This is a genomic window from Streptomyces sp. CNH189 (assembly GCF_000527195.1).
Map to the genome: position 1 here is coordinate 1 of NZ_AZUS01000006.1, position 56,527 is coordinate 56,527.

The 56,527-nt window shown below is 73.0% G+C and carries 53 protein-coding genes and 2 pseudogenes (1 of these 55 cut by a window edge); 30 read left to right on the forward strand and 25 right to left on the reverse strand.

The genetic code is table 11. The annotated features are described in order from the left end of the window. Positions 1-617 (reverse strand): annotated as a pseudogene (locus tag B100_RS0110115) (MFS transporter); the annotation flags it as partial. A gap of 185 nt (positions 618-802) precedes the next feature. Here B100_RS0110115 and B100_RS0110120 point away from each other — a divergent pair. Beyond that, positions 803-1,255, forward strand: a pseudogene (locus B100_RS0110120) (ATP-binding cassette domain-containing protein); the annotation flags it as partial. A gap of 136 nt (positions 1,256-1,391) precedes the next feature. Here the strand turns inward: B100_RS0110120 and B100_RS0110125 are convergent. Both B100_RS0110125 and B100_RS0110130 read right to left on the reverse strand, forming a co-directional pair. After that, positions 1,392-2,255, reverse strand: coding sequence for a transglutaminase-like domain-containing protein (locus B100_RS0110125; RefSeq protein ID WP_037722573.1), 864 nt, complete (start codon positions 2,253-2,255; stop codon positions 1,392-1,394). A 17-nt stretch (positions 2,256-2,272) separates the two neighbouring features. After that, complete coding sequence (locus tag B100_RS0110130) at positions 2,273-3,352, reverse strand: GNAT family N-acetyltransferase (protein ID WP_024884324.1); 1,080 nt, start codon at positions 3,350-3,352, stop codon at positions 2,273-2,275. A gap of 140 nt (positions 3,353-3,492) precedes the next feature. Here B100_RS0110130 and fdxA point away from each other — a divergent pair, with 140 nt between their 5' ends. Continuing rightward, positions 3,493-3,810, forward strand: a complete 318-nt coding sequence (gene fdxA / locus B100_RS0110135) for a ferredoxin (RefSeq protein WP_004926152.1) — start codon at positions 3,493-3,495, stop codon at positions 3,808-3,810. Between the two features lie 106 nt (positions 3,811-3,916). After that, the gene (locus B100_RS0110140) at positions 3,917-5,014 is read left to right on the forward strand and encodes a bifunctional succinyldiaminopimelate transaminase/glutamate-prephenate aminotransferase (RefSeq protein ID WP_024884325.1); all 1,098 of its coding nucleotides are present in this window, start codon (positions 3,917-3,919) and stop codon (positions 5,012-5,014) included. Between the two features lie 100 nt (positions 5,015-5,114). Here B100_RS0110140 and B100_RS0110145 read toward each other — a convergent pair whose 3' ends face one another. Then, the gene (locus B100_RS0110145; RefSeq protein ID WP_024884326.1) at positions 5,115-5,453 is read right to left on the reverse strand and encodes a hypothetical protein; all 339 of its coding nucleotides are present in this window, start codon (positions 5,451-5,453) and stop codon (positions 5,115-5,117) included. A 265-nt stretch (positions 5,454-5,718) separates the two neighbouring features. Further along, entirely contained in the window at positions 5,719-6,717 is a 999-nt protein-coding gene (locus tag B100_RS0110150; RefSeq protein ID WP_199785228.1) for a VldE C-terminal domain-containing protein, read from the reverse strand. A gap of 84 nt (positions 6,718-6,801) precedes the next feature. Here B100_RS0110150 and dapE point away from each other — a divergent pair, with 84 nt between their 5' ends. Together dapE and B100_RS0110160 are read left to right on the forward strand one after the other, a co-directional pair. Then, positions 6,802-7,881 (forward strand): succinyl-diaminopimelate desuccinylase, encoded by a 1,080-nt coding sequence (dapE, locus tag B100_RS0110155; protein ID WP_024884328.1) that lies wholly within the window; start codon positions 6,802-6,804, stop codon positions 7,879-7,881. A gap of 120 nt (positions 7,882-8,001) precedes the next feature. Further along, positions 8,002-8,760 carry an LOG family protein gene (locus tag B100_RS0110160; RefSeq protein WP_024884329.1) on the forward strand — a complete coding sequence of 253 codons (759 nt, stop codon included), beginning with the start codon at positions 8,002-8,004 and terminating at the stop codon, positions 8,758-8,760. 69 nt (positions 8,761-8,829) lie between these two features. Here B100_RS0110160 and folP read toward each other — a convergent pair whose 3' ends face one another. Then, positions 8,830-9,690, reverse strand: a complete 861-nt coding sequence (folP, locus tag B100_RS0110165) for a dihydropteroate synthase (protein WP_024884330.1) — start codon at positions 9,688-9,690, stop codon at positions 8,830-8,832. Between the two features lie 133 nt (positions 9,691-9,823). Here folP and B100_RS0110170 point away from each other — a divergent pair, with 133 nt between their 5' ends. Together B100_RS0110170 and B100_RS0110175 are read left to right on the forward strand one after the other, a co-directional pair. After that, on the forward strand, positions 9,824-10,186 hold the full coding sequence (locus tag B100_RS0110170; RefSeq protein ID WP_024884331.1) for a DivIVA domain-containing protein: 363 nt from the start codon (positions 9,824-9,826) through the stop codon (positions 10,184-10,186). Then, a complete protein-coding gene (locus B100_RS0110175; RefSeq protein WP_024884332.1) occupies positions 10,183-10,770 on the forward strand; it encodes a DNA-3-methyladenine glycosylase I in 588 nt (195 codons plus the stop codon). The genes B100_RS0110170 and B100_RS0110175 overlap by 4 nt, the downstream gene beginning before the upstream one ends. A 162-nt stretch (positions 10,771-10,932) precedes the next feature. On the opposite strand, the gene chcB is transcribed toward B100_RS0110175, so the two are convergent. Next, positions 10,933-11,736 (reverse strand): 2-cyclohexenylcarbonyl CoA isomerase, encoded by an 804-nt coding sequence (gene chcB, locus B100_RS0110180; protein ID WP_024884333.1) that lies wholly within the window; start codon positions 11,734-11,736, stop codon positions 10,933-10,935. 64 nt (positions 11,737-11,800) lie between these two features. On the opposite strand from chcB, the gene B100_RS36940 reads away from it, so the two are divergent. After that, on the forward strand, positions 11,801-11,965 hold the full coding sequence (locus B100_RS36940; protein ID WP_158686710.1) for a hypothetical protein: 165 nt from the start codon (positions 11,801-11,803) through the stop codon (positions 11,963-11,965). Positions 11,966-12,116: 151 nt separating this feature from the next. Continuing rightward, positions 12,117-12,284: a DUF3117 domain-containing protein gene (locus B100_RS35415; RefSeq protein WP_003966491.1), complete on the forward strand. Its 168-nt coding sequence runs from the start codon at positions 12,117-12,119 to the stop codon at positions 12,282-12,284. 138 nt (positions 12,285-12,422) lie between these two features. Here the strand turns inward: B100_RS35415 and B100_RS0110190 are convergent, their stop codons facing one another. After that, a complete protein-coding gene (locus B100_RS0110190; RefSeq protein WP_078540817.1) occupies positions 12,423-13,121 on the reverse strand; it encodes an O-methyltransferase in 699 nt (232 codons plus the stop codon). Between the two features lie 276 nt (positions 13,122-13,397). On the opposite strand from B100_RS0110190, the gene sigE reads away from it, so the two are divergent. The 5 genes from sigE to B100_RS0110215 all read left to right on the forward strand — a co-directional run bounded on the left by sigE (position 13,398) and on the right by B100_RS0110215 (position 18,590). Further along, a complete protein-coding gene (gene sigE, locus B100_RS0110195) occupies positions 13,398-14,057 on the forward strand; it encodes an RNA polymerase sigma factor SigE (protein ID WP_024884335.1) in 660 nt (219 codons plus the stop codon). Further along, positions 14,054-14,986 (forward strand): zf-HC2 domain-containing protein, encoded by a 933-nt coding sequence (locus tag B100_RS0110200; RefSeq protein ID WP_024884336.1) that lies wholly within the window; start codon positions 14,054-14,056, stop codon positions 14,984-14,986. The genes sigE and B100_RS0110200 overlap by 4 nt, the downstream gene beginning before the upstream one ends. A 150-nt stretch (positions 14,987-15,136) precedes the next feature. Continuing rightward, positions 15,137-17,131, forward strand: coding sequence for a trypsin-like peptidase domain-containing protein (locus tag B100_RS0110205; RefSeq protein ID WP_024884337.1), 1,995 nt, complete (start codon positions 15,137-15,139; stop codon positions 17,129-17,131). 120 nt (positions 17,132-17,251) lie between these two features. Further along, entirely contained in the window at positions 17,252-17,692 is a 441-nt protein-coding gene (locus B100_RS0110210; protein WP_024884338.1) for a sec-independent translocase, read from the forward strand. Between the two features lie 223 nt (positions 17,693-17,915). After that, positions 17,916-18,590 (forward strand): hypothetical protein, encoded by a 675-nt coding sequence (locus B100_RS0110215; RefSeq protein WP_024884339.1) that lies wholly within the window; start codon positions 17,916-17,918, stop codon positions 18,588-18,590. A gap of 84 nt (positions 18,591-18,674) precedes the next feature. Here B100_RS0110215 and B100_RS0110220 read toward each other — a convergent pair whose 3' ends face one another. Genes B100_RS0110220 through B100_RS0110230 form a run of 3 tightly spaced genes read right to left on the reverse strand, consistent with a single transcriptional unit; the run spans position 18,675 to position 21,730 of the window. Continuing rightward, on the reverse strand, positions 18,675-19,808 hold the full coding sequence (locus B100_RS0110220) for an Mrp/NBP35 family ATP-binding protein (protein ID WP_024884340.1): 1,134 nt from the start codon (positions 19,806-19,808) through the stop codon (positions 18,675-18,677). Between the two features lie 43 nt (positions 19,809-19,851). Continuing rightward, a complete protein-coding gene (locus B100_RS0110225; RefSeq protein WP_024884341.1) occupies positions 19,852-20,457 on the reverse strand; it encodes a DUF1003 domain-containing protein in 606 nt (201 codons plus the stop codon). Next, positions 20,447-21,730 (reverse strand): magnesium transporter MgtE N-terminal domain-containing protein, encoded by a 1,284-nt coding sequence (locus B100_RS0110230; protein ID WP_024884342.1) that lies wholly within the window; start codon positions 21,728-21,730, stop codon positions 20,447-20,449. Before B100_RS0110230 ends, B100_RS0110225 begins: the two co-directional genes overlap by 11 nt. Positions 21,731-21,949: 219 nt before the next feature. Between B100_RS0110230 and B100_RS0110235 the strand changes: the two genes are divergently transcribed. Further along, positions 21,950-22,696 (forward strand): hypothetical protein, encoded by a 747-nt coding sequence (locus B100_RS0110235; protein WP_024884343.1) that lies wholly within the window; start codon positions 21,950-21,952, stop codon positions 22,694-22,696. 66 nt (positions 22,697-22,762) lie between these two features. On the opposite strand, the gene B100_RS0110240 is transcribed toward B100_RS0110235, so the two are convergent. Beyond that, the gene (locus tag B100_RS0110240; protein ID WP_024884344.1) at positions 22,763-23,275 is read right to left on the reverse strand and encodes a hypothetical protein; all 513 of its coding nucleotides are present in this window, start codon (positions 23,273-23,275) and stop codon (positions 22,763-22,765) included. A gap of 45 nt (positions 23,276-23,320) precedes the next feature. Next, positions 23,321-24,442: a magnesium and cobalt transport protein CorA gene (locus tag B100_RS0110245; RefSeq protein ID WP_024884345.1), complete on the reverse strand. Its 1,122-nt coding sequence runs from the start codon at positions 24,440-24,442 to the stop codon at positions 23,321-23,323. Between the two features lie 497 nt (positions 24,443-24,939). Here B100_RS0110245 and B100_RS0110250 point away from each other — a divergent pair, with 497 nt between their 5' ends. Next, positions 24,940-25,524 carry a suppressor of fused domain protein gene (locus tag B100_RS0110250; RefSeq protein WP_024884346.1) on the forward strand — a complete coding sequence of 195 codons (585 nt, stop codon included), beginning with the start codon at positions 24,940-24,942 and terminating at the stop codon, positions 25,522-25,524. A gap of 79 nt (positions 25,525-25,603) precedes the next feature. On the opposite strand, the gene B100_RS0110255 is transcribed toward B100_RS0110250, so the two are convergent. Continuing rightward, positions 25,604-26,827 (reverse strand): MFS transporter, encoded by a 1,224-nt coding sequence (locus tag B100_RS0110255; protein ID WP_024884347.1) that lies wholly within the window; start codon positions 26,825-26,827, stop codon positions 25,604-25,606. Between the two features lie 186 nt (positions 26,828-27,013). On the opposite strand from B100_RS0110255, the gene B100_RS0110260 reads away from it, so the two are divergent. The 3 genes from B100_RS0110260 (at position 27,014) to B100_RS0110270 (ending at position 29,354) form a co-directional block, all read left to right on the forward strand. Next, positions 27,014-27,655, forward strand: coding sequence for a DUF6758 family protein (locus tag B100_RS0110260; protein WP_024884348.1), 642 nt, complete (start codon positions 27,014-27,016; stop codon positions 27,653-27,655). A gap of 134 nt (positions 27,656-27,789) precedes the next feature. Next, the gene (locus tag B100_RS0110265; RefSeq protein ID WP_024884349.1) at positions 27,790-28,647 is read left to right on the forward strand and encodes a PHP domain-containing protein; all 858 of its coding nucleotides are present in this window, start codon (positions 27,790-27,792) and stop codon (positions 28,645-28,647) included. 101 nt (positions 28,648-28,748) lie between these two features. After that, on the forward strand, positions 28,749-29,354 hold the full coding sequence (locus tag B100_RS0110270; RefSeq protein ID WP_024884350.1) for a MarC family protein: 606 nt from the start codon (positions 28,749-28,751) through the stop codon (positions 29,352-29,354). 112 nt (positions 29,355-29,466) lie between these two features. Here B100_RS0110270 and B100_RS37225 read toward each other — a convergent pair whose 3' ends face one another. Then, positions 29,467-29,619: a hypothetical protein gene (locus tag B100_RS37225; protein ID WP_199785229.1), complete on the reverse strand. Its 153-nt coding sequence runs from the start codon at positions 29,617-29,619 to the stop codon at positions 29,467-29,469. Between the two features lie 230 nt (positions 29,620-29,849). On the opposite strand from B100_RS37225, the gene B100_RS0110280 reads away from it, so the two are divergent. Beyond that, a complete protein-coding gene (locus B100_RS0110280; RefSeq protein ID WP_024884351.1) occupies positions 29,850-30,743 on the forward strand; it encodes an NYN domain-containing protein in 894 nt (297 codons plus the stop codon). Positions 30,744-30,846: 103 nt separating this feature from the next. Here B100_RS0110280 and B100_RS36420 read toward each other — a convergent pair whose 3' ends face one another. The 3 genes from B100_RS36420 to B100_RS0110295 all read right to left on the reverse strand — a co-directional run bounded on the left by B100_RS36420 (position 30,847) and on the right by B100_RS0110295 (position 34,719). Further along, the gene (locus B100_RS36420; protein WP_024884352.1) at positions 30,847-31,338 is read right to left on the reverse strand and encodes a hypothetical protein; all 492 of its coding nucleotides are present in this window, start codon (positions 31,336-31,338) and stop codon (positions 30,847-30,849) included. A 101-nt stretch (positions 31,339-31,439) separates the two neighbouring features. Then, the gene (locus B100_RS0110290) at positions 31,440-32,324 is read right to left on the reverse strand and encodes an alpha/beta fold hydrolase (protein WP_024884353.1); all 885 of its coding nucleotides are present in this window, start codon (positions 32,322-32,324) and stop codon (positions 31,440-31,442) included. Positions 32,325-32,403: 79 nt separating this feature from the next. Beyond that, positions 32,404-34,719, reverse strand: coding sequence for a DEAD/DEAH box helicase (locus tag B100_RS0110295; RefSeq protein ID WP_024884354.1), 2,316 nt, complete (start codon positions 34,717-34,719; stop codon positions 32,404-32,406). A gap of 490 nt (positions 34,720-35,209) precedes the next feature. Between B100_RS0110295 and B100_RS0110305 the strand changes: the two genes are divergently transcribed. Next, on the forward strand, positions 35,210-35,965 hold the full coding sequence (locus tag B100_RS0110305) for a ferritin-like fold-containing protein (RefSeq protein WP_024884355.1): 756 nt from the start codon (positions 35,210-35,212) through the stop codon (positions 35,963-35,965). Positions 35,966-36,023: 58 nt separating this feature from the next. Here the strand turns inward: B100_RS0110305 and B100_RS0110310 are convergent, their stop codons facing one another. From B100_RS0110310 to B100_RS0110325, 4 genes are all read right to left on the reverse strand, one after another. Further along, positions 36,024-36,290: a hypothetical protein gene (locus B100_RS0110310; RefSeq protein WP_024884356.1), complete on the reverse strand. Its 267-nt coding sequence runs from the start codon at positions 36,288-36,290 to the stop codon at positions 36,024-36,026. Between the two features lie 252 nt (positions 36,291-36,542). Next, positions 36,543-36,770 (reverse strand): DUF3107 domain-containing protein, encoded by a 228-nt coding sequence (locus B100_RS0110315; RefSeq protein ID WP_019522837.1) that lies wholly within the window; start codon positions 36,768-36,770, stop codon positions 36,543-36,545. A 147-nt stretch (positions 36,771-36,917) separates the two neighbouring features. Next, a complete protein-coding gene (locus B100_RS0110320) occupies positions 36,918-37,559 on the reverse strand; it encodes a TetR/AcrR family transcriptional regulator (protein WP_024884357.1) in 642 nt (213 codons plus the stop codon). Between the two features lie 209 nt (positions 37,560-37,768). Next, positions 37,769-38,005 carry a hypothetical protein gene (locus B100_RS0110325; RefSeq protein WP_024884358.1) on the reverse strand — a complete coding sequence of 79 codons (237 nt, stop codon included), beginning with the start codon at positions 38,003-38,005 and terminating at the stop codon, positions 37,769-37,771. Positions 38,006-38,235: 230 nt separating this feature from the next. Here B100_RS0110325 and B100_RS0110330 point away from each other — a divergent pair, with 230 nt between their 5' ends. The 7 genes from B100_RS0110330 (at position 38,236) to moeZ (ending at position 47,374) form a co-directional block, all read left to right on the forward strand. Next, positions 38,236-39,288, forward strand: coding sequence for an alpha/beta fold hydrolase (locus tag B100_RS0110330; RefSeq protein WP_024884359.1), 1,053 nt, complete (start codon positions 38,236-38,238; stop codon positions 39,286-39,288). A gap of 656 nt (positions 39,289-39,944) precedes the next feature. Then, a complete protein-coding gene (locus B100_RS37570) occupies positions 39,945-41,147 on the forward strand; it encodes a DUF3152 domain-containing protein (RefSeq protein WP_024884360.1) in 1,203 nt (400 codons plus the stop codon). A gap of 252 nt (positions 41,148-41,399) precedes the next feature. Continuing rightward, a complete protein-coding gene (locus B100_RS0110340; protein ID WP_037722576.1) occupies positions 41,400-43,046 on the forward strand; it encodes a DUF3492 domain-containing protein in 1,647 nt (548 codons plus the stop codon). Further along, positions 43,043-44,194: a hypothetical protein gene (locus B100_RS0110345; protein ID WP_024884362.1), complete on the forward strand. Its 1,152-nt coding sequence runs from the start codon at positions 43,043-43,045 to the stop codon at positions 44,192-44,194. The genes B100_RS0110340 and B100_RS0110345 overlap by 4 nt, the downstream gene beginning before the upstream one ends. Before the next feature lie 175 nt (positions 44,195-44,369). Continuing rightward, a complete protein-coding gene (locus B100_RS0110350) occupies positions 44,370-45,383 on the forward strand; it encodes an SDR family oxidoreductase (RefSeq protein WP_024884363.1) in 1,014 nt (337 codons plus the stop codon). Then, on the forward strand, positions 45,371-46,132 hold the full coding sequence (locus tag B100_RS0110355) for a spherulation-specific family 4 protein (RefSeq protein WP_024884364.1): 762 nt from the start codon (positions 45,371-45,373) through the stop codon (positions 46,130-46,132). Before B100_RS0110350 ends, B100_RS0110355 begins: the two co-directional genes overlap by 13 nt. Before the next feature lie 63 nt (positions 46,133-46,195). Beyond that, a complete protein-coding gene (gene moeZ / locus B100_RS0110360; RefSeq protein ID WP_024884365.1) occupies positions 46,196-47,374 on the forward strand; it encodes an adenylyltransferase/sulfurtransferase MoeZ in 1,179 nt (392 codons plus the stop codon). Between the two features lie 101 nt (positions 47,375-47,475). Here the strand turns inward: moeZ and B100_RS0110365 are convergent, their stop codons facing one another. The 3 genes from B100_RS0110365 to B100_RS0110375 form a co-directional block, all read right to left on the reverse strand. Further along, positions 47,476-48,978 (reverse strand): alpha/beta hydrolase, encoded by a 1,503-nt coding sequence (locus B100_RS0110365; protein ID WP_024884366.1) that lies wholly within the window; start codon positions 48,976-48,978, stop codon positions 47,476-47,478. A gap of 148 nt (positions 48,979-49,126) precedes the next feature. Beyond that, on the reverse strand, positions 49,127-50,680 hold the full coding sequence (locus B100_RS0110370; RefSeq protein ID WP_024884367.1) for an alpha/beta hydrolase: 1,554 nt from the start codon (positions 50,678-50,680) through the stop codon (positions 49,127-49,129). 86 nt (positions 50,681-50,766) lie between these two features. Continuing rightward, positions 50,767-53,505, reverse strand: a complete 2,739-nt coding sequence (locus tag B100_RS0110375; RefSeq protein ID WP_024884368.1) for a lysylphosphatidylglycerol synthase transmembrane domain-containing protein — start codon at positions 53,503-53,505, stop codon at positions 50,767-50,769. Positions 53,506-53,693: 188 nt separating this feature from the next. On the opposite strand from B100_RS0110375, the gene B100_RS0110380 reads away from it, so the two are divergent. Both B100_RS0110380 and B100_RS0110390 read left to right on the forward strand, forming a co-directional pair. Then, a complete protein-coding gene (locus B100_RS0110380; protein ID WP_024884369.1) occupies positions 53,694-54,080 on the forward strand; it encodes an MGMT family protein in 387 nt (128 codons plus the stop codon). Positions 54,081-54,337: 257 nt separating this feature from the next. Beyond that, positions 54,338-56,527, forward strand: the 5' portion of a protein-coding gene (locus tag B100_RS0110390) for an ATP-dependent DNA helicase (RefSeq protein ID WP_024884370.1). 1,260 nt of this gene lie beyond the right edge of the window; only the first 2,190 of its 3,450 coding nucleotides appear in the window; it begins with the start codon at positions 54,338-54,340; its stop codon lies beyond the right edge, outside the window.

Genomic DNA, 56,527 nt, shown 5'->3' on the forward strand with positions numbered 1-56,527 from the left:
AGCATCGTGGACTGCAGTCCGGACGCCACACCGCCGTCCCGGACCGGTGCGTTACCGATGATCGCGGCGGCGGTCGCGGGCAGCACGATGCCGACACCCAGGCCCAGCGCGACGTAGGGCGGCCACATGGTGGCGTAGGAGGAGTCGGTGGACCAGGTGAGCATGCCGAACAGGGCGGCGGCCGACAGGACCAGGCCCAGCGGGATGGTGAACCGCGGGCCGAAGCGGCCGGTCAGCTGCGAGCCGAGCGGCGAGGCCACCAGTGAGGCGAGCGACAGCGGCAGCGTGCTGATGCCGGCCTCGACGGGCGTGTAGCCGCGGACGTTCTGCAGGTACAGCATGATGAAGAAGATCCCGCCGAGCATCACGAAGAAGTTCAGCGCGGTCATCACGGAACCGGTGGTCAGCGACCGGTCGCGGAACAGCCGCATGGGCAGCAGCGGGTGCTCCTGCCGGGTCTCGTACCAGCCGAACACCACCAGCAGGACGACACCGGCGGCGATCGCGCCGAGGGTGCCCGCGGAGGCCCAGCCCCAGGTCTCACCCTTGACGATGCCGAAGACCAGCGCGAGCAGACCCGCGGCGAGCACGACGACGCCGGCCACGTCGAATATCTCGTCATACCTATGTCAAAAGGGCAGATGGCGCCGGCCTTCCCGGTGCCGTGCGCCGTGCGCCGTGCCCGTCCGGGCCGTGCGGTCCGCGCCAAGTCCCGTCCGGGCGTGCGGCACCACATCTGTCATCCCCGGGTCACGACCGCCGACACTGCCGGGCGTCCGCCCCCGGCGGCCACGATGGGCGCATGACGACGACAGAGGCGGTCGTGTTCGACCGGGTGACCAAGAGATACGGCGACGTCCGGGCCGTGGACGACGTGACCCTCACCCTGCGCGCCGGGGAGACCGTGGCGCTCCTCGGCCCGAACGGCGCCGGCAAGTCCACCACCCTCGACCTGCTGCTCGGCCTCAAGCGCCCCGACAGCGGCACGGTCACCGTCTGCGGCACCGGCCCGCGCGAGGCGATCGTCGCCGGACGCGTCGGGGCCATGCTGCAGAGCGGCGGGCTGATGGGCGAGGTCACCGTCGTCGAACTGGTGGGACTCGCCTGCGGACTCCACCCCAGGCCGCACCCCGTCCCCGACGTCCTCGCCCGCGCCGGACTCACCGGGATCGCCGGCCGCAGGGCCGACAAGCTGTCCGGGGGACAGGCCCAGCGGCTCCGCTTCGCCCTGGCCACCGCCGGGGACAGCGACCTGACACGCGACAAGGGGTGGCTGTAGCGGGCGCACGTCGGGCCTCGGAGGACGGGGCGTGCGGGCAGGTGCGGTGGTCCGGTCCGGGACCGTGGCGGCGCTGCGGTGAGGGTGCCCCGGCCGGCGGGCCGGCCGGGGGTCAGTTGAGGAGGGCGCGGGCGGCGTGGGCCTCGCCGCGGACGCGGGCGGCGGCCGGTGGATCCACCGCGGCGACGACCTCCGCGTACGCCTCCAGCTCCGCCGCGCCCGCCGTGAACTCGCCGCGCCGCACGAGAAGCTGCGCCCGCTCGTAACGCAGGCGGGCGGGCCGGGACGGGAGGAGCAGGGCGAGATCCAGGGCCCACAGCGCCACGTCGGTCCGCTCGGGACGGGTCGCCGCCCACGCCCGTACGTTGTTCAGGACGCGCGCGACCACCTCCAGCGTCCCCGCCGGCGTCAGCATGGACGCCTCCAGAGGGCCCCCGGTGACACCGGCGACCAGCAGCTCCGCGTCCGCCCCGGTCAGCACCCGGCCCCCGTCGAACGGATCGGCCAGCACCTGTCCGGCGCCCGGCCCCTCGCGGTCCCCGAAGCCGACGACGAAATGCCCGGGCAGCGCCACGCCGTACACGGGCGCGCCCGCCCGCCGGGCCACCTCGATCCACACCACGGACAGCAGGATCGGCAGCCCGCGCCGCCGCCGCAGCACCGCGTGCAGGAGCGAGGACTCCAGCCGCCGGTAGTCGTCCGGGACGCCGTGGAAGCCGTACCGCTCACCCAGCAGGTCCCGCAGCGCCAGCGCCCACGCGCGCGGCGAACCGGGCCGGTGCGGCAGCTCGCCGGCCAGCCGGTCGAGTTCGATCTCCACCGCGTCCATGCCCGCCTCGTCGAGCGTGCCGTCGCCCTCCGCGCCCACCAGCAGGCAGAGCGCGGACAGGCCGGGCCGCTCGCTGCGGGCCTCCTCGGCGAACCGCCGGCGCAGTTCGGCGGAGCGTCCGGGCGGTGGGGGCCAAGGGGAGCGCATACCCGGTTCGTGCCCGCTCACAGCGCTCCGTCACCTGCCGGAGCCGACGATTGCGCGGGAGACGTCCGCGGCTCGCGGTAGTGGTGGTACGCGTGGTGCGGGGCGAAGCCCATACGGCCGTACAGCGCCCGCGCGCCTTCGTTGTCCACCTCGACCTGGAGCCAGGCCGCCGACGCGCCCTCCTCCAGCGCCCGGCGGGCCAGCGCCACCATCACGGCCGTGGCCAGCCCCCGCCGCCGTTGCGCCGGATCCACCTCGACCGCCGCGAACCCGGCCCACCGGCCGTCCACGACGCACCGCCCGATGGCGGCCGGCGCCGCCGCGCCCGGATCGCCCGGCACCGTCGCGAACCACACCGACGGCTCACCCGGACCCCCGGCCGGCGCGCCCGGGGAACCCCCGCCCAGCACCCGCAGGGCCACCTCGCCCACGCCCTTGCGCCGGTACCGGGACAGCCACGCCTCGTCCGCCTCCCGCGACAGCAGCACCGCGGACGACGGGTCACCCAGGTCCGCGACCGGGGCGAGCGCCCCCGTCCACAGCTCGGCGGTCACCTCACGGACCCACCCGCGCCGCTCCAGCTCCGCGCACAGCAGCTCCTGCGTGCCCTCGGCGCCCGTGGCGGTCTGGACGTACGCCGGCAGCCCGCGGGCCGCGTACCAGCGGCGTACGGCCGTCAGCGCGTCGTCGAGCTCCATCCCGGGGTCGTCCAGCGGCAGCACGGAGTTGGCCCGCCGGGTGAACCCGCCCGCGGCCCGCAGCTCCCATCCGCCGAGCCGCTCGCTCTCCACCGGCCGCCAGCCCCGCGCGGCGATCCGCGCCAGCTCCTCGTAGGACGCGGCGGGCCCGCGCCGACGCGCCGGGGCGGCCGGCACGACCTTGCCCGCGACCAGCGCGGACTCGGCGACGCGGACACTTTCCCCGGTCTTCCTTGTGATCCGCAACACACCGTTGTCCCATGATGTGAGAACGCCGACCGTGTCGCCGAACTTCTCACCCGAAGGACCATGTTCGATCAAGCTCCGTACGGAGACCCGTTTCCCCACGTCAGCAGTGGTGATACGGACCTCGAGGCGCCCGGCGGCTGAGATTTCCACAGGTCAGTTCACCCCTCCTGTTCGGATCATGCTCCGGAACGGAGATACTAGGGGCGGGCATCGACGACGCCGCGCTCCCGCGCGCCAGGCGGCGGAGCCTGAGGAGGCCCGCCAGCGCCCTATCGAGGAGGAACGACAGCGTGACCTACGTCATCGCGCAGCCTTGTGTCGACGTCAAGGACAAGGCGTGCATCGAGGAGTGCCCGGTCGACTGCATCTACGAGGGCCAGCGGTCCTTGTACATCCACCCGGACGAATGCGTCGACTGCGGCGCCTGTGAACCGGTCTGCCCGGTCGAGGCGATCTTCTACGAGGACGACACTCCGGAGGAGTGGAAGGACTACTACAAGGCGAACGTCGAGTTCTTCGACGAGCTCGGCTCCCCCGGCGGCGCCAGCAAGCTCGGTCTGATCGAGCGGGACCACCCGTTCATCGCCGCGCTGCCGCCGCAGGCGTAGCCGTCCCGCATCGGCCCCGCACCGACGCGTCGCCCCCGGTCCCGTACGGCCCCGCCCGCCGTACGGGACCGAGGCGTTCCCCGAACCAGAAAGTGAGCCCCCGCCCGTGTCCGCAGTCTCCGACCGGCTGCCCGCCTTCCCCTGGGACAAGCTGGAGCCGTACAAGAAGACGGCCGCCGCGCACCCCGACGGCATCGTCGACCTCTCGGTCGGCACGCCCGTCGACCCGGTGCCCGAGCACATCCAGAAGGCGCTGATCGCGGCGGCGGACTCGCCGGGCTATCCCACGGTGTGGGGCACCCCGGAACTGCGGGACGCGATCACCCGCTGGGTGGAACACCGGCTGGGCGCCCGCGACGTGACCCACCGGCACGTGCTGCCGGTCGTCGGCTCCAAGGAACTCGTCGCCTGGCTCCCCACCCAGCTGGGCCTCGGCCCCGGCGACCAGGTCGCCTACCCGCGCCTGGCCTACCCGACGTACGAGGTCGGCGCCCGTCTGGCCCGCGCGGAGTACGTGGCGTACGGCGACCCGACCGAGCTGGACCCCTCGCGGCTGAAGCTGCTGTGGCTCAACTCGCCGTCCAACCCGACGGGCGGGGTACTGCCCAAGGAGGAGCTGACGAGGATCGTCACCTGGGCCCGCGAGCACGGCGTCCTGGTCCTCTCCGACGAGTGCTACCTCGAGCTGGGCTGGGAGGCCGACCCCGTCTCGGTGCTCCATCCGGACGTCAACGGCGGCTCCTACGACGGCGTCGTCGCCGTCCACTCGCTCTCCAAGCGGTCCAACCTGGCCGGTTACCGCGCCGCGTTCCTGGCCGGCGACCCGGCGGTGCTCGGCCCGCTGCTGGAGATCCGCAAGCACGGCGGGATGATGACGCCGGCCCCGACCCAGGCGGCGGTGGTGGCGGCCCTCGGCGACGACGAGCACGTCCGCGTCCAGCGCGAGCGGTACGCGGCCCGCCGCACGGCCCTGCGCGGGGCCCTGCTCGCCCACGGCTTCCGCATCGAGCACAGCGAGGCCGGCCTGTACCTGTGGGCCACGCGCGGCGAGTCCTGCTGGGACACCGTCGCCCACTTCGCCGACCGCGGCATCCTGGTCGCCCCCGGCGACTTCTACGGCCCGGCCGGCGACCGCTTCGTCCGCGTCGCCCTGACCGCGACGGACGAACGCATCCGGTCGGCGGTCACCCGCCTGACCTCCTGACACACCGCGTCCGCCGACGCGGCGGCGCATGACGACGGGGCCCGGGGAAGAACTCCCCGGGCCCCGTCGTCTTCGCTGGGTGCGCCCCTCGGCGGTGGGGTCAGCCGATGGGCAGGCCCTGCACCGGCAGCTTCTTCGCCGCGCCGCCCTTCGCGAGGGAGTCGGTCGGCAGTTCCTTGACCACCGGCACGGCCTTCTTCACGGTCGTGCCCGCGGCCGGCGCCACCTCGGTCGCGTCGGGGGCGGTCTTGCCGACACCCTTCGTCACGTTGTCCACGGTCTTGCCCGGCGCACCGTCCAGGGCGTTCAGCCCGAGGTTCGGGGCGGCCGGCAGCGCCGGCGCCGCGCTCGCGGAACCGGCGGCACCGACCCCGGCGGCCGCTCCCGCAGCGACGATCAGCGCGGCACGGGCGATCCGACGGGTCAGGGGGAGGGACATGGTGCTCCTTCGACGGCAGAGAACGATGAGGTCCGGCCGCCCGGTGACGACCCACTGGCTGTCGACCGCCTGTCGCCGGGCTCGGACGCAGTGACTACCGCGCGACCGCCCCGAAAGTTGCGGAGGCGCCGGGCAAAGAGTCGGCAATGCGGCGCATTGTCGGCCGGGTTCAACGCCTGCGGGTGATCTCCCGCACTCCTGCGCGGGGGCACGTCCGCACACCTGCGCGGGCCGCCGCGCCCTTCCGTGCGAAGCCCGCCCCGTGCTACTCGCCGGTGGTGATCCGGACCGCGTCCGCGCCGCCGTCCGCGCCCGCGGACCCCTTGCCGTCCAGCGTCCGCCACTGGCTGTCCGTGTGCCCGGCGACCCACTCCCGCCCGGCGTACGACACACTCCGTATGTGCAGCTCGGAGGCGTTGGCCACGGCCCAGTGGGCCAGCTGCCACCCCCGCTCACCTGCGTCCCGCCGGTCGCCGGAGACGGCGGTGACGGGAAGCGTCACGGTCCGCCCGCCGGACCCGTCACCCGCCGCCTCCGCGGACGGGGAGGGCGTCGAGCGCGACCGCCCCTCGGCGTCGTCGCCCACCTCGGCGCCGGCCGGCTCCAGCACGTCCCGCCCGAAATCCCGGGCCAGCGCGGCCCGCACCGCGTCCGCGCCGCCCGCCCGGGTGGCCGCCGGCCGGCCCTCGCAGGTCAGCGTCGCCCCGGAGCGCCCGGTGAGGGCGGCCGCCAGCAGCGTCGCGTCCGGCTCGTGCTTGGCGTACGCCTGCGGGAAGCCGCTGCGCTGCACCTTCTGCGCGGCGACGGTCAGCGGCAGCCGCGTGTAGCCCGGCACCTTCTCCAGGTGCGCGTAGAACTTCTCCGACGCGTACGCCGGGTCCATGATCTGCTTCGGCGTGCCCCAGCCCTGCGAGGGACGCTGCTGGAACAGCCCCAGCGAGTCACGGTCCCCGAAGTCGATGTTGCGCAGCGACGACTCCTGCAGCGCGGTCGCCAGCGCGATCGTCACGGCCCGCTCGGGCAGGTCACGCGCGGTGCCCACGGCACTGATCGTCGCCGCGTTCACCGCCTGCTCGGGTGTGAACTCGTACGTCGCCCCGTCGCCCTTGCCGGACACGACCTTGCAGCCCGGGCCGCCGGTGCCTCCGGTGACGTACTGCGCCACGACGTACCCGGCGACCGCTGACAGCACCGCGAAGGCCGCGCCGCAGCGGAGCAGACGGCCACGGCGCTTGCGCTTGAGAGAGGGGGACGGCTCTGGCACGCGTACAAGGTACTGGAGAGTACGTTCGCGTGTGAGCCCAGTGCGGACAGTGGGCCCAAGCCCCTCCGCGCTAGGGTCGACGGCATGGCCGACACCCCGCTTGACCTCACGCTGGACGCCGCACGCCTGACCGCGCAGCTCGTCGACTTCCCCTCCGAGAGCGGCACGGAGAAACCGCTCGCGGACGCCGTCGAGGCGGCCCTGCGCACACTGCCGCACCTCTTGGTCGACCGGCACGGCAACAACGTGGTGGCCCGCACCCGGCTGGGCCGCGCGGAGCGGGTGATCCTCGCCGGCCACATCGACACGGTCCCGATCGCGGACAACGTCCCCTCGCGCCTCGACGAGGACGGCGTCCTGTGGGGCTGCGGCACCTGCGACATGAAGGCGGGCGTGGCCGTCCAGCTGCGCATCGCGGCCACCGTCCCCGAGCCCAACCGCGACCTCACCTTCGTCTTCTACGACAACGAGGAGGTCGCCGCCGACCTCAACGGCCTGAAGCACGTCGCCGAGGCGCACCCCGACTGGCTGGAGGGCGACTTCGCGGTGCTCCTCGAGCCCTCCGACGGCCAGGTCGAGGGCGGCTGCCAGGGCACCCTGCGGGTGCTGCTGAAGACCTCCGGCGAGCGCGCCCACTCCGCGCGCGGCTGGATGGGCTCCAACGCCATCCACGCCGCCGCGCCGATCCTCGCCCGCCTGGCCTCCTACGAACCCCGGTGGCCGGTCATCGACGGCCTGGAGTACCGCGAGGGCCTCAACGCGGTCGGCATCTCCGGAGGCGTGGCCGGCAACGTCATCCCCGACGAGTGCGTCGTCACGGTGAACTTCCGCTACGCCCCCGACCGCAGCGAGGAGGAGGCCCTGGCGCACGTCCGGGAGGTCTTCGCGGACTGCGGCGTGACCGAGTTCGTCGTCGACGACCACAGCGGCGCGGCCCTGCCCGGCCTGTCCCACCCGGCCGCCGCCGCCTTCATCGAAGCGGTGGGCGGCACCCCGCAGCCCAAGTACGGCTGGACCGACGTCTCCCGCTTCTCCGCGCTGGGCGTCCCCGCCGTGAACTACGGCCCCGGCAACCCCCACCTGGCCCACAAGCGCGACGAGCGCGTCGACACCGCCAAGATCCTCGCGGGCGAGGAGCGGCTGCGGTCCTGGCTGACCGCCTGACACCCGCACGGGCGGCGTCGCGTTTGGAACGCTCTCCCGTGGACATGCTGACGTCCCCCGCATGTAACCCGCGTAGATCTACGCTGAGGCGGTAAGACCTGGCAAACGGAGGGAGCGCACATGGCTACGGGCAACCCTGAGGGGAAGCGGCAGCCGCCGGAGGAGAAGCGCCTGGGGCCGGTCCTCCGCCGGCGCGGTCAGGTGGACTCCAGCACCACCGACCAGCGGCTGCTGGACGAGCGCGCGCCGAGCGACTGGGTGCACACCGACCCCTGGCGGGTGCTGCGCATCCAGTCGGAGTTCATCGAGGGCTTCGGCACCCTGGCCGAACTGCCGCCCGCGATCAGCGTCTTCGGCTCCGCCCGCACCCCTGCGGACTCGCCCGAGTACGAGGCCGGGGTGCGGCTCGGCCGCGGCCTGGTCGAGGCGGGCTTCGCCGTCATCACCGGCGGCGGCCCGGGCGCCATGGAGGCAGCCAACAAGGGCGCCCTGGAGGCCGACGGCGTCTCGGTCGGCCTCGGCATCGAGCTGCCCTTCGAGCAGGGCCTGAACCGCTACGTCGACATCGGCCTGAACTTCCGGTACTTCTTCGTCCGGAAGATGATGTTCGTCAAGTACGCGCAGGGCTTCGTGGTCCTGCCCGGCGGCCTCGGCACCCTCGACGAGCTCTTCGAGGCCCTGACCCTGGTGCAGACCCAGAAGGTCACGCAGTTCCCCATCGTGCTGTTCGGCACGGAGTACTGGGGCGGCCTCGTCGACTGGCTGCGCAAGACGGTGATCGCCCAGGGCAAGGCGGCCGAGAAGGACCTGCTCCTGTTCCACGTCACGGACGACGTGGACGAGGCGGTCGCCCTGGTCTCGAAGGAAGCGGGCCGCTAGGGCTCCGGGACCCCTACGGGGCGGCCGGGGCCACGACCCCGCCGCCCCCGCAGCGGCCCGCCGTGCCGTCTACGCCAGGCCCCGCCGCGCCACCGCCGGCTCCCGGTCCCCGGCGATGGACGACACCATGTCCAGCACCTGCCGCGTCTCGGCGACCTCGTGCACCCGGTACACCTGGGCCCCGAGCCACGCCGACACCGCCGTCGTCGCGAGCGTCCCCACCACCCGCTCCTTCACCGGGCGGTCCAGCGTCTCGCCGACGAAGTCCTTGTTGGACAGCGACACCAGCACCGGCCAGCCGGTGGCCACCATCTCGCCCAGCCGCCGGGTCGCCTCCAGGCTGTGCCGGGTGTTCTTCCCGAAGTCGTGCCCCGGATCGATCATCACCGACTCCCGCGGCACCCCCAGGGACACCGCCCGTTCGGCCAGGCCCACGGTCACGTCGAGGATGTCCGCCATGATGTCGTCGTACGTCACCCGGTGCGGCCGGGTCCGCGGCTCCGCGCCGCCCGCGTGGGTGCACACCAGCCCCGCGCCGTACCGCGCTGCGACCTCCGCCAGACGCGGATCGACCCCGCCCCACGCGTCGTTCAGCACGTCCGCGCCGGCCTCGCAGACGGCCTCGCCGACCTCGTGCCGCCAGGTGTCCACGCTGATCACCACGTCCGGGAAGCGGCGGCGCACCTCGGCGACGAAACCGACGGTCCGCCGCACCTCCTCCTCGGCCGTGACCTCCTCGCCCGGCCCGGCCTTCACCCCGCCGATGTCGATGATCGCGGCGCCCTCGGCCACCGCCTGCTCCACGCGCGCGAGCGCCGGCTCGTCGCGGAAGGTGGCGCCCTGGTCGTAGAAGGAGTCCGGGGTCCGGTTCACGATCGCCATGATCACCCGCTCGTGCGGTGCGAATTCCCGCCTGCCCAGCCTGAGCATCCCCTTGAGACCTCTCCTCGTCCTGCCGTGCGGGCCGCCTCCGTCCGCCCGGCGGTCCCGACTGTCAGACTCGCATGGCACGATCGGAGTCACACATCCGACTCCGACTCATCCGACCGTGGGGGCCCCGGCGATGGTTATGTTCCTGTTCCTGGTCGTCGCGCTGGCCGTCGTGGTGGCCGCGGTGACCCTGGCCGTGGTCGGCGGCGGCGACAGCGCCCCGCTGCCCGAGGCGGCCCCGGAGCGCCTCCAGGACTCCCTGCCGCCGGACCGCCCGGTCAACCGCGCGGACATCGACAGCCTGCGCTTCCCGCTCGCCGCCCGCGGCTACCGCATGGCGGAGGTGGACGACGCCCTCGGCCGCCTCGGCGCGGAGCTCGCCGAGCGGGACGCCCGGATCGCCGACCTGGAGTCCGCGCTGGCGGGCGCCCGGGCCGCCGCGGCGCACGTCGCGATGGACAAGGCCGCCCCGCACCCGGAGGGCGATCAGCGGTGAGCGACGCCGCGAGCGAGGTGCCGGTCGGCCCGGACGGCCTTCCGCGCTGCCCCTGGGCGCTGTCCGCCCCGGACTACCTGGCGTACCACGACGAGGAGTGGGGCCGTCCGGTCCACGGCGACGACGCCCTCTTCGAGCGACTCAGCCTGGAGGCCTTCCAGTCGGGGCTGTCGTGGATCACCATCCTGCGCCGCCGCCCCGGCTTCCGCGCCGCCTTCGCCGGGTTCCGGATCGCGGAGGTCGCCGAGTTCACCGACGCGGACCGGGAGCGGCTGCTGGCCGACACCGGCATCATCCGCAACCGCGCGAAGATCGACGCCACGCTGGCCAACGCGCGCGAGCTGGCCGGGTGGGCGCCGGGCGAGCTGGACGCGCTGATCTGGTCCCACGCCCCCGACCCGGCCGGCCGCCCGGTGCCGGACACCCTCGCCGACGTCCCGGCGGTGACGCCGGAGTCCACGGCCCTGTCCAAGGCCCTCAAGAAGCATGGCCTGCGCTTCGTCGGCCCCACCACGGCATACGCCCTGATGCAGGCCTGCGGCCTGGTCAACGACCACCTGAAAACCTGCACGGCAAGAACATGAGCGACGCGAGAAACACCCCCCAGGGGCGCGGGGAACTGCGCGAAAGCCCCCCACGAACCCGCACCCGAAAACAGAGCCGCAGCCCCCACCCCCCCTCTCAGGGGCGCGGGGAACGCACCCAGCCACAGCGAACCCCCACCCAAAAGCGTGCCGCAGGCCCCCTCACCGCCCCAAATACTTCGGCTTCTCCTTGTTCACGAACGCCCGCACAGCGATCGCGTGATCCTCGGAGGACCCCGCCCGAGCCTGCAACTCGTCCTCCTTCTCCAGCAGTTCCTCCAGCGAGTGGCTCAGCCCGTACGCCACCGACTCCTTCAGCGCCGCGTACGCCACCGTCGGCCCCTCGGCCAGCGCGCGGGCCGTCTTCTCGGCCTCCGCGCGCAGCTCCGCCGCCGGCACCAGCCGGTTGGCGATGCCCAGCTCGTACGCCTCCTGCGCGGAGACGCTGCGCGGGAAGAGCAGCAGGTCGGTGGCGCGGCTCGGACCGACCACCCGCGGCAGCGTCCAGGAGATGCCGGAGTCGGCCGTGAGCGCGACACCGGCGAAGGAGGTGTTGAACGCCGCCGTGTCCGCGACGATGCGGTGGTCCGCGGCCAGCGCGAACCCGAAACCGGCCCCCGCCGCGACCCCGTTCACCGCCGCCACCACCGGCTTCGGCGCCCCGGCGATCGCCCTGACGATCGGGTTGTAGTGCTCGCGCACCGTGGACATGGTCTGCCCCGAGCCGTTCTCCCGGTCGGCGGCCAGCAGCCCGATGTGCTCCTTGAGGTCCTGCCCGACGCAGAACGCCCGGTCCCCGGCCGCGGTCAGCAGCACGGCCCGTACGGCGTCGTCGTCCGCGGCGGACCGGACCGCGTCCCGGAGGGCGACCTTCGCCGCGACGTTCAGCGCGTTCATCGCCTCGGGGCGGTTCAGCGTGATCGTCGCGAGTCCGTCGCTGACCTCGTAGAGCACGGTGTCGGCCATGGTCGTATCCCTCCGTGTGCGGCTCGGGACGTACTGGTGAGTACATCCTCGTATGGAGGACAGCATGACCCAGATCACCGGTCGAGGCGGACGGCCCGTGTGTGACCTGCGTCAAAGAAATGCCGCCCGTTTCCGAGCACCGAAAGTCCGGGCGGCGGCGAAGTATCGCAGTCACATCGCCGAATTGAGTGGTTTTGCTCGCGTGCGTTGCCCAAGCGATGCCTACTGATGTTGGTCATCGGGTCCTGCCATGCGGGATAATGGCTGGGAAGCAATGTGTTCGATGCCGGTGGCGTGTGTCCTGCTTCAAGGACCGCAGGTGCCCTTCAGTGGGCCGTCGGCTCAGACGGTTTAGCTGGGTTTCAGGAAGGGGAACGAGCATGGCGGCCATGAAGCCGCGGACGGGTGATGGCCCGCTCGAGGTGACCAAGGAGGGGCGGGGCATCGTCATGCGCGTTCCGCTCGAAGGCGGCGGTCGGCTCGTCGTCGAGCTGACCCCGGATGAGGCCGACGCGCTCGGCGACGCCCTCAAGAAGGTCGTCGGCTGACGCGCAAGCGACCATACCCCTTCAGTCGCCCCGGTGCCGCACGCGGTGCCGGGGCGGCTGTTTGCGCGGGCGCAGGGGGAATTCCGGCGTCGGCCGGTCACCGCTCCGGGAGTGAGAGGAGCACCGTTCCACGGCCGCTCACCGTTTGACGGCGCACAGCAGACCGTCCCCCACCGGCAGCAGCGACGACACCAGATCCTGGCTCTCGCGAACGGTCCGCACCAGCTCCCGCAGCCGCAGCACCTCCGAGGGCTGGGGGCCGGAGTCCATGGTGCGTCCGTTCGCGAAGACGCCTTCGAAGGCGACCAGGCCTCCCGGGCGCAGCAGACGCAACGATTCAGCGAGATAGTCCTGGTACTCCTGCCGGTCGCCGTCGCAGAAGACCAGGTCGTAGCCGGAGTCCGCGAGACGGGGCAGGACGTCCAGCGCCGGGCCGGGGATGAAGCGGGCCCGGTTCCCGGCGAAGCCGGCCTCACGGAACGCCTGGCGGGCCGACTGCTGGTGCTCCGGCTCCTGGTCGACCGTGGTGAGCACCCCGTCCGGGCGCATGCCGTGCAGCAGATGGATCCCGGAGACACCGCAGCCGGTGCCGATCTCCGCGACCGCCTTGGCGTCCACGCTGGCGGCGAGCAACCTGAGGGCCGCGCCCGTGCCGGGCGACACCGAGCGCAGGCCGGCCTCGCCGGCCCGGTCACGGGCCCAGCGCAGCGTCTCGTCCTCGGCGACATAGGCGTCGGCGAACGCCCAGCTCGTCTGCCGGTTGGCGGTAATGACCCTCTCCTGTCCCCGTGGTTGCCTGGGCGTGACTGTATCCGTTGGCGTCGGGAACCCGCAGATGGGACCAGTCGTTCAAAGGGAGAAGAAAGAGAGCGTGCCGGGAAGGGGGGCGAGGGGATGGACGCGGACGCCGAGCAATCGCAGACGCAGCCGTACGAGCTGTGGCAGCCCAGATCAAATTCTCGTAAAACCGCTTATCCGGAGCTAACGGGCGAGGTGGCTATGGTAGGGGCTCCACTGGACACCACCAGAGCCGACAGGGGAGGTGCGGCTGCGCCTGTGGATCGCGTAGGAGTGCTGCGGCGCTTCCTCGGATCGGCGGGCAGGCCGAAATCCGTGAACAACACCGCTGCTGACCATGACCGCGCCGGCGACCCGGCCCAGACCGCGACCTTCTCCGGCGACGCGGACGGGCAGGCGTGGACTCCGCCCACCTGGGAGGAGATCGTCAGCATGCACAGCGGCAGGGTGTACCGGCTCGCCTATCGCCTCACCGGCAACCAGCACGACGCGGAGGACCTCACCCAGGAGGTGTTCGTCCGCGTCTTCCGGTCCCTGTCGACGTACACGCCGGGCACCTTCGAGGGCTGGCTGCACCGCATCACCACCAACCTCTTCCTGGACATGGTGCGCCGCAAGCAGCGCATCCGCTTCGACGCGCTCGGCGACGACGCGGCCGAGCGACTGGCCAGCAAGGAGCCCACGCCCCAGCAGGTCTTCAACGACGCGCACTTCGACGCCGACGTCCAGCAGGCCCTCGACACCCTCGCCCCCGAGTTCCGCGCCGCCGTCGTGCTGTGCGACATCGAGGGGCTGTCGTACGAGGAGATCGCGGCCACCCTGGGCGTCAAGCTCGGCACCGTGCGGTCCCGTATCCACCGCGGCCGTTCCCAGCTGCGCAAGGCTCTCGCGCACCGTTCGCCCAAGGCGCGTGCTGAGCGCCCCTCGTTCGTGCCGCGTGTCCCCGCACTGGGAGGAGGGGGCGCGAGCGCGTGAGCAGTTCACTGCCGAAGTCTTCCGAGGGACACCTCGCCGAGCAACACCTGGGAGACCGACTCTCCGCCCTGGTGGACGGAGAGCTCGGTCATGACGCGCGTGAGCGCGTGCTGGCGCATGTCGCCACCTGCGCCAAGTGCAAGGCGGAGGTGGACGAACAGCGCCGCCTGAAGAACGTCTTCGCGGCTGCCGCCCCGCCGCCGCCCTCCGAGAGCCTCCTGGCCCGCCTGCAAGGGCTGCCGGCCGGGGGCGGGTTCGGCGACGGCGGTTCACCGCTGGGCGGCTCCCCGCTGCCGGGCGGTTCCTCCGGACGGTTCGGCTCGTCCTCCGGGGTCTTCGGCGCCCGGCGCGGCGAGCGCTTCGAGTTCGCCTACGCGCCGGTGCGGCGGCACCAGCCGGCCGCCGCCGCGGCAGCCGGTGCATCCGATTTCGCCGACCACCACGCCACCGACCGGCCGTCCTCGCGCGGGATGCGGCTCGCCTTCGTCGCCGCCGGCGCGGTGTCGCTGGCCGCGATCGCCCTCGGCGGCGTCACCACCATGACTCCCGCCGACGCGGAGGCCCGCGGCCAGGGCAAGGGCAGCAACGTCACCCCGATGCGTACCCAGGGTGCGGGCGCGGCGACGACGCCCGAGTCCCGGCGCCGGGGCGTCGGCCCGCTGCTCGGGCAGGTGGCGGGCGGCCAGAGCGGTCTGGGGGCGGGTCCCGTCGTCCCCACCGGCGTCGCCGCGCCGCTGCTGCCCGGCATCCCCGCGCCCCCGCAGGGCGGTGCCACGGCCATGTCCCCGCTGATACGGCCGCTGAACGCCACCCCGCCGCTCGGCCTGAGCGCCTGGGCCACGGCCGTCGGGCTCAAGGCCCCCGGCCTGGTCACCGCCGCTCCCTCACCGGCCCCGGCGCCCACGCACAGCTCCGGGACGGTCCGCTGACCCGTCTCCTGCGCAGGGGCGCGCGAACCTGATTAGATTCCGGGTGGCGCGCCCGGGTCCTGTGTGGACGGGCGCCGAGCCGGGCTCCACCGCACGGGCGGACCGGAGCACGGTGCCGACGATCCGTGCCGGTCCAGCCGTGGGGAGAGCATGAACGAGGGGAAGCCGGGCACACCGGGGGAGGAGCCGACCGCGCGGTCCGAGGGACCCGACGGCGACTTCGAACTGGCCCGCCCGGACCGCGTACAGCAGTCCGCCCACGCCGTTGCCGAAGGCGACTACGAACTGGACCGCCCCCGTCCCCCCGAGGACACCCCCGGGACGGCGCCGGCGGCCGGTACGGAGCAGCACGCCGCTTCTTACGGGGCTGTCTCCGACGTCCCCGCCGCACCGGCCGGCCCGCTCGACGGGACCGGCCCGGCGTCCGCCGCAGACGCGGCCACCACCCCCGGCGCCCCCGGGGGCGTGCCCGACGTCCCCGGCCCGGCTGTGCCTGCCTCGCACGGCGCGCCTGCCGCGGCCGGCCTTCCGGCGCACGGTGCGACCGCGGGCGCCGGAGCTCCCGCCTCCGGCGCGCGGCCCGCCGCATCCGCCGCCCCGGATCCTGTGTCCGACGCCCCCACCCCCGGCGTGCCCGCCCCGGGGGGTGAGGCGCAGCCGTCCGCCTCCGCCGAGGCGACGAAGCCCCTGCACGATCCCGATCCCTACAGCACCCCGCCCTACGGTGAGCCGGGGCCCTGGGCGCCCGCACCGCCGGTGCAGCACCCGGCGACCACCCCCGCGCACGGGATGGCCGTGGTGGCGCCCCCCACCGCCCCGGAGGGGCCCCCGCACGGGCCCCCCGCAGGGCAGCACCGGGTCCCTGCCCAGCCCGACGCGCCCGCGGCAGCCCCCGTCGCCTTCGAGACGGCGTCGCCCGCGTCCGACGCCCCCGCGTCCGGGCCCTGGGCGCGCTACGACCCGTGGGCGGTCGCCGAGACCGCCGTGCCGCTGCAGCAGGCGGATCCCGCCGAGTGGCAGGCCGACCGGCGACGGCGCCGGCGCAAGCGCGCCGCGCTCGGCATCGCCCTGCTGATCGCGCTCGTGTCCGGCGTCGCGGGCGGTGTGGTGGGCGTGCAGCTGGAGCGCAACGGCGGTGTGGGCACCGTGGAGCTGCCCCAGGCCGGTGTCGAGTCCGCCGACCGGGACCCGGACAGCGTCGCCGGGATCGCCGCGCAGGCCCTGCCCAGCGTCGTCACCCTGCACGTCAGCGGTGGCGGCAGCGCCGGCACCGGCACCGGGTTCGTGCTGGACCAGCGGGGCCACATCCTCACCAACGACCACGTCGTCGGGCCCGCCGGGGACAACGGCGACATCACTGTCACGTTCAACAGCGGCGACACCGCCGAGGCGACCGTGGTCGGCCGGGACAGCGGCTACGACCTCGCCGTCGTCCGGGTGAAGGGCGTCCGCGGACTCAGCCCCCTGCCGCTCGGCAACTCGGACAATGTCCAGGTCGGCGACCCCGTCGTCGCCATCGGCGCCCCCTTCGACCTGGCCGGCACCGTCACCTCCGGCATCATCAGCGCCCGGGAGCGGCCCATCACCGCGGGCGGCGAGAAGGGCGACGGCAGCGACGTGTCGTACGTCGACGCGCTGCAGACCGACGCGCCGATCAACCCCGGCAACTCCGGTGGCCCGCTGCTCGACACCAAGGGGCGGGTGGTCGGCATCAACTCGGCCATCCGCTCGGCCGACGGCGGTCTCGTCCCGGACGGCGGCCAGTCCGGCTCCATAGGGCTCGGCTTCGCCATCCCGATCAACCAGGGCAAGCGGGTCGCCGAGGAGCTGATCAACACCGGGAAGGCCACCCACCCGGTGATCGGCATCACCCTCGACATGGACTACAGCGGCGACGGCGCGCGCGTCGCCACCGAGGGCAGCGACGGCAGCCCCCCGGTCAGCACAGGCGGCCCCGGCGCCGACGCGGGCATCCGGCCCGGCGACGTCATCACCGAGGTCGACGGCCGGCCGGTGCACTCCGGCGAGGAACTGATCGTGAAGACCCGCGCCCACCGCCCCGGCGACCGGCTGGAGCTGACCTTGGAGCGCGGCGGCGAGGAGCGGAAGGTGTCCCTGGTGCTCGGCTCCTCGGACGGCGGCTGACACCACCGGGGGCCCGCACGGTACCGGTCGTGCGGGAGGTCCGGGTACCGTGGACCCGGCCCGGACCACGGAAGACCACAGGCCGGCACCGAGGGCCGAAGGCATCGCGAGGAGCTTCAGGTGTTCAATGACATAGGACCGCTCGAGCTGGTGACGCTCATCGTCCTCGCCGTGCTCGTCTTCGGTCCGGACAAGCTCCCCAAGGTCATCCAGGACGTCACCCGCACGATCCGGAAGATCCGGGACTTCTCGGAGAGCGCCAAGCAGGACATCCGGCAGGAACTGGGCCCGGAGTTCAAGGACTTCGAGTTCGAGGACCTCAACCCCAAGACGTTCATCCGCAAGCAGCTGGACAACGACGACCTGGGGCTGAAGGAGATCCGCAACGGCTTCGACCTGAAGAAGGACATGGCCGAGGTCGCGGACGCCGTCCACGGCCGCGACTCCGAGCCCGCCACGCCGGCCGCCCCGGCGTCCTCCGGCGGGCGGGTGGACATGACCAAGAAGCCCGAGAAGCCGGCGGCAGACGACCGCCCGCCCTTCGACATGGACGCCACCTGAGCAGTTCCTCGCGGCGCGCGCCCGCGTATACGTGACGCGTTTCATACTCCACCCGAGCTGCGCAGGGCCCGTTCCGGGCGCCCGGACGCCCCACGCGCCGGGCGGTTTCCCTGCCTGTGGCGGCAGGGTGGTTATGCTGCCGAGTTGTTGTGCGGAACGGACGAGTACGCCCGAAGGGGGGCGGGCCGCCCGGTCCGACGAGAGCGAGGAGGCGTCCGGGCACATGGAGACGACGAGTTCGGCAGTCGCGCAGGCGCCGGCCACGGAGGACGGACAACCAGTCCCCTCCGCCCGGCGTACGATCGACGGCTACCTGCGCGCGCCCTTCCCGTGGTACGGCCTGGACGAGGCCTTCACGGGGCCGCGCTGGCTGATGCAGGTCGGCCTGTCGGCCGACGGGGCCGTGGAGCACGGATCGGTCGGACACGGCGACGAGCCGTCCGTCCGCAGCGAGTTCGCGGCGGGAGGCGACCAGGACGCCAAGGAGAGGTTCGCGGTCGTGGTGACCGTGGCGGCCAACCCGGTCCGTCGCAGCGCCGACGGCACCGGCCTGCTGGAGGCCACCTCGGTCTCCTCGGCCGCCTGGCTCGCCGGTGTGGGGCTGCTGTCCTTCACCTGGCCGGGCCAGATGGACCACTCCCTGCGCGACGACTGGCTGGAGCAGCAGACCGAGACCGCCTGGGTCCTCGCGGACGACCTGGACGGCGAGGACTGGTCGACGCTGTCGCTGCCCGTGGACGGCGTACCGACGTCGTTCCACTACCGGGAGTCCGAGTACGGCTGGGTGCTGGCCGGCTCCACCCAGGCGGGCGTCCACGTCGGCGCGTACGGCCGGGGCATGAGCGCGTACGGCCTCGGCTTCGCCGTGGTCAAGGACATCGCCGCGTACGAGGGCTGACCGGGCACGCGGCAGTACGCCGAAGGGCGCCGTCCACGCGGACGGCGCCCTTCGGCGTACGTACGGGCCTCGGCGCGGCGGCCCTCAGAACTTGTTGCGCGGGGTGATCCCCAGGGACATGCCCGACAGGCCGCGCTGCCGGCCGCCCAGCTTGCCGGCGATCGAGCGGAGCGCGGAACCCGCCGCGGAGTCCGGGTCGGACAGCACCACGGGCTTGCCCTCGTCGCCGCCCTCACGCAGCCGGACGTCGATCGGGATGGCGCCCAGCACCGGGACGTTGGCGCCGGTGGTGCGGGTCAGGCCCTCGGCGACGGTCTGGCCGCCGCCGGTGCCGAACACGTCGACCATCTCGCCGCAGTGCGGGCAGGGCAGCCCCGACATGTTCTCCACCACGCCGACGATCTTCTGGTGCGTCTGCACGGCGATGGAGCCCGCCCGTTCGGCCACCTCGGCCGCCGCCTGCTGGGGCGTGGTGACGACCAGGATCTCCGCGTTCGGCACCAGCTGCGCGACGGAGATCGCGATGTCACCGGTGCCGGGCGGCAGGTCGAGCAGCAGCACGTCCAGGTCGCCCCAGTACACGTCCGCCAGGAACTGCTGGAGCGCGCGGTGCAGCATCGGGCCGCGCCACACCACGGGCGCGTTGCCCGGGGTGAACATGCCGATGGAGATGACCTTCACGCCGTGCGCCGACGGCGGCATGATCATGTTCTCGACCTGGGTGGGACGCCCGTCGGCGCCCAGCATGCGCGGCACCGAGTGGCCGTAGATGTCGGCGTCCACGACACCGACCTTCAGCCCGTCGGCCGCCATCGCCGCCGCCAGGTTCACCGTTACCGAGGACTTGCCGACACCGCCCTTGCCGGACGCCACCGCGTACACCCGGGTGAGGCTGCCCGGCTTGGCGAAGGGCACCTCGCGCTCGGTCTGGCCGCCGCGCAGGGCGTTCGCCAGCTCCTTGCGCTGCTCGTCGCTCATGACGTCCAGCGTCACGTCGACCCGGGTCACCCCCTCGACCGCGGAGACCGCGTCCGTCACGCGCTGCGTGATGGTGTCCCGCATGGGGCAGCCGGAGACCGTCAGGTACACGGTGACCGCGACCGCACCGTCCGCACCGATCTCCACCGATTTGACCATCCCGAGCTCGGTGATGGGCCGGTTGATCTCGGGGTCGTTCACCGTCGCCAGTGCTTCGCGCACCGCGTCTTCCGTAGCCATAGGGACGATGGTACGGCGCCGGGTACACCCGCCGGTAAGGACGTCAACGGTCGTCTGCGTCACGTCCCGGCGGCCGTTCCGCCCGCATCGCCGGGTATGACCCGTGCTGCTCCTTGTGGCCGTTCCGGTGGATCTCCAGCTCCTTGACCAGGTCCTGCAGCTCCGAGCGGATCCAGTCCCGGGTGGCGACCTCGCCCAGCCCGATGCGCAGCGCGGCCACCTCCCGGGTCAGGTACTCGGTGTCCGCGATCGACCGCTCGTTCTGTTTGCGGTCCTGCTCCAGGTTGACCCGGTCGCGGTCGTCCTGCCGGTTCTGCGCGAGCAGGATCAGCGGGGCCGCGTAGGAGGCCTGCAGCGACAGCATCAGGGTCAGGAAGATGAACGGGTACTCGTCGAAGCGCAGGTCCTTCGGCGCGGAGACGTTCCACAGCACCCACAGGATGATGACGACCGTCATCCAGACGATGAACCGCCCGGTGCCCAGGAAGCGCGCCACGCTCTCCGACAGCCGTCCGAAGGCCTCCGGGTCCCACTCGGGCAGGATCCGGCGCCGGGGAGGCCGCGGCTGGTCGAGCCGGGGGGCACGCGGTCGTCCGGCGGCCGTGGCGCCCGCCGGCGTCCGCTCGCGCCCGTCGCGCTCAGCCGCCATCGGTGGCCGCCCCCTCGTCCAGGTGGAACTCGGTCTCGCGCCAGTCGCCCGGCAGCATGTGGTCCAGCACGTCGTCCACCGTCACCGCGCCGAGCAGCGACCCGGCCTCGTCGACCACCGGCGCCGCCACCATGTCGTACGCGGCGAAGAACCCGGCGACCACGGGCAGCGTGGCCTCCGGCTCCAGCGGCTGCAGGTCGTCGTCCAGCATCGAGCCGACCAGGGTGTACGGGGGGTCGCGCAGCAGCCGCTGGAAGTGCACCGTGCCCAGATACTTGCCGGTGGGGGTCTCCTCCGGCGGCCGGCAGACGTAGACCTGAGCGGCGTGCGCCGGGGACAGGTCCGGTTCGCGGATCCGGGCGAGGGCGTCCGCGACGGTCGCGTCCGGCCGCAGGATGATCGGCTCCGTGGTCATCAGACCGCCCGCCGTGCGCTCCTCGTACGACATCAGGCGGCGCATGTCCGCCGCGTCCGCCGGCCGCATCAGGCTCAGCAGGCGCTCCTTGTCCGCCTCCGGCAGCTCGCCCAGCAGGTCGGCCGCGTCGTCGGGGTCCATCGCCTCCAGCACGTCGGCGGCCCGCTCCTCCGCCAGCACGCCCAGGACCTCGATCTGGTCGTCCTCGGGCAGCTCCTCCAGGACGTCCGCGAGTCGGTCGTCGTCGAGGGCGGCGGCCACCTCCGCGCGCCGCTTGGGGGAGAGGTGGTGCAGCACGTTGGCGAGGTCGGCGGGGCGCAGCTGCTCGAAGGTGGCGAGCAGGTTCTCGGCGCCCTGCCCGTCCTCCTCCAGTGAGAAGCCGGTGACGGCGGACCACTCCACGGTCAGCGTCTCACCCTTGCCGCGCCGGAACGCGCCGCCCTTCCTGCCCTTGCGCACGAAGACCCGGTCGATCTCCCACTCCCGCCGCGCCTGCAGCTGATGCACCGACAGGTCCAGGACGGTGACCTCCTCGCCGGTGTCCACCAGCGTGACCCGCCGGTCGAGCAGTTCGCCGAACACCAGACGCTCGGTGGGCCGCTGCTCGAAGCGCCGCACGTTGAGCACCCCGGTGGTGATGACCTGGCCCGCCTGCACGGAGGTCACCCGCGTCATGGGCAGGAAGATGCGGCGCCGGGTGGGGAGTTCGACCACCAGGCCGAGCAGCCGGGGCGGGCGCCGGCCCGGACGGAGGATGACCACCAGGTCCCGCACGCGCCCCACCTGGTCGCCCGCCGGGTCGAAGACGGCGACACCGGAGACGTGCGAGACGAAGAACCGGGGTGCGCCCGCTGCCATGCCGGCGGCTCCTTTGCGTGCGTGCGGAGTGCTTCCTTGCCATGTACTGCCTGGTGCGTCCGTTATCCGGATTGCCCGCTCGGGTGGGCTTCAGGCTAGCCCGTCCCGATCGGTGCTGCTCCTGTGGCCGGTCCGGACGGACTGGCTCCGTCCGGCCTCCCCGGCCCCGGTACTCTGCGGTACGCCGTTCAGGTCCCCCGTCAGAGAGGCAGCCCACCTGTGATTCCGATCTCCCCGGGCCGTACCCGCAGGGCCACGCTGGCAGGCGCCGTGTGCGCGCTGCTCGTGGCGGGGACGGCGCTCACGGGATGCTCCGAGGATCCGAACGAGGGAACGAACGGCGTCGGCAGACTCCCCGCCGACCAGATCCAGGCCAAGGCCCAGAAGGCCGCCGCGTCCGTCGGCACCGTGCGGCTGCACGGAACGGTCGTCACCAGCGGCCGTACCTACACGCTCGACATGCGTCTGAAGGAGAAGGGCGGCATCGGCTCGGTCACCACCAAGGGGGAGACCTTCCGCCTGTTGCGGGTCGACGAGGAGCTCTTCCTGAAGGCCGACGCCGCCTTCTGGGGGCAGGGGAGCAGCGGGGGCGCGAACGACTCCAAGGCGGCGGACAAGCTCGCCGCGAAGTACGTCAAGGTGCCCAAGGGCGACCCCTCGTACACCAAGTTCATCGGCTTCACGGACAAGAACGTGCTGCTCGGCGGTCTGCTGACGCTGCACGGGGAGCTGGCCACCGACGGCCACCACGAGCAGGACGGCGTGCGCACCGTGCGGGTCACCGCCGGCGAGGGGGCGGGCGGCACCCTGGACGTCTCCCTCGAGGGGCAGCCCTATCCGCTGCGGCTGGAGCGGGCCGGGGAGGCGGGCACCCTCACCTTCTCCGCCTGGGGCACCGACTTCCCGCTGGAGAAGCCGGCCAAGGGCGAGACCCTCGACTACGGCAAGCAGCTCCCGACGTCCTAGACGCCCGGTGTCCGGGACCGGGCGCCTCAGGACGTCGCGTGTCCGGGGCCGGACGCCTCCTCCGGGTCAGCGGCGCCGCTTGCGCTTCGCCAGGAGGCGCGGCAGCCCCGCCGGCATCGGCTGCCGGGTGGTCACGGGGGTCGGCAGCGGGGCCGCGGCCAGGTCCCCGTCGGGCAGCGGTGACGTCCCGCCCGTCGGCTCCAGACGCAGTACGCGGCACTCGCGGGCCCAGCGCTCGGGCATCGCCTCGCCGTCGAGGGCGTTCAGCCGCTTGCCCTTGAGGTCGGCGACGGCCGCCGTCCACTCCTCGGAGCCCGACGGCAGTTCCCGGACCGTGGCGGCCCAGGTCACCAGCCGGCCGCCCTTGTCCTTGCTGCGGACCGTCACCTCGGCCGGCGCCCCGTCGGCCAGCCCCGGCAGCGGCTGTTCGCCCGGTCCGTCGCCGATCACGCAGGCGGCGCCCTCGTGCCACACGTGCCACAGCGCGCGGGCCGGGACACCGGGACCCCTGACCCAGATGAGGCCGGACTTCTTCGTGGCCTCCTCGATGAGGGCCCGTTCGAGCAGCTCGCCAGTCATGCGGGCCAGCCTATCCACGCCCCCGGGGAGCCGGGCCCGTGCGTCTCAGAGCCAGCCGTTGCGCTTCAGCGTGCGGTGAATGCCGAGACAGAGGGCCACCGTGACGCCGAGGACCACCGGGTAGCCGTACTTCCAGTGGGTCTCCGGCATGTAGTCGAAGTTCATGCCGTACACCCCGCAGACCATCGTCGGCACGGCGATGATCGCGGCCCACGAGGTGATCTTGCGCATGTCCTCGTTCTGCGCGACGGACGCCTGCGCGAGGTTCGCCTGGAGGATGGAGTTCAGCAGCTCGTCGAAGCCGACGACCTGCTCCTGCACCCGGGCCACGTGGTCGGCGACGTCCCGGAAGTACTTCTGGATCTCCGGGTCGATCAGCCGCATCGGCCGCTCGCTGAGCAGCTGCATCGGCCGCAGCAGCGGCGCCACGGCCCGCTTGAACTCCAGGACCTCGCGCTTGAGCTGGTAGATCTCACCGGCGTCCGTACCGCGCGGGGCGCCCTTGCGGCCGGGCGAGAAGACCTTCGTCTCGACCTCGTCGATGTCGTCCTGCATCGCGTCGGCGACCGCGATGTAGCCGTCCACCACGTGGTCGGCGATGGCGTGCAGCACGGCCGAGGGCCCTTTGGCCAGCAGCTCCGGGTCGTCCTGGAGGCGGTGCCGCAGGGCGCGCAGGGAGCCCTGGCCGCCGTGCCGGACGGTGATGAAGAAGTCCCGGCCGGTGAAGCACATCACCTCGCCGGTCTCGACGATCTCGCTGCTGGAGGAGACGCGGTCGTGGTCGAGGTAGTGGACGGTCTTGAAGACCGTGAACAGGGAGTCGTCGTAGCGCTCCAGCTTGGGCCGCTGGTGGGCCTGGACGGCGTCCTCCACGGCCAGCGGGTGCAGCCCGAACTCCGCGGCGATACCAGCGAATTCGGCCTCCGTCGGCTCGTGCAGGCCGATCCAGACGAAGCCCCCGTCGCGGCGCACCCGGCGCATCGCCTCCTGGGGGCCGAGCGGGCCGTCCTCGGTGTCCAGGCGGCGGCCGTCCCGGTAGACGGCGCAGTCGACGACGGCGGTGGCGGTCGCGGCGTCGCGCGTGGTGTCGTACGGGCCGCTCCCCTTGCGGAGCGAGATGCGGGAGGCGGGGCGGACCACGGCGCGCAGGTCGCGGATCATCGACATGGCGGGCTCCTTCGCGAGCGGGCAACGAAAGGCGCCGGAACGACGGGTGGAACAACCCGGAATGAGGACGTCCTGGACTGCGGATGTTTGGCACGTCCACAAAGCGGGCAGCACCGCACCGTCGCGGTGGCGAGCTTCGTCGCTGATACAGCTACTGGGGCAGATCAGTCAGAACGAAACGAGTGCTCTTCCGATGAAGACGCGCGAAGCGAAAGGCGGGAGCCGAACGGGAATCAGCTACCTCAGCGGGCGGAAGAGCGGGTGATACTGCACGGTCGACTTCGGTCCATGCCAGCCCCACCTCCTCCGGCCGGTCCCTCGTGAGGGACGATCGCGATCCCCTGAGGGGATTCCCCCCTTGAACGGGGGTGCACACAGCGTTCGGGCAATAGTCGAGCGCATGACGCGTGCTGCCCGAACCACCGGCCAAGCGTATCAGCCGACTGCTGTGTCAAGGCTCTGCTTTGCCCGGTACTGACGAGTTCTATGCTCGCCCCATGGCAGATGTTCTTCCTCTGGTCGAGGCCCGGCTGCGCACCGCGCTGGGCGAACCGGACGCACGCGCGGCGGTCACCTTCCTGGGCACGGACCGCATCGAGGTGCTGCGCTTCCACGAGGGGGACATCGTGCGCTACGCCACCCTCGGCATGTCGGCGCAGCCCATGGCGGACCCCACGGCCGTGATCGCGGACCCGGTCGCGGGCCCCCGCGCCGAGCTGGTGCTGTCGGTGCGCGGTGGCACGGCCGACACCGACAAGGTGCTCCGCCCGCTCGCCGTACTCGCCGCGTCCCCGCAGGTCGAGGGCCTGGTCGTGGCCCCCGGCGCCTCGCTCGACGTCGGTGAACCGATGTGGCCCGGAGCCCCGTTCACCTCGGTGCTGGTCGCCGAGCCGGGCGGCCTGGTCGAGGACCTCGAGCTCGACGCGCCCCTGGAGCCCGTACGGTTCCTGCCGCTGCTGCCGATGACGCCCAACGAGGCCGCCTGGAAGCGGGTGCACGGAGCCCAGGCCCTCCAGGAGCGCTGGCTGAACCAGGGCACGGACCTCAGGGACCCGTCCCGGAAGTCCGTGCCGCTGGACTGAGCGCCGGAGTCAGCCCGGAGCGGCCCCGAAGCGGGTGCCGCCGGAGTGAGGAAGCTCACTAACACCGTTGGCGCACCGCTCAGTTGGCGAAGACGTTGACCCCGTCCTCGGTGGCGTGCCGGGGCTGCTGCTCCTCGGCCTCCGCGGTGAGCGACCGGCGCCGCACCAGCACCACCAGGGCGCCCAGCGCCGCCGTCACGGCCGCGACCACGAACGGCATCCGGGCGTCGGCCCACTCCTCGAGCTTCGGCGCGAAGAAGGGCGCGGCGGCGGCCGCGAACCAGCGCACGAAGTTGTACCCGGCGCTCGCCACCGGCCGCGGCGCGTCCGACACACCGAGCGCCAGTTCCGTGTACACGGTGTTGTTCACGCCGATGAGGGCACCGGACAGCACGGTGCAGACGACGGCCGTGGTGTGGTCGCCGAAGCCGAGGGCCAGCACGTCGACCGCGAGCAGCACCAGCGAGCCGCCCAGCACCCGCAGCGAACCGAAGCGCTTCTGCAGCCGCGGCGCGACGATCACCGAGAAGACGGCGAGCAGCACGCCCCAGGCGAAGAACACCGCGCCGGAGCGGTAGGGGGTCATGTTCAGCACGAACGGCGTGAAGGCCAGCACGGTGAAGAACGTGTAGTTGTAGAAGAACGCCGAGACCGCCGCGGAGGCCAGCCCGCCGTGCCCGAGCGCCTTGATCGGGTCGAGCAGGGAGGTCTTGCGGGCCGGGCGGGGCTGCTCCTTCAGGAACACCGAGATGCACACGAAGCCGACGGCCATCAGGAAGGCCGTGCCGAAGAACGGGTAGCGCCAGCTCGCGTCGCCGAGCACCGCGCCCAGCAGCGGGCCGCAGGCCATGCCGAGGCCGAGGGCCGACTCGTAGAGAAGGATGGCCGCAGCGCTCCCGCCGGCCGCGGCGCCGACGATCACCGCGAGGGCGGTGGAGACGAACAGGGCGTTGCCCAGTCCCCAGCCGGCGCGGAAGCCGACCAGCTCGCCGACCGATCCCGAGGTGCCGGAGAGCCCGGCGAACACCACGACCAGCGCCAGGCCCAGCAGCAGCGTCTTGCGCCCGCCGATGCGGCTGGAGACGAAGCCGGTCACCAGCATCGCCAGCGCGGTGATCAGGAAGTACGAGGTGAACAGCAGGGAGACCTGGCCGGCGGTGGCGTCGAGGCCCTCGGCGATGGACGGCAGGATCGGGTCGACGAGCCCGATTCCCATGAAGGCGACGACGGACGCACCGGCAGTCGCCCACACGGCTTTCGGCTGCCTGAGAATGCTGACCGATCCCGTGTCGATGGGGTCCATGGGTGCTCCAATCCCGGACGTGGAGGGGTGCCGGATGTCCGGCGACAGATGGTTGGGTTATGCACACAATAGCTTAGCCAAGCTAACTAATGCAAGTTACATCTATCTCGCTCCGTGGCCTGCCGTTCCCTCCGGACGGGTGATCGTCCTTGACGTGACGCGGCGGAGCTAGGACCGTGGGGCCCTATGAGGGGCGAACCCAGTTGCCCGAAGTGCGGTGGCCGGGTCAGGGCTCCCGGCCTCTTCTCGGATGCCTGGCAGTGCGACGTGCACGGCACCGTGCATCCGCTGCAGCCCGTGATACCGCCGAGCGTCGAGGCCCTCGAAGTCGTCGTGCACCGCACCAAGGTGCCGGTGTGGATGCCGTGGCCCTTGCCGGTGGGCTGGCTCTTCACCGGGGCGGCCTCCGCGGGCGACGACCGCAGCGGTGGCCGTGCGACGGCCGTCGCCTGCACCGGCCCCGGACCGCTCGGCGGGATGGGGGAGCTGATCCTGGTCGCCGAGGAGCTCGGGGTCGGTCTGGGTGCGCGGTACGCGGGCATCGACGGCCCCGACCCCGGACCCTCCATGGACGTCGAGAAGCCGCCCCAGGCCAAGGTGCTCGCCGCCGGCCGGCCGACCCCGCTCTGGCATGTGTCCGGCACACCCGACGACCGCGCCGTGTTCGCGGGCGAGGCGCTCGGTCTGTGGCTGTGGGCCGTGGTGTGGCCGGAGAAGTCGGGCCTGCTGATGTACGACGAGCTGGTGCTCGCCGACCTGCGGGACGCCGGCGCCGAGGTGGAGCTGGTGCCCTGCGGCGCCCTGTCCCCGCGGCTGCTGGAGGCGTAGTCCGCCTGCCTCGGGTTGTAGGGGGCGCATACGTTGTAGGGGGCGCATGCCGGGTTCGGGTGTGACAGGAGCGGCCGAAAATCCGGTTATCCTGAAGCGTCCTCATCCGTCCGTCACGCTTGGAGTAACGCGTCGTGCGCATCGACCTGCACACCCACTCCACCGCGTCCGACGGCACGGACACCCCGGCCGAACTGGTCCGCAAGGCCGCGTCCGCGGGTCTTGACGTCGTCGCCCTGACCGACCACGACACCACGCGCGGCCACGCCGAGGCCCTCGCGGCGCTGCCGCAAGGCCTCACCCTGGTCACCGGCGCCGAACTCTCCTGCCGGCTCGACGGCATCAGCATGCACATGCTGGCCTACCTGTTCGACCCCGAGGAGCCCGCGCTGCTCGCGGAGCGCGAGCTGGTCCGGGACGACCGGGTGCCGCGGGCCAAGGGCATGATCACCAAGCTGAACGAGCTGGGTGTCCCGGTCACCTGGGAGCAGGTCGCGCGGATCGCCGGTGACGGCTCGGTGGGGCGCCCGCACGTGGCGAGCGCGCTCGTGGAACTGGGCGTCGTAGCGAATGTGAGCGACGCCTTCACCCCGGAATGGCTGGCCGACGGCGGCCGGGCGTACATACCGAAGCACGAGACCTACCCCTTCGAGGCCCTGCGGCTGGTCAAGGACGCCGGCGGGGTCGCCGTCCTCGCGCACCCGGCCGCGAGCAAGCGGGGCCGGACCGTGCCGGAGTCGGCGATCGCGGAGCTGGCCGAGGCCGGGCTCGACGGCATCGAGGTCGACCACATGGACCACGACCCCGCGACGCGGGCGCGGCTGCGCGGCCTGGCAGGCGAGCTGGGCCTGCTGACCACCGGGTCGAGCGACTACCACGGCACCCGGAAGACCTGCGTCCTCGGGGAGTTCACCACGGACCCCGAGGTCTACGGCGAGATCACGCGGCGGGCGACCGGGGCGTTCCCGGTGCCGGGGGCCGGCGGGGCCTGACCCCGCACCCGAACCTCACCTTTCTCGGCTCGCGCCTCACTCTTCTTGGCTCGCGCCTCATCCTTCCTCGCTCACCCTTTTCGTACTCGCGCAAGGCAGTCATGTTCGACGTCGCCGTCTTCGGCTCTCTCTTCCTGACCCTTTTTGTCATCATGGATCCCCCCGGGATCACGCCGATCTTCCTCGCGCTGACCGCGGGCCGCCCGGCCAAGGTCCAGCGGCGCATGGCCTTCCAGGCCGTCTGTGTGGCGGGCGGTGTGATCACCGTTTTCGGGCTGCTCGGCCATCAGATCCTCGACTACCTGCACGTCTCCATCCCGGCGCTGATGATCGCCGGCGGTCTGCTGCTCCTGCTGATCGCCCTCGACCTGCTCACCGGCAAGACCGACGAGCCCCAGCAGACCAAGGACGTCAACGTCGCGCTGGTCCCGCTGGGTATGCCGCTGCTGGCCGGGCCGGGCGCGATCGTGTCGGTCATCCTCGCCGTGCAGAAGGCCGACAGCGTCACGGGGCAGGTGTCCGTGTGGGCGGCGATCCTCGCCATCCACGTCGTCCTGTGGCTGGTGATGCGGTACTCGCTGCTGATCATCCGGGTCATCAAGGACGGCGGGGTCGTCCTGGTGACGCGCCTTGCGGGCATGATGCTCTCCGCCATTGCCGTGCAGCAGATCATCAACGGCGTGACCCAGGTGATCCAGGGCGCCTGACCAGGGCCGTCGGACACACCGGAGCCCTCGTACCGTGGTACGAGGGCTCCTCAAGCATGCGTACAGTGCACCGGGACGCGGCGCGTGCGGCCGCGGGACCGCGGTGCGGGAGTTACGAGGCCGGGGCGTCGGCCGGGCGGATCCACAGGCGCTGCCCTACAGCGGCGGCCTGCTGAACGATGCGATTGACGGAGGCGGCGTCCACGACGGTCGAGTCCACGGCGGTGCCGTCGACGTCGTCGAGTCGCATGATTTCGAAGCGCAAGGGGCTTCTCCCTTCGTCTGGTCATCCTCCTGAAGGAGAACTACTGGGTGGAGGCCCACGGGACCGGACGGGCCCGTGTTCCGTGACTGGTACAACGAGCTGTGTGGTGCAAACATTCCCTACGCTAAGGAAATTTTTCGATCGACTAAATACTGACCAGTAAGGGTTTCGAGGGAGACCGACCGGGACCGGTTGTGTTCGTAGCGTGACCAGCGGGACAATGTGAGGTGATGAACGACGACCTCGCGGCACTGCACGCCCGTATCGACCGCACGAACGAGCTGCTCCAGCGCATGCTCGCCGAGGTGGCCAAGACGCCCTCGACCCACGCGATCTTCGTGGACGCCGGCTACCTCTACGCGGCCGCCGGGCGGCTCGTCGCCGGGACGGAGGACCGCCGCGCCTTCGACCTCGACGCCGAGGGGCTCATCGACGCGCTCATCGACCGCGCCCGCACCGTCTTCGCCGACAGCAGGCTGCTGCGCGTCTACTGGTACGACGGCGCCCGCCGCCGCATCCACACGGCCGAGCAGCAGACCATCGCCGAGCTGCCCGACGTCAAGGTGCGCCTCGGCAACCTCAACGCCAACAACCAGCAGAAGGGCGTCGACTCCCTGATCCGCTCCGACCTGGAGTCACTGGCCCGGCACCGCGCCATCAGCGACGCGGCCCTGCTCGGCGGCGACGAGGACCTGGTCTCCGCCGTCGAGGCCGCCCAGGGGTACGGCGCCCGTGTCCACCTGTGGGGCATCGAGGCGCCCGAGGGCCGCAACCAGGCCGAGCCGCTGCTCTGGGAGGTCGACAGCCAGCGCACCCTCGACCTGGACTTCTTCAAGCCGTACGTCTCCCGGCGCACGGCGTCCGCCTACGAGCCGGCGACCGGCCGGCCCACCCGGGAGGACGTCCGTTTCGTGGGCGCGCAGATCGCCGCGAAGTGGCTGGTCTCCCGCGGCCGGGACACCATGATGGAGCTCCTCCCCGGCCACCCCTACCTGCCCGGCTCGGTCGACCAGGACCTGCTGGTCGAGGCGGAGGGCCTTCTCCAGTACTCCCTCCGCGGCCAGGCGGACCTCCGCCGCTCCCTTCGCGACGGCTTCTGGGACCACCTGCAGGCGCAGTACTAGGCGCCGGGAGCTCGGCCCGCCTCGCGCTGAGGGTTCGCGTGCGTCGCGCCAGGGACGCGCGAGCGTCTCGTGGTGAGGGTCCGCGCGCCTTGTGAGGCGCCGGTCAGCCGGTCGCGGTGGCCGGATCCTCCTCGGCGGGGTCGCTCCGGCCGACGGTGACCGCCCAGGTGACGCCGGACGGCGCGGTCACGCGCACGCTCCCGGCCCGGTGTGCGGCGGGCAGGGCGAGCTGGTGGTACGTCACGGCGGGGTCCCCGGAGGCGCAGGCCAGCCGGAAGTCCGCGCGCGGCACGGGCAGGTGCACCTCCACACCGCCCCTGCCCCGGCAGCTGACGGCGACCGTGAGGGCCTTGCCCCGGGTGCCGGCCGTGTAGGGGAAGCCGACGTTGCCGTGGGCGGGGCCGTACTGCCCGGCCGTGCTCTCGCCGGACCCTGCGTCGAGCGGAGGCGGGGTGACCGGTGCCGGCTGCCGCGCGGCCGGGCTGCCCGCGGCGGCCGGCTTCGGGGGTTCCGGTTTCTCGTCGGTGCCGTTGGCGGACGTGCAGCCGACCGCGGCCAGCAGGATCAGGACACAGGCACTCCGGGCATGGGTCATCGAGCCCCCCCGTTCGTGGTGGACCGCCCCGTGGCGATCACGTGCACGAACCTTAGGCGCGGCGATACGGGCGGAACCGTCCCTCAGGTGATCCCTGAGGATCATTTGAGGGACGGCTGAAACTCCGTGATGTCGAAGAAGTCGGCGAGAGCCCGCGCCGTGTGGGCGGGTCGGTCGACCATGGGCGTGTGGCCGGCACCGTCGACGACCGTGCGGTGGGCCGTCAGGCGCCGGGCCATGTGGTCGAGGTCCGGCACCGGCCAGGCGTCGTCGGACGAGCCGGAGAGGACGTGCGTCGGCAGCGGTACGGCGGCCAGTTCCGCGACCCGGTCCGGCTCGGTGCACAACTGGCGCCCGGTGACGAGCAGTTGCGCTGGCTTCGTGCTCAGCCAGCGCCTCCGCAACTGCTCCGGTCCGCCGATGCCGCGCGCCGGTCCGCCCACCTCCTCCGGCGGGCCCATGGCCAGAATGGCCTCCCAGCATTCCTCCATCGACATCACGGCGAGCGCGTCCCGCAGCAACCTCACCCGCTGTTCCTGCGCCTCCGAGATACGGGCGGGACCCGAGCAGAGCAGCGTCAGCGAACGGAAGGGGGAGTGGTCGAGGAGGACGGCCGCACGCGCGATCTGGCCGCCGAGCGAATGGCCGACGAGGTGGACGGGCGCGTCGAGCTCGCGCGCCTGTGCCAGCACGTCCTTCGCCAACTCGTCCTGTGCGTAGGCGACTTCGTCGTCGGCGGGTCCGTCGGACGCGTGCTGGCCCCGCCCGTCCACCGCGACGGCGCGGTACCCGCGGGCGGCGAGCGGTGCGAGCACCGGCGTGAAGTCCTCCTTGCTGCCGGTGTAGCCGGGCAGCAGCAACACGGTTCCCCGCAGCGGGACTTCACCGGCCGGCGGTACGTCCAGGACGGCGAACTCGCCCCGTGCGGTGCGGAGTCGGCGAGGCAGGTCGCCGGGGGGCGGGGCGGGGGAGAAGGCGCTGGTCACGGGGTGAGGTTAGCGGGTGCGGACACGCCGACGGCCCGGCCCCACGTGGGGGAACCGGGCCGTCGGCGTCGGTGTGGCGTCAGCCCTGCGCGGACTCCGCCTCCGGGGCGACCGTCGCGGCCTTGCGGGTGCGGCGGCGCGGCGCGGGGGCCTCGGCGGCCTCCGCCTCGGGTGCGGTCTGCGCCGGGACCGTCTTGCGCGTGCGGCGCGGCTTGGCCTCGGCAACCTCGGCCGTGTCGACGGCGGCCACGGCCTTCTTGGCCGCGGTCTTCCGCGTACGCCGCGGCTTCTCCTCCGCCTCCGGCGCGGTCTGCGCCGGGATCTCCACAGGCTCCGCCTCGGCGGCCTTACGGGTGCGGCGGCGCGGCTTGGCCTCGGTGCCCTCGGCGGTGTCGACGGCCGCCTCCGCCTTCTTGGCGGCGGTCTTCCGCGTGCGCTTCGGCGCGGCCTCGGCGGCCTCGGCCGCGACGTCGGCCTCGGCGGCGACGGCCTTCTTGCGGGTACGGCGCGGCTTGGCCTCGGCAGCCTCGGCGGCCACCTCGGTGGTGCCTTCGGCCGTGTCGACCACGGCCTCGGCCTTCGCCGCGGCCTTGCGGGTGCGGCGGCGCGGCGCGGCCGGCTCGGCGTCGACGGTGCCCTCGGCCGTGTCGACCGCGGCCTCGGCGGCCTCGGCCGTCTTACGGGTACGGCGGCGACGGGGCTCGGCGGCCTCGGGAGCGGACTCCTGGACCGACGGCTCCTCGACGGCGGCCGGCGCCTGCTCGGCCACCGGCGCCTCGACGGCGGTGGCGTCCTGCGCGGCGGACCCCGCACCCCTGCGGGTGCGACGACGGCGCGGCTTCTCCGGGGCGTCTGAAGCGGCCGCGGAAGCCTCCACCGACGGTCCCTCGGCCGTGTCCACAGCGGTCTCGGCCGCCTCCTGCTCCACGGCGCCCACCGGAGCGGCGGTGGCCCCGCCGCGCGTACGGCGACGGCGGCGCGGGGTGCGTGCGGTGGCCTCGTCGGCCTCCGCCTCCCCGGCGACCTCGGCGGCCGGAGCGGCGGACTGCACGCCCGCCTCGTCGAGCGGGGTACCGCTGCGGGTGCGGCGACGGCGGCGCGGCGTACGCGTCGACGCCTCCCGCTCCTCGGAGCGGGAACCGCGACGCCCGTCACGCCCGTCACGTCCGTCCCGGCCACCACGTCCGCGCGGCGCGCGACCGGCCGGCTCGCCCAGGTCCTCGAGCTCCTCCGCGTCCAGACCGGCCCGGGTGCGCTCCGAACGCGGGAGGACGCCCTTGGTGCCCTCGGGGATGCCCAGGTCCGTGAACAGGTGCGGAGAGGTGGAGTAGGTCTCCGGCGGGTCGCTGAAGCCCAGGTCCAGCGCCTTGTTGATCAGCTGCCAGCGGGGGATGTCGTCCCAGTCGACCAGAGTGATCGCCGTACCCTTGGCGCCCGCGCGGCCGGTGCGGCCGATGCGGTGCAGGTACGTCTTCTCCTCTTCCGGCGACTGGTAGTTGATGACGTGCGTGACGCCCTCGACGTCGATGCCGCGCGCGGCGACGTCGGTGCAGACGAGTACGTCCACCTTGCCGTTGCGGAAGGCGCGCAGCGCCTGCTCACGGGCGCCCTGGCCGAGGTCGCCGTGGACCGCGCCGGAGGCGAAGCCACGCTGCTTCAGCTGGTCGGCGAGGTCGGCCGCGGTGCGCTTGGTGCGGCAGAAGACCATGACCAGGCCACGGCCGTCGGCCTGCAGTATCCGCGCGACCAGCTCGGGCTTGTCCATGTTGTGCGCGCGGTAGATGAACTGCTTGGTGTTCGCGACCGTCGCGCCCTCGTCGTCCGGCGCCGTGGCGCGGATGTGCGTGGGCTGCGACATGTAGCGGCGGGCGAGACCGATGACCGCGCCCGGCATGGTGGCCGAGAAGAGCATCGTCTGACGCTTCACCGGAAGCAGCTTGATGATCTTCTCGACGTCGGGCAGGAAGCCCAGGTCGAGCATCTCGTCGGCCTCGTCGAGGACGAGGGCCTTGACGTCCGACAGGTTGAGCTTCTTCTGCCCGGCGAGGTCGAGCAGCCGGCCCGGGGTGCCGACGATCACGTCGACGCCCTTCTTCAGCGCCTCGACCTGGGGCTCGTAGGCCCGGCCGCCGTAGATCGCGGTGACGCGCACGTTGCGCACCTTGCCGGCGGTCAGCAGGTCGTTGGTGACCTGCGTGCACAGCTCGCGCGTGGGGACGACCACCAGCGCCTGCGGCGTGTCGGTGAGGTCCTCGGGCTTCGCGCGGCCCGCCTCCACGTCGGCGGGGACGGTGACCCGCTCGAGGAGGGGAAGGCCGAAGCCGAGCGTCTTGCCGGTGCCGGTCTTGGCCTGGCCGATGACGTCCGTGCCCGACAGGGCCACGGGGAGCGTCATCTCCTGGATGGGGAAGGGAGTGGTGATGCCGACGGCTTCAAGGGCCTCGGCTGTCTCGGGGAGGATCCCGAGCTCTCGGAACGTCGTAGTCAGGGTGCTGCCTCTTCTGTGTGCGCGGTGCGAGGCGAGCGCGGGGGTCGTGTAGGGACCGTGCCGGGGACGACGGCTGCCATACGGTGAAGGCCGTAGGACACGGGACCACTGCCGACGCTCGAGCGCTCGTACCGCTGAGGTGTCCCTCCGGCTTCCGTACGCGATGTGCCGTACGGCTTCAGAGGGCTGTCGGGTCGGAGCCGATCGGGCCACCGACCGGGCATCCTCATACATGCGGCCCGTCGAGCACGTCCGAATACGCCAGAGTGCTCAGCAGCCGCAATACCACCATACCCCGGATTCCCGCACACGCCATGGCCGATTCGGTCACGTAGTCGTCGTCACACTGATCGACCACGGCCTTCCGGCGCAGGCCGGGCGGGCTATTGTGCGCTGCATGACGAGCTCTGACAGCCCTGACACCGCCGCGGAAACCCCCGAGACCCCCGCCGCACGGACCGGCGTCGCCGCCATGGACTGGGCGGCCGCCTCCGCCGACCCCCAGTACCGTGCCGCTGTCGTGGACCTGCTCGGCGCGCTGGCGTACGGGGAGCTGGCGGCGTTCGAGCGGCTCGCGGAGGACGCCAAGCTGGCGCCCACCATGGGGGACAAGGCGGAGCTGGCGAAGATGGCCTCGGCCGAGTTCCACCACTTCGAGCGGCTGCGGGACCGGCTGGCCGAGATCGGCGAGGAGCCGACGCATGCCATGGAGCCGTTCGTCGCCGCCTACGACGGCTTCCACAAGCAGACGGCGCCCTCCGACTGGCTGGAGGGTCTCGTCAAGGCCTACGTCGGCGACTCCATCGCCAGCGACTTCTACCGCGAGGTCGCGGCGCGTCTCGACTCCGACACCCGCGCGCTGGTGCTGGCCGTGCTGGACGACACCGGGCACGGCGGCTTCGCCGTGGAGAAGGTGCGCGCGGCGATCGACGCGGACCCGCGCGTGGGCGGGCGGCTCGCGCTGTGGGCGCGCCGGCTGATGGGTGAGGCGCTGTCCCAGTCCCAGCGGGTGGTCGCCGACCGGGACGCGCTGTCGACGATGCTCGTCGGCGGGGTCGCGGACGGGTTCGACCTGGCCGAGGTCGGCCGGATGTTCTCCCGGATCACCGAGGCGCACACCAAGCGGATGGCGGCGCTGGGCCTGGCCGCCTGACCGCATCCCTCGACGGCGCGAGCCGGCGGGTCAGGCGTCCGCGAACGGCGCCGCCGGGTCAGGCGGTCGCCGAGCGGCGCAGCCGACCCGCCGGGCGCAGCAGCAGCGACAGCGAGGCGACCGAGACGATCGCGGCGCCCAGCAGCATCGTCAGCAGGTTGCCCGCGTCCAGCGCGGTGTTCATGACGAAAGCGCCGAACAGGGCCCCGGCGACACCGGTCGGCAGCACCAGCACCGGGGCGGGAAGCCGATGCGACAGGCGGCGGTACGCCCCCAGGGCCAGGGCCAGGCCGAGGATCGCGGAGCTGAGCGCTTCCAGAAGCATGTCGGGGTCCCTCCCACACGGCCGGCCTGCTCGTTCAGGTCGTAGCCCGTCTTACCCCTGACCTGCGGAATGCAATCCTCCCCAGGGGGTTCGCCGTACTCCGTCGGAGTGGTCCGCGTCAGCGGGCCCGCGCGACACGCCCGGGAGTGCCTCCGACACGCCGTGGGCGTGCGGGCAAGGGGGGACCGGGACACGGGAAGGCCCGGCGGTGGAAACCGCCGGGCCTTCCCGTATGCCGAACTGCTTCGCGTGCTACAGCGCGCCGAAGCCCACCTTGCGCGGGGCCGGCTCGCCGATCTCCACGTAGGCGAGACGGTCGGCCGGGACCAGGATCTTGCGGCCGTGCTCGTCCACGAGGCTCAGCAGCTGCGACTTCCCGGCCAGCGCCTCGGCCACCACGCGCTCGACCTCCTCCGCGCTCTGACCGCTCTCCAGAACGATCTCGCGGGGCGCGTGCTGCACGCCGATCTTGACCTCCACGGCTATGTCCCTCCGACGGTCAGTGAAGTGCGCGACCTTCCGCGCCGTACCAGCACACATTAGCCCGGTGAGGGGACGTACACGCTCCGCCCGGCCACGCCAACAGCGAACAGCCGACGGGAACAAACGCCTGCCGCCCCCCGGCGGTCAGTGGTGGTCGTTGCCGTGCAGCGGGAACCCCGCGATGCCCCGCCACGCCAGTGAGGCCAGCAACTGCACCGCCTGGTCGCGGGGCACGCTGCGGTCGCTGTGCAGCCAGGACCGCGCCACCACCTGGGCGAGACCGCCGAGCCCCGACGCGAGGAGCATCGACTCCGCGCGCGACAGCCCGGTGTCCTCGGCGATGACGTCGCAGATGGCCTCCGCGCACTCGTTGGTGACCTTGTCCACGCGCTCGCGCACGGCGGGCTCGTTCGTCAGGTCGGACTCGAAGACCAGGCGGAAGGCTCCGCCGTCGTCCTCGACGTACGCGAAGTACGCGTCCATGGTCGCCTGGACACGCTGCTTGTTGTCCGACGTCGACGCCAGCGCGTGCCGCACCGACTGGATCAGCGCCTCGCAGTGCTGGTCCAGCAGCGCCAGGTACAGGTCGAGCTTGCCGGGGAAGTGCTGGTACAGCACCGGCTTGCTCACGCCCGCCCGCTCGGCGATGTCGTCCATGGCGGCCGCGTGGTAACCCTGCGCGACGAAGACCTCCTGGGCGGCGCCCAGCAACTGGTTCCGTCGGGCACGGCGCGGAAGGCGTGTACCCCTCGGGCGTACCGCGTCCGTCTGCTCGATGGCTGTCACGCCGCCTCCCATTGTCGTCCACATGCGGGGTCAGCCGCGCCGCCATCGTACTTTTCGGTAATCCTGCTGTGCGCGGTGCACGTGCAGAATTTCACGGACCGGACAGCGGAAGAAGCGGTACGGACGGTTTCAAAAGCTGTCAGAGCGGGCAAGAAGTGTCCCCTTCCGGGAGGCTGGTGTTCCGGCCCGCGCCCCGGCCTGCGCGCTCCTCACCGGTAGTCGTCCTCGTCGAGGGAGACGACGCGGGCCTGTTCCACCAGGTCCCCCTCGCTCGCCCGGTCGGGGTCGACATCGGTCAGCGGGTCGTCGCGGTCGGGCGACACCTCAGCCTGCTGTTCGGCCGCGTCGACCTCGGGCGCCTCGACGTCGTACTCCAGGCCTTCCTGCACGTCCTCGTCCTCCTCGAACGTCTCGGGGTCGGTGATGTCTACGGGGTCTACGGCCATCGCTGGGCTCCCTTCCTGGTCACGTCCCTGAAGCATGCAGGGGTCACGTACGGGTGCCCTCTTCACGAGCCTAGGAGACACCCGATCCGGACGCCATGCGATCGGCGGCCGGGGTGCGACCGGGTGCGCACCCCGGCGTGAGAGGGGCGCGACGACGGCGCGCGGGGCGTTCGGCGTCCTGTGATGCCGAACACATGAGCCAGGGCGTGATCGTCTCGTAACATTGCGGCATGTCTGCGTCCGAGCTGCCCTCCGTACCGCCCACCAGCGTGCTGCCCGAGCCGGCGGCGGTCAGGGTGGCGGAGGGCGAGCAGCTCAGGTCGGTGCGGCTGCCCGGCGTCACGCTGACGCTCAGATCCCGGCCGGCCCGCGAAGGCCTCCCGCCCGCCTTCTTCGTCCACGGACTCGGCGGTTCCTCGCTGAACTGGTCGGCCCTGATGGCCCTGCTGGACGGCGTCGTCGACAGCGAGGCCCTGGACCTCCCGGGATTCGGCGACTCCCCGCCGCCGGACGACGGCGACTACTCGATCACCGCGCACGCCCGCGCGGTGATCCGCTGTCTGGAGGCCTCCGGCCGCGGACCGGTGCACCTCTTCGGCAACTCGCTCGGCGGCGCGGTCGTGACCCGGGTCGCCGCCGTGCGCCCCGACCTCGTCCGCACCCTCACCCTGGTCTCACCGGCCCTGCCGGAACTGCGCGTGCAGCGCACCGCCGTCCCCACGGGGCTGCTGGCCGTACCCGGAGTCGCACCGCTGTTCACCCGGATCACCCGGGAGTGGACGGCCGAGCAGCGCGTCCGCGGCGTCCTGCAGCTCTGCTACGGCGACCCCGGGCGGGTGACCCCGGAGGGGTTCCGGCACGCGGTGGAGGAGATGGAGCGGCGGCTGCGGCTGCCGTACTTCTGGGACGCGATGGCGCGCTCCGCGCGGGGGCTCGTCAGCGCCTACACCCTGGGTGGCCAGCAGGGACTGTGGCGGCAGGCCGAGCGGGTGCTCGCGCCGACCCTGCTGATCTACGGCGGCCGGGACCAGCTCGTCGGCTTCCGCATGGCCCAGCGGTCCGCCCGCGCCTTCCGTGACTCCCGGCTGGTGACACTCCCGGACGCGGGACACGTGGCGATGATGGAGTATCCGGAGACCGTGGCGTTGTCGTTCCGTGAACTCCTGAGGGACGCGACGGGTTCAGTGGGCGAGGGGGATACTGTGCAGCCGGACGCACAGGGCGCTCCGGGTCCGTCCGCCGGCACCGGCGGCCCGACCACCGCCGAGACCACGAGGGGCTGAGGCGCGACGTGGGACGCCACAGCCGCCGCGGACCCGCCCCGAAGGGCGACACCGCGAACACCACCACCGCCGCCGGGCGCAGCGCCCGTGAGGCCCGTGAAGCCCGTGACGCCCGTGAGACGCGTCACGACGAGCGTGACGGGGTGGTTCCGGCGCAGCAGCAGACGCGGCGAGCGCCTTCCGGTGCCGGCCAGGGCCACGGGTCGCCCTACCCGGGCCCGTCCGCCACTCCGGCGCACGGCACTCCGGGCACGCCCGGCACTCCGACGTACGGATACGGGTACGGGGCGCCGGGGCACGGGAGGCCGGCACCGGGTGCGCCGCGCCTGCCGGAGGGATGGCAGCCGGACGGAACCCCGGCACGCGGCGTCCCCCGGTTCGGGGACGGGACCCCGCCGCAGGGTGTGCCGCGGTACGCGGACGGGACGCCTGCGCGTGGCGTACCTCGTTTCGGGAATGGCACCCCGCCGCAGGGTGTGCCGCGGTACGCGGACGGGACACCTGCGCGTGGCGTTCCCCGGTTCGGGGATGGCACGCCGCCGCAGGGTGTGCCGCGGTACGCGGACGGGACACCTGCGCGTGGCGTACCTCGTTTCGGGGATGGCACCCCGCCGCAGGGTGTCCCGCCGTACGGCGACGGAACGCCGGCCCACGGTGTGCCGCGGTACGCGGACGGGACTCCCGCGCACGGGACTCCGCGGGTAAGAGGCGGGCACCCCGAGCAGCAGGAGCCCGGTGGCGGCTGGGGAGACCCGCACGGCCGCACCGCGACCGGGGCGGGCCACGGCGCACCGGCCGCCCGGCAGGGCGCGCCCCTCCCGCGCCAGCGCCAGGCACCCGCCGACGGACCGCGCCAGGACTACGTCGAGGCGTTCGACGACCGGAGCGACGACCTCTTCACCCCGCGCAGGCCCGCCGCCCGCACCCAGGCCGACCCGTACGACGCCGTCACCGACTGGGACGGCACTCCCGACACCGGCATCCCCTCGCACACCGACACCGACACCGACACGGACGCCGAGAACGAGGCGCCGACGGGTGTCCCCGCCCAGACCAGGGGCGGCAAGGGACGCGCGTTCACCGGCATAGCGGCCGCCGCCGTCACCACCGTGCTGGCCGTGGTCGTCGCCGGGCAGGTCACCGACGACCGCGACGCCCCTGGCGTACAGCAGTCCTCCGGCGAGCAGGCGCGGGACGTGCGTGACCCCGCCTCGCGTGGGGACGCCCGCGAGACGCCCGGGGCGCCCACGGCACGGCCGCTGACGTACGAGCAGCAGATGAACCGCAGATTCCCGCTGGCCGCCACCCGCGCGGGCACGGGGAAGTTCGACGCCGTCGAGGGCATCGACAAGGCGCCCGGCAAGGGGCGGAAGATCACGTACCGGGTGGACGTGGAGCGGGGGCTCGATCTCGACGGCGCCCTGTTCGCCGAGGCCGTGCACCGGACGCTCAACGACAACCGGAGCTGGGCGCACAACGGCGCCCTCACCTTCGAGCGGATCCACTCCGGCACCCCCGACTTCGTGATCACCCTCGCCAGCCCCGAGACGACCGCCGACTGGTGCGCCAAGTCGGGCCTGGACACCACCGAGGACAACGTCTCCTGCGACTCCGCGGCCACCGAGCGCGTGCTGATCAACGCGTACCGCTGGGCGCAGGGCGCGGAGACCTACGGCGAAAAGATGTACGCCTACCGCCAGATGCTGATCAATCACGAGATCGGCCACCGCCTGGGCCACAACCACGTCACCTGCGACAAGGACGGCGACCTGGCCCCGGTGATGCAGCAGCAGACCAAGTTCCTCGACCACGACGGAATCCGCTGCCGCCCCAACGCCTGGCCCTACCCCAAGGGTTAGAGCCCCGCCCGGCGCACCTCGCCGACGGACGTGAGCCGGCCGCGCGCCGGTGGTGAGCCCGGCGCGAGCCCGGCGCGAGTCGGTCTCAGCACGGCGAACGCGCTCCGTGCGGGAAAGTTACGCCCGTTCACCCCTTTTGGTGGCGTGATGGACAACCGTCCATCACGCCACCGCCCTGTCCGCATACGTTCGTCCCGCTGCGAGCCGCCCAACCAACGGCGGCTCCCCACACGGGAGATCGGGGGTGCACACGTGCGCATCGGACTGCTTACGGAGGGTGGTTATCCGTATGTGGGCGGTGAGGGCGGGGTGTGGTGCGACCGTCTGGTGCGCGGGCTCGGCCGACACGAGTTCGACGTCTACGCGTTCAGCACCGGCCAGGCCCAGGAGGACACGGGCTGGGTGGAGCTGCCGCCCCAGGTCACCAGGGTGCGCACGGCGCCGCTGTGGACCGCCGAGGACGACGGGGTGGTCCACGGCCGCCGCGCCCGCCGGCGTTTCGCCGAGCACTACGGCGAACTGGCCGCCGTCCTCTGCACCGCGGCCGAGCCCGGCACCGCCGAGGCGGACCGTTTCGCCAACGCGCTCCACGGACTCGCCGAACTCGCCCGCGACGAGGGCGGACTGATCGCCGCACTCCGCTCCGAGCAGGCCGTACGCGCCCTGGAACGCGCCTGTCGTGCGCCCGGAGCGCGGCGCACGGCGCGCGAGGCCCGCGTCCCGGACCTGCTGACGGTCGCCGCCCACCTGGAGCGCGCCCTGCGCCCCCTCTCCCTCGACTGGTACGAGGAGGACGGCATCGGCGCGGTGGACCTCTGCCACGCCGCGTCCGGCGGCACTGCCGCACTCCCGGGCCTGCTCGCCCACCACTTCTTCGGGGTGCCGCTCCTGGTCACCGAGTACGGCGTCCGCCTGCGCACCCACTACCTCACCCGCCCGGACGCCTCGCCCGCGGTCAGGTCGCTGCTCGCCGCCTTCCACGGCCGGCTGACCGCCGAGACCTACCGCACGGCCGCGATGATCACCCCCGGCAACGCGCACGCCCGACGCTGGCAGGAGCGCTGCGGCGCCGACCGCGCGAAACTGCGCACGATCCACCCGGGCATGGACCCCGCGCCCTTCGCGCACGTGGCGGAGAACCCCGGGACGGCTGACTCGCACACCCTCGTCTGGACCGGCCGGGTGGAACCCGCCAAGGACCTGGTCTCGCTGCTGCACGCCTTCGCGGAGATCCGCACGGCCGAGCCCAAGAGCCGGCTGCGGATGGTCGGTCGCCCTTCGGGCCCGGAGGGCACCGCCTACCTCGGTCACTGCAAGGCACTGGCCGCGCAGCTCTTCCCGGACGAGGCCGACGGCCCGCACGCCGTCGGACAGAACCCGGTGTCCTTCGAGGAACTCGGCGGCCCCGGCGCAGAGACCGCCGCCGACGTCCGCGCGGGCGGCGCCGTCACCGTGCTCTCCAGCGTCGTCGAGGGGTTCCCGGTGGGCCTCATCGAGTCGATGTTCTGCGGACGCGCGACGGTCTCCACGGACGTCGGCGCGGTCGTCGAGGTGATCGGCGGCACGGGTCTCGTCGTGCCGCCGCGTAATCCGCGGGCGCTCGCCGAGGCGTGCGTCTCGCTGCTGCGCGACCCCGAGCGCCGCGCACGGCTCGGCGCCGCCGCACGCGCCCGGGCGCTCGAACTGTTCACCGTCGAGCAGAACGTCACCGCCTTCCGCGGCCTGTACCTGGAGATCGTCGCGCGGACACCGGTACGCCGCCCCGTCCTCGGCGACCCCCAGCCCTTCGCCGCCCCCGCCGAGGCCCATGTCACCGGCCACTGGACCGAACCCACCCCCCGCTCCGTCCCCACCTGGGCCGTGGAGACGCCGGTGCCCGCCACGGAGACCGTCCGATGACCGACCTGAGCGAACTCGACCGCGGGACACCGCCCGGAGCGGCCGACCCGGTCAAGGTGCTGCTGCACCGCCACCGCGAGCTGTGCGAACGCGCGGTGGACCCGCTGGAGATCGCGGCCGGCCTGGAGGCCCACGGCATCACCGACCGGACCGCCGCACGCTTCCGTCACCGCGACGTCTTCTCGCTGGCGGAGGAGCTCTACGCCCGCGTCCCGCGCGACACGGAGACCGGCACGCCCTGGCCTGACGGAGCGTCCGGGGCCGACGCGCCGTCCCGCGAGGGGAGCGGCCGGCGGTCCGTCCCGTTCCTCCTGCCGCTGCTCCCGGGCCTGCTGTGCGCGGCGTCGATCATCGCCCTGTCCCGGACCCACGGCCAGACCCGTCTCCACGCGGCGGCCGCCGGCATCCTCGCCGTTGCCCTCGCCCTGCGCGCGGCGGTGCGCCGGGGACCGCTGAGCGTCCCCGCGGACCTCGCCCCCCGGGCGGCCACCGGCTCCTGGACCTGGTGGCTCGTCGGGTACGCCGTGCTGGGCGACGGACTGCTGCGCACCGCCGTCACCGGCGGCCCCGACGGCCTCCCCGACGGCACCACCGAGGGGCACTGGCCGCTGGCCCTCGCGCCGGTACTGGCCCTCGCCCTCGCCTGCCTCCCCGCGACCTGGGCCACCCACCTCTTCCTCACCGTCGCCCGCCGCAAGCTCGCCACCAGCCGCGGCCTGGAGGACTTCGCCGCCTCGGTCCGCCCCGTCCTGCTCGGCGCCGTCGCCCTGTTCCTGGGTGCCCTGGCCGCCATCGTCGCCCTGTGCTCGCCGTTCCTCGGCACGGCCCCCGTGTCCCCGGTGATCCTCACCCTGGGCGCCCTCCTCCTCGTCGCCCGCCTGCTCACCGTGCACGGCTTCACCCACGCGCCGCGCGTGATCCTCATGCTCACCGCGGTCGCCCAGGTGCTGGCCGTCGCCACGGTCTTCGCGGCCCGCCTGCCCGGCTGCACCCCGCTGGGCGCACCGGTGGAAGCCCTGGTAACCGCCTGGGGCCCCGCCGCCGTACCCGTCCTGACCTGCGGTGCGGGCGCCCTGGTCTTGCTGGTCCACGCCTCCCGCACCCTCACCCGCGCCTCGGCGCACCTGCGCGCGGAGCAGCAGCGATGACCCCCCGTCGCAGCGGGGCGGCGCGGCCCGACGCGACCCCGCCTCACCGGCCGGCCGCCCGCCCCGCACACCCCGCCCCACCGGCAGCCGCACCGCAGGCGCGCCCGATCCCACCCGAAGGAGACCCCCGCATGACCTGCCGACCCGCCACCGCCTGCCACGAAGGAGCCGACCGATGAGGGTCCTGCTGATCGGAGCCAACGGCTACATCGGCCGCTTCGTGGCCGACCGCCTGCTCGCCGACCCCGCCGTCCAGCTCACCGCCCTCGGCCGCGGTGACGACGCCGACGTCCGCTTCGACCTCGCCACCGGCAGCCCCGGCGCCCTGACCCGCTTCCTCGACGCCGTCCACCCCGGTGTGGTCGTCAACTGCGCCGGCGCCACGCGCGGCGGCGCCCGCGAACTCACCCGGCACAACACCGTCGCCGTCGCCACCATCTGCGAGGCGCTGCGCCGCAGCGGCTGCGGGGCGCGGCTCGTGCAGATCGGCTGCGGCTCCGAGTACGGGCCCAGCCAGCCGGGCTCCTCCACGGCCGAGGACGCCGTCCCCCGCCCCGGCGGCCCCTACGGCGTCAGCAAGCTCGCCGCCACCGAACTGGTCCTCGGCTCCGGCCTGGACGCCGTGGTGCTGCGGGTGTTCTCGCCCGTCGGCCCCGGCACCCCCGCCGGGTCGCCCCTCGGACGCCTCGCCGAGGCCATGCGCCGCGCCATGCAGTCCGGCGACGGCGAACTGAAGCTCGGCGGTCTCGGCGCCCAGCGCGACTTCGTGGACGTCCGCGACGTGGCGCGGGCCGTGCACGCCGCCTCGCTCTCCGCCGCGCAGGGCGTCATCAACATCGGCTCCGGGCGCGCCGTCCGCCTCCGGGACGCCGCCGGGATCCTCGCCCGGGTGGCCGGCTACGGCGGTGCCCTCAACGAGCTCGACGGCCTCCCCGGCCCCCACGTCGGTGCCGTCCACGCCACGCACACCGCCCACGCGTCCCACCTGAGGGCGACCATCGGGCACCCCCGCAGCGAACCCGAGCACCACATCGCCACCTCACCCGCCGCGTTCCCGTACCCCGACGGCTGCGGAACCTGGCAGCAGGCCGATGTGCGCACCGCGCGCGACCGGCTCGGCTGGCGGCCCCGGATCAACCTCGAGGAGTCGCTGGCGGACATCTGGATGGAGGCGGCATGCCGTATCTGACCAGCTTCAGACCGAGCACCGCGACCACCGACGTCCGCACCGGCTTCGGTGTCCCTGGGGTCGCGCATCCTCTCCTCGCCGCCGACGAGTGGAACCGGCTCCACCGCCCCGGAACCCCCCTGCACTGGGTGGTGCTCGACGTGGCCGGCGGCCCCGGGGTCCAGCCGGACCCGCACTGCCTGGAGGCGGCGGGCCGCCTGCGCAACGCCGGCGTGCGCGTCCTCGGCCACGTCGACACCGCCTACGGGCTGCGGAGCTTCGGCGAGATCATCTCGGACGCCCACCGCTTCCTCGACTGGTACCAGGTCGACGGCTTCCTCCTCGACCGCTGCCCCGCCGACCGCGCGGCGCTCCCTGAGGTACGGCGCACCGTCGCCACCCTCCGGGTGATCCACGAGGGCGCGCACGTCGTCCTCGGCCACGGCACGCATCCGCACCCCGGCTACGCCGAGCACGCCGACCAGCTGGTCACCTACTCCGGCCCCTGGAGCGACTACCGCTGGTCCCAGGTCGCGGAGTGGACCGCGGACCATCCGCCCGAGCGGTTCTGCCACTTCGTGCACGGCGTGCCCCGGCCGCACCTGGAGGAGGCCCTGCGCATCGCCCGCTGGCAGGGCGCCGCCACCATCTACTTCACCGACCACTCCGACCGCGTCTCCGGCCGTGCCGGCCCGGCAGATCCCTGGGGGCCGCTGCCCGGCTACTGGGACGACATCGTCTCGCGTGTCGGAACGGGTGTCTCGGAATGAAAAAGGGCGTGGCAGTGTTGTCGCGAGAACAACCGTAGTGATTGACCGACCAACGGAGTCCCCGTGTCGCTGCCACCCCTGGTCGAGCCGGCCCCCGAGCTCACCGTAGACGAGGTCCGCAGGTACTCCCGCCACCTGATCATCCCCGACGTGGGCATGGACGGGCAGAAGCGGCTGAAGAACGCCAAGGTGCTCTTTGTGGGCGCCGGCGGCCTGGGTTCGCCGGGTCTCATGTACATGGCCGCGGCGGGCGTCGGCACGCTCGGCATCGTGGAGTTCGACGAGGTCGACGAGTCGAACCTGCAGCGCCAGATCATCCACAGCCAGTCCGACATCGGCCGCCCCAAGGCCGAGTCCGCGCGTGACACGATCAAGGGGATCAACCCCTACGTGAACGTGGTCCTGCACGAGGAGCGGCTCGAGGCCGACAACGTGATGGACCTGTTCAGCCAGTACGACCTGATCGTCGACGGCACGGACAACTTCGCGACCCGCTACCTGGTCAACGACGCCTGCGTGCTGCTGAACAAGCCGTACGTGTGGGGTTCCATCTACCGCTTCGACGGCCAGGCCTCCGTCTTCTGGTCCGAGCACGGTCCCTGCTACCGCTGCCTCTACCCGGAGCCCCCGCCCCCCGGCATGGTCCCCTCCTGCGCCGAGGGCGGCGTCCTGGGCGTGCTCTGCGCGTCCATCGGCTCCATCCAGGCCAACGAGGCCATCAAGCTCCTCGCCGGCATCGGTGAGCCGCTCGTCGGGCGCCTGATGATCTACGACGCCCTGGAGATGCAGTACCGCCAGGTCAAGGTCCGCAAGGACCCGGACTGCGCGATCTGCGGCGAGAACCCGACCGTCACCGAGCTCATCGACTACGAGGCCTTCTGCGGCGTCGTGTCCGAGGAGGCCCAGGCGGCGGCCGCCGGCTCCACGATCACTCCCAAGCAGCTCAAGGAGTGGATCGACGACGGCGAGAACCTCGAGCTCATCGACGTCCGCGAGCCGAACGAGTTCGAGATCGTCTCCATCCCGGGCGCCCGGCTGATCCCCAAGAACGAGTTCCTCATGGGCAACGCCCTGGAGAGCCTGCCGCAGGACAAGAAGATCGTCTTGAACTGCAAGACGGGTGTCCGCAGTGCGGAAGTCCTCGCGGTCCTCAAGTCCGCGGGCTTCTCCGACGCCGTCCACGTCGGCGGCGGCGTCATCGGCTGGGTCAACCAGATCGAGCCGGAGAAGCCGGTCTACTAGGCCGCACCGGCCGAAGCGGTCCGCGTGACCGCGCCGGCCGTCACCGGGTCCTCGTCGGGGGCTCCGGGCGCCTTCCCGGGTGCCCGGAGCCCCCGACGCCGTCAGGAGCAGACCTTGCCGTCCTCCGGGACCGTGCCGTCCAGCAGGTAGGCGTTCACCGTGGAGTCGACGCAGTCGCTGCCACTGCCGTAGGCGCCGTGGCCCTCGCCCTTCCAGGTGAGCACCACCCCGACGTCCTCGCCCAGCTCGTCCGCCATCCGCCGCGCTCCCTCGTACGGCGTGGCCGGGTCGCCCGTGTTGCCCACGACCAGGACCGGCGCCGCGCCAGGGGCGCTCACCTCCGGCGTGTCGAACTGGCCCGGCACCGGCCAGTCGTGGCACCAGCCCGCCGTGTCCCAGCCGAGGAAGGACCCGAAGACGGGGGAGATCTCCTCGAACTCGGGCAGCAGCTTCTTCGTCTCCTCCAGAGTCGGCCGCTGCTTGTCGTCCAGGCACGATATGACCCGCTGGGAGTGGGTCGTGGTGCCGTAGTGCCCCGAGGCGTCGCGCTCGTTGTAGCCGTCCGCGAGGGCCAGCAGCGCCGTGCCGTCCCCGTCCTGCGCGGCCTCCAGTGCGCCGGTCAGCGCCGGCCAGCTGGACTTGCTGTAGAGCGGCAGGACGATGCCGGTCAGCGCCAGCGACTGGGTCAGCTCACGCCCCGAGGAGGACGTCGGCAGCGGCTCGGCGTCGATCCGGTCCAGCAGGTCCGCGATCTCGCGCGAGCCCTGCTCCGGGTCCTTCCCGGTGGACTTCAGGTAGTTGTCGAGGGCCGTCTGGAAGCCCCGGGTCTGGTTCTTGGCGTGGCCGATCGTGTCGGCGGTCGGGTCGACCACCGCGTCGAGCGTCATCCGGCCCACCCTCTCCGGGAACAGGTGGGCGTAGACGCCGCCGAGCTCGGTGCCGTAGGAGATGCCGAAGTAGTGCATCCGGTCGTCGCCCAGTGCCTGCCGGATGCGGTCCATGTCCCGTGCGGTGTCGGTGGTGGAGACATGCGCCATGAGCTTCTCGGCGGTCTCCTGGCAGCCCTTGCCGAAGTCGGCCGCGTCCGCGAGGAACGCCCGCTCCTCGGCCGGGGTGTCCGGGGTGCCGTCCACGGAGGACTCGGCGGACTGGATGGCCTTGTCGTCACGGCAGCGGACGCCCTCGCTCGCGGCCACCCCGCGCGGGTCCCAGCTCACCAGGTCGTACCGCTCGCGCAGATCGTCGGTCAGGGCTGCGTAGGCGGGCAGGGTGGAGACACCGGAGCCGCCCGGACCGCCGAAGTTGAACAGCAGGGAGCCGAGGCGGTCGCCGCCCGTGGCCCTTGTCCGGATGAGGGCCAGACCGATCGTCTCGCCCTCCGGCTTCGACCAGTCCAGCGGCACCTGAAGCGTGGCGCACTGCCACTCGTCGCCCGGTGCCGGGGCGTCCTCGGTGGCCTTGCAGCGTCCCCAGTCGAGCGCGGCCTTCGCGCCGTTGCCGTCGTCCTTCTTCGAGCCGTCGTCCGACGGTCCCGCGCCGCTGCATCCCGCCGTCAGCAGCGCGGCGGCGACCGTCAGGGCCGCCCACCGTGTGAACCGGGTCATGTGCCACTTCCCCCCTCGCAGGCCGTCCGCTGCGTGCGGCGAACGGCGTCCCGGCCATGGTAGGCAGTCCCGGCGTTCGCCGGGGAGGCCTGTGGAAAACGCTCTGAGCTGGGCGTTCGCCCTCGGCCTGCTCGGCGTTCCCGCACGATCAGGGGCAGACGGTCCCGGCCTGGGGCACCTTGCCGTCCAGCAGATAGCCGTGCACCGCGTTCCGCACGCAGGTGTCCTCGCCGTTGTAGGCGCCGTGCCCCTGCCCCTTGTATGTCAGCTCCACGCCGACCCCCTCACCGAGCGCCCGCGCCATGCTGCGCGCCCCCTCGTAGGGCGTGGCCGGGTCGCCGGTGTTGCCGATCACGAGGATCGGGGCCGAGCCGGGGGCGCTGACGTCCGGGTGGTCGGCGGCGCCCCGCACCGCCCAGTCGGTGCAGGTGATCAGTCCCCAGGCCATGAAGTCCCCGAAGAGCGGGGACGCCTTCCGGAACTCGGGAAGCAGCCGCTCCACGTCCGCCGGGGTGTAGCGGGGCTCGGCGTCGGAGCAGCTGATGGCGGTGTTGGCGGGGACGAGGTTGCTGTACTCGCCGTTCTCGCCGCGTCCGTTCATCGAGTCGGCGAGCACCATCAGGATCGTGCCGTCACCGTCGTAGGCCTGCTCCAGGCCGTCGGTGAGGAACGGCCAGAAGTCCTGGGAGTACAGGGCCTGCGCGATCCCGCTCGTCGCCATCGTCTCGGTCAGCTGACGTGGGAAGACCCCGGGGATGGGCCGGCTGTCCAGGTCCTTCAGCAGTTTCGCGATGCGGTCCTGGACGTCCTGGACGCTGTCGCCGACAGGGCACTCCTCGGTGCCGGAGACGCAGTCCTCGGCGTAGTTGTCGAGGGCGAGCTGGAAGCCCCGCGCCTGGCCCAGCGAGGCCTGCTCGGAGTCCTGCGCCGGGTCGACGACCGCGTCGAAGACCGCGCGCCCCACTTTGTCGGGGAAGAGGTGGGCGTAGACGCCGCCGAGTTCCGTGCCGTAGGAGATGCCGAAGTAGTACAGCCTGTCGTCGCCGAGCACCTGGCGCATCAGGTCCAGGTCACGGGCCGCGTCCGTGGTGCGCACGTGCGGCAGGATCCGCCCGGAGTTGTCCTCGCAGGCCGCGTTGAACTCCTCGGTGCCGTCGAGCAGTTCCGTGCGCTCGGCGCTGTCGTCCGGGGTGCCGTCCCGCTGGAAGTGCTCGTCGAGCTGCTGGTCGTCCTGGCAGGTCACGGGCGCGCTGCGGCCGACCCCGCGGGGGTCGAAGCTGACCAGGTCGTACCGGGTGCGCAGGGTGGCGTAGTCCTGGCCGAACGCGGGCAGCGTGGTCACCCCGGATCCGCCCGGCCCGCCGAAGTTGAAGATCAGGGAGCCGATGCGCTCGCCCGCCGGGCCGCTGGTGCGGGCCCGGATCAGGGCGAGTCCGATGGTGTCGCCGTCGGGGTCGTCCCAGTCCAGCGGTGCCTTCATCGCCGCGCACTCCCACGCGCCCCGGGCGCCGGGCAGCGGGGAGGGGGTGGCGCCCCCGCCCTGGGCCTCGTCGGGGGCGGGGCAGGCCTTCCAGTCGAGCTTCTGCCGCGTCAGGTCCTCGGCCGGTTCGTCGTCGTCCCCGGCGCACCCCGCCAGCAGCGCGGGCAGCAGTACGGCGCAGGCGGTCAGGGCGGCGGCTCGCAGCCGGAAGGGGTGGGGCATGTCCTCATCCTGCGGTCGGCCCCGGCCGGGCGCGCGGGGCGCGGGCCGTCCGAGGGAGGACGGCCCGCCGCCGACGTCTCAGCCGGTCACAGGGCCGCCTTGCGGGTGAGGTGGTTGAAGGCGAGCCAGCCCGGCAGCACGGGCAGCCACAGCGTGAGCAGCCGGAACAGCAGCACGGCCGGCGCTGCGACCTCCTTGGGGAGGCCGACCGCGATCAGACCGACGGTCAGGGTGGCCTCGACGGCGCCCACACCGCCCGGCGTCGGGGCCGCCGACCCGAGGGCGTTGCCCGCGAGGAACACGACGGCGACGCCGGCGATGGAGACCGAGGTCGAGTCGTCGCCGAACGCCCGGATCGAGGCGTCCAGGCACATCACGAAGCAGGCCGTCAGCAGCAGCATGCCGCCGATGCCGGTGATCAGCTTCTGGGGCCGCTGCAGCACGTCCAGCATGCGCGGCACGACGCCCGCGAAGAGCGAACGCACGCGCGTGACGACGAACTTCCGCAGGAACGGCACCGAGGTCACCACGAGGACCAGCACCGCCACCGTCAACAGCCCGCCGATGACGGTGCGCGACGGCGACAGCGAGGGGGTCTTCTCGGTGCCGGTCAGGTAGCCGAACGCCAGCAGCATCAGGATGTGACAGCCGAGCCCGAACAGCTGCGACGCGCCGACGCTCGCCACCGCGAGCCCCGGTCGCACCCCCGCCCGCTGGAGGAAGCGGGTGTTGAGAGCGACGCCGCCGACCGCCGGCGGGGCGACGATCTTCACGAAGGACCCGGCGACCTGGGCCGCCACGGTGCGCGGGAACGGCACCCGCTCCGGCACGAACCCGAGCAGGGCCATCGCGGCCGCCACGTAGCTGGCCGCCGAGAACAGCACCGCCGCCGCGACCCAGCCCCATTCCGCGTTGGCGATCAGCGGGCCGAACTCGATGTGCGTGAGCTGCGTCAGCAGGAAGTACGCGCCGATCGCGCCCGCGATGAGGCTGATCAGCGTGCGCGGTCGGACCCGTTCCAGACGGGCCGGCTCGACCGGGGCCTGGGGCCGGATACGGAGCACCTCGTGCCGGATCTGGCTGAGCAGGTCCTCCTCACGCGCCTCGTCCAGGGCCTCGTCGATGGCGCGCTTCTCGGCCCGCTGCTCCGCGCGGACGGCCTTCTTGCCGGCCTTGTCGAGCGTGACGGGGCCGTCGTCGTCGGTGTCGTGGGCGCGGGCCGGACGGGAATGCCGCGAGGCCTCCAGCACGGCCTCCCGTTCCCGCTCCGCGCGCTCCCGGGCCAGCTTCCGCAGCGTCGCGCGCGTGGAACGGCTCAGCGCGATCGGCTGGAGCATCGGCAGACAGTCCGCCACCGCGTCGGGACCGAGGACGCTCAGCGCGGAGGCCACCGCGCGTTCGGCACCCACCCGCAGGCCCAGGGTCACCAGCAGCTGGGAGACGTCCATCCGCAGCAGCAGATCGCCGGCCGCGATCTCCCCGCCGCGCAGGTCGGTGAGGATCACCGTGCCGGAACGGTCCACCAGGATGGCGTCGCCGACCAGCCGGCGGTGCGCGATTCGGCGGGACTGGAGCGCCTTCACCTGGTGCCAGGTGCCGCGCAGCAGGTCGTCGGTGATCTCGTCGTCCGCAAGCGAGTCGAGGGTGCGCCCGCCGGTGTGCTCGTAGACGAGCATCACCGCGTCGGGGCCGAGCTCCGACGTCGCGATCAGCTTGGGCGCGTTGGCGCCGGCCGCGATGGCGGCGTAGGCCAGCAGCGCCTCCTGCTCCAGCGCCTGGCGCAGCGACTGAAGGCTCCTGCGGGTGGCGAAGCCGCGCAGTGCGAGATTGCGCCACGCGCGGTAGAAGAACCCCTGCGCCTGCTGCTCGCGGTCGACGACGGTGACGTCCAGGGGCGGGCCGTCCTCCAGGGTGACGAAGTAGCGCCGGCCCCGGTCGCCGCTCTCGGCGGCGTCGGGGGCCTCCTCGCGGGAGGCGGTCACGGGGCGGAAGCCGACCGTGCGCAGCCCCGCCATCAGGGTGCGGCCGGTGGGCCGCACGTTGGGCGAGCCGACGGCGTAGAGCGTGCCGTAGGCGACGGTCCAGCCGATCAGCACCGTGAGGATGATCGAGAACGGGGTGGTGTACCCGGTGACGAGCATCGAGAAGGCGTCGAGCAGCAGCACCACCCACAGCACCGCGCGCCACCGGGGTCTGCGGGACATGCCGACGGCGGTCATGTACGCGATGACGGGGGCCAGGTAGCCGTGGACCGGGTCGGTGAGGGCGTGGATGTCGCCGGGGGAGGGCTGGGTGAGCGCGTCCTGGATCGAGCCGGGGGCGGCCCGCGCGACCCACAGGTCGGTGGCGAGCGTCACCCCGTGCGCGAGGACGGCGGCGAGCACGCCGTCGGCGATCCGCAGCCCGTCCCGTTTGATCAGCCGTTCGATGGCGAAGGCGACCGGGACCAGCAGGATGGCGATGCTGGACGCCAGACCGGCGATCTTGATGAGCAGGTCGGGCGCCTGTCCGGTGCCCTTGTTGATGTCCTGCTCCAGGCCCGAGGTGGTGCCGTGGGCGAACGCGGCGATCGCCAGCAGCACCACGACGGCGAGCACGCCGCCCACGAGCCGCATGAGATCGGACGGGCGGTGCACGCGCGCGGGGAGCAGCGGTTCGTCGCCCTCCACCTCGTCGATGTGCGCGGCGTCCTGCTGCTCAGGGTCCTGCTGCTCGGGGTCCGGACGTGCGGCGTCCGCGTCGGGCCGTGCGGCGTCCGAGTCCTGGCGCGACGAGGCGTCAGGGGTGCCCTCCGTGTCCTCGGGGTGCGCACCCTGCTGCTTCATCGTCTCTTCTCGATCTCGTATCACCGGTCACCGCCCGCACGATGGTGGCATGCCGTACCGCCACAAGGGGGCATCAGGGTCCACAAGCGGGGCGGCACAGTCTGCCCGAAGCGCTGCTCCGGGGCGAGTCGTCCGGCCGTGCGCGCGAGCGCGTCGCGTTGTCGGTGCGGTGGGGCAGGATGGTCCGGATGAGCGAGGAGAGCCTTCCGCCCGACGACGGCCACCAGCCTCCGGACGCCCTGCCCGCCTATGCCGAGCGGGTCCTGGAGGTGGCCGAGCTGATCCCGCCGGGCCGCGTGATGACGTACGGCGACGTGGCCGAGTGGCTGGGGGAGGGCGGGCCCCGGCAGGTGGGCCGTGTGATGGCGCTGTACGGGGGCGCGGTGCCCTGGTGGCGCGTGGTCCGCGCGGACGGCGTCCTGCTGCCCGGCCACGAACTGCGGGCCCTCGGTCACTACCGCGCGGAGGGCACACCGCTGCGGGAGGCGGGCCGGGCCGCGGAGGGCCATGTGCCCCGCCTCGACATGAGACGCGCGCGGTGGGACGGCGGCGTGGACACCGGGGGTCACACCTGACAGCTTCCGGCATCCCGGCCGCGGACGTGTGACCTGTGATGCTTCAGAGGGACATGAGGCACATCCGCGGCATGACGTACGTTCGTGAGTCGAGGGACGCGGGTGCCCGGAGTGGCGGGAGGGAAGAAGCGGAAACCCTGCTTCCGCTCTTTCCCCCGGCGTAGCGTCGGCTGCGCGTGTCCCCCTCACCCCTCGTCCACCGTCCCCCACACGCGGCGGACAGCCGAACAGCACACCCACCAGGACCGGCGAACCACGTGAGCTCCTTCTCCTCCACCAGCGGCCTGTCGCACCCCCAGGTGCGGCGGGGGAGCCGTGGCGCCTACCGACTGGTGCGTACCCCGCCGGCCCGCGTGAATCCCCCCCGTCTGGACGCCGCCCAGCGCTCCGTGGTTGAGCACGGCAGCGGCCCGATGCTCGTCCTGGCGGGTCCGGGCACCGGGAAGACCACCACGCTGGTCGAGTCCGTGGCCGCCCGGATCGCCCGCGGCGGCGACCCCGAGCGCATCCTGGTGCTCACCTTCAGCCGCAAGGCGGCCGTCGAACTGCGCGACCGCATGGCCCTGCGCATCGGCGCGGCACAGGCCCCGCAGGCGACCACGTTCCACTCCTTCTGCTACGCCCTGGTCCGCGCCCACCAGGACAGCGGCCTGTTCGTCGAGCCGCTGCGCCTGCTCTCAGGACCCGAGCAGGACGTCACCGTCCGCGGGCTCCTCGCCGGCCAGGTCGACCTGGAGCGGCTCGGCCTCTCGCACGTGCGCTGGCCGGACGAACTGCGCGCCTGCCTGACCACCCGCGGCTTCGCCGACGAGGTCCGCGCGGTCCTCGCCCGCAGCCGCGAGCTCGGGCTCGGCCCCGAGGCCCTCGACGCCTTCGCCCGCCGCATCGGCCGCCCCGACTGGCGCGCCGCCTCCGCCTTCCTCGCCGAGTACCTCGACGTCCTCGACCTGCAGGGCGTCCTCGACTACGCCGAACTCGTCCACCGCGCGGTGCTCCTCGCGCAGCGCCCCGAGACCGCCGGGCAGCTCGCCGGCCGGTACGACGCGGTCTACGTCGACGAGTACCAGGACACCGACCCCGCCCAGGTGCGGCTGCTGCGCGCCCTGTCCTCCGGCGGTCGCACCCTCGTGGCCTTCGGCGACCCCGACCAGTCGATCTACGCGTTCCGGGGCGCCGACGTCGGCGGCATCCTGGAGTTCCCGCACGCCTTCCCCCGCGCGGACGGCCGGCCCGCTCCCGTCCAGGTGCTGCGCGCCTCCCGCCGCTCCGGCGCCGCCCTGCTGGAGGCGACCCGCAAGGTCACCCGGCGGATGCCGCTGCCCCGCCTGCCCGCCGAGAAGGTCCGCCTGCACCGGGAGCCCACGCCGGTACGGGACGGCGGCCGGGTCGAGGTGTACACCTACCCGACGGCCGGCACCGAGCTGGACAACGTCGCCGACATCCTGCGCCGCGCCCACCTGGAGGACGGCGTCCCCTGGAACGACATGGCGGTCCTGGTGCGCGCCGGCTCCCGCACCCTGCCGACCGTCCGCCGCGCCCTCACGTCCGCGGGCGTCCCCGTGGACGTCGACGGCGACGACCTGCCGCTGCGCCACGAACCGGCCGTCGCCCCGCTGCTCACCGCCCTGCGCGCGGTGGCCGCGGCCGAGGCCGCCGACCGGGAGGGCACCGGGGGCACGCGCGAGGTCGGCTCTGGGGAGGGCACCGGGGCCGCGCCCGAGGGCGGCGCCGGGGAGGACACCGGGCGCACTCCCGAGGACAGCGGGCGCACTCCCCAGGACGGTGCCCACGAGGACACCGGGGCCGCGCCCGAGGACGGCGCCGGGGAGCCGTGCTGGCTCGACACCGAGACCGCGCTCACCCTCCTCGCCTCTCCCCTCGCCGGCATGGACGCCGCCGACCTGCGCCGGCTCGGACGTGCCCTGCGCGAGGAGGAACGGGCCGCGGGCAACCCCCTGCCGCCGCCCTCGGACGACCTGCTCGCCCGCGCGCTGGCGGAGCCCGAGCGGCTCGCCGTGCACGACCCCGCCTACGCGCGCGGTGCGCAGCGGCTCGGTGCCCTGCTGCGCCGGGCCCGCGAGCGCCTGGCCGGCGGCGGCACCGCCGAGGAGGCCCTGTGGGACCTGTGGGACGGCACACCGTGGCCGCAGCGGCTGGAACGCTCCGCCCGCCGCGGCGGCGCCGCCGGCCGCAACGCCGACCGTGACCTCGACGCGGTGTGCGCGCTGTTCGCCACCGCCGCCCGCGCCGAGGAGCGCACCGGCGGCCGGGGCACCCTCAACTTCCTCGAGGAGATCGAGGCCGAGGACATCGCCGCCGACACCCTCACCCGGCGCGCCGCCCGCCCCGACGCCGTACGCCTGATGACCGCCCACCGCGCCAAGGGGCTGGAGTGGGGCCTCGTCGTCGTGGCGGGCGTGCAGGAGGGCCTGTGGCCGGACCTGCGG

Coding starts and splice junctions, on each gene's coding strand:
- B100_RS0110250 (WP_024884346.1), top strand. CDS start 24,940: ATGGCAGATGTTCTTCCTCTGGTCGAGGCCCGGCTGCGCACCGCGCTG.
- B100_RS0110325 (WP_024884358.1), bottom strand. CDS start 38,005: ATGGCCGTAGACCCCGTAGACATCACCGACCCCGAGACGTTCGAGGAG.
- B100_RS0110375 (WP_024884368.1), bottom strand. CDS start 53,505: ATGAAGCAGCAGGGTGCGCACCCCGAGGACACGGAGGGCACCCCTGAC.
- B100_RS0110240 (WP_024884344.1), bottom strand. CDS start 23,275: ATGACTGGCGAGCTGCTCGAACGGGCCCTCATCGAGGAGGCCACGAAG.
- B100_RS0110170 (WP_024884331.1), top strand. CDS start 9,824: ATGGTTATGTTCCTGTTCCTGGTCGTCGCGCTGGCCGTCGTGGTGGCC.
- B100_RS36420 (WP_024884352.1), bottom strand. CDS start 31,338: ATGACCCATGCCCGGAGTGCCTGTGTCCTGATCCTGCTGGCCGCGGTC.
- B100_RS0110245 (WP_024884345.1), bottom strand. CDS start 24,442: ATGTCGATGATCCGCGACCTGCGCGCCGTGGTCCGCCCCGCCTCCCGC.
- B100_RS0110380 (WP_024884369.1), top strand. CDS start 53,694: ATGAGCGAGGAGAGCCTTCCGCCCGACGACGGCCACCAGCCTCCGGAC.
- B100_RS0110305 (WP_024884355.1), top strand. CDS start 35,210: ATGACGAGCTCTGACAGCCCTGACACCGCCGCGGAAACCCCCGAGACC.
- B100_RS0110370 (WP_024884367.1), bottom strand. CDS start 50,680: ATGCCCCACCCCTTCCGGCTGCGAGCCGCCGCCCTGACCGCCTGCGCC.
- B100_RS36940 (WP_158686710.1), top strand. CDS start 11,801: ATGACCCAGATCACCGGTCGAGGCGGACGGCCCGTGTGTGACCTGCGT.
- B100_RS35415 (WP_003966491.1), top strand. CDS start 12,117: ATGGCGGCCATGAAGCCGCGGACGGGTGATGGCCCGCTCGAGGTGACC.
- B100_RS0110270 (WP_024884350.1), top strand. CDS start 28,749: ATGTTCGACGTCGCCGTCTTCGGCTCTCTCTTCCTGACCCTTTTTGTC.
- B100_RS0110280 (WP_024884351.1), top strand. CDS start 29,850: ATGAACGACGACCTCGCGGCACTGCACGCCCGTATCGACCGCACGAAC.
- B100_RS0110355 (WP_024884364.1), top strand. CDS start 45,371: ATGCCGTATCTGACCAGCTTCAGACCGAGCACCGCGACCACCGACGTC.
- B100_RS0110205 (WP_024884337.1), top strand. CDS start 15,137: ATGAACGAGGGGAAGCCGGGCACACCGGGGGAGGAGCCGACCGCGCGG.
- B100_RS0110145 (WP_024884326.1), bottom strand. CDS start 5,453: ATGTCCCTCCCCCTGACCCGTCGGATCGCCCGTGCCGCGCTGATCGTC.
- B100_RS0110230 (WP_024884342.1), bottom strand. CDS start 21,730: ATGGCAGCGGGCGCACCCCGGTTCTTCGTCTCGCACGTCTCCGGTGTC.
- B100_RS0110215 (WP_024884339.1), top strand. CDS start 17,916: ATGGAGACGACGAGTTCGGCAGTCGCGCAGGCGCCGGCCACGGAGGAC.
- B100_RS0110365 (WP_024884366.1), bottom strand. CDS start 48,978: ATGACCCGGTTCACACGGTGGGCGGCCCTGACGGTCGCCGCCGCGCTG.
- B100_RS0110310 (WP_024884356.1), bottom strand. CDS start 36,290: ATGCTTCTGGAAGCGCTCAGCTCCGCGATCCTCGGCCTGGCCCTGGCC.
- B100_RS0110220 (WP_024884340.1), bottom strand. CDS start 19,808: ATGGCTACGGAAGACGCGGTGCGCGAAGCACTGGCGACGGTGAACGAC.
- B100_RS0110330 (WP_024884359.1), top strand. CDS start 38,236: ATGTCTGCGTCCGAGCTGCCCTCCGTACCGCCCACCAGCGTGCTGCCC.
- chcB (WP_024884333.1), bottom strand. CDS start 11,736: ATGGCCGACACCGTGCTCTACGAGGTCAGCGACGGACTCGCGACGATC.
- B100_RS0110225 (WP_024884341.1), bottom strand. CDS start 20,457: ATGGCGGCTGAGCGCGACGGGCGCGAGCGGACGCCGGCGGGCGCCACG.
- B100_RS0110160 (WP_024884329.1), top strand. CDS start 8,002: ATGGCTACGGGCAACCCTGAGGGGAAGCGGCAGCCGCCGGAGGAGAAG.
- B100_RS0110350 (WP_024884363.1), top strand. CDS start 44,370: ATGAGGGTCCTGCTGATCGGAGCCAACGGCTACATCGGCCGCTTCGTG.
- dapE (WP_024884328.1), top strand. CDS start 6,802: ATGGCCGACACCCCGCTTGACCTCACGCTGGACGCCGCACGCCTGACC.
- B100_RS0110295 (WP_024884354.1), bottom strand. CDS start 34,719: ATGACGCTCCCCGTGGCCCTGTCGGGCACGGACGTCATCGGCCAGGCC.
- B100_RS0110345 (WP_024884362.1), top strand. CDS start 43,043: ATGACCGACCTGAGCGAACTCGACCGCGGGACACCGCCCGGAGCGGCC.
- B100_RS0110125 (WP_037722573.1), bottom strand. CDS start 2,255: ATGCGCTCCCCTTGGCCCCCACCGCCCGGACGCTCCGCCGAACTGCGC.
- folP (WP_024884330.1), bottom strand. CDS start 9,690: ATGCTCAGGCTGGGCAGGCGGGAATTCGCACCGCACGAGCGGGTGATC.
- B100_RS0110260 (WP_024884348.1), top strand. CDS start 27,014: ATGAGGGGCGAACCCAGTTGCCCGAAGTGCGGTGGCCGGGTCAGGGCT.
- B100_RS0110255 (WP_024884347.1), bottom strand. CDS start 26,827: ATGGACCCCATCGACACGGGATCGGTCAGCATTCTCAGGCAGCCGAAA.